The sequence below is a fragment of the Brevibacterium picturae genome (assembly GCF_900105045.1).
In the GTDB taxonomy this organism is placed as follows: Bacteria; Actinomycetota; Actinomycetes; order Actinomycetales; family Brevibacteriaceae; genus Brevibacterium; species Brevibacterium picturae.
The window spans coordinates 1,655,209-1,711,624 of sequence record NZ_LT629739.1; the positions used below are offsets into that span (position 1 = coordinate 1,655,209).

General features: G+C 61.9%; 55 protein-coding genes and 1 pseudogene (2 of these 56 running past the window's edge). 23 read left to right on the forward strand and 33 right to left on the reverse strand.

The window, feature by feature from the left end:
• The 3 genes from BLT92_RS07745 to BLT92_RS07755 all read right to left on the reverse strand — a co-directional run.
• A protein-coding gene (locus tag BLT92_RS07745) for a M20 family metallo-hydrolase (protein WP_092104595.1) crosses the window boundary here: on the reverse strand, window positions 1–1,237 show its 5' portion. It extends 188 nt beyond the left edge of the window; 1,237 of the gene's 1,425 nt are visible here — the first part of the coding sequence; it begins with the start codon at window positions 1,235–1,237; its stop codon lies beyond the left edge, outside the window.
• Window positions 1,238–1,298: 61 nt separating this feature from the next.
• Window positions 1,299–2,633 carry an MFS transporter gene (locus tag BLT92_RS07750; RefSeq protein WP_231939084.1) on the reverse strand — a complete coding sequence of 445 codons (1,335 nt, stop codon included), beginning with the start codon at window positions 2,631–2,633 and terminating at the stop codon, window positions 1,299–1,301.
• A 98-nt stretch (window positions 2,634–2,731) separates the two neighbouring features.
• On the reverse strand, window positions 2,732–3,658 hold the full coding sequence (locus BLT92_RS07755; protein ID WP_092104596.1) for a LysR family transcriptional regulator: 927 nt from the start codon (window positions 3,656–3,658) through the stop codon (window positions 2,732–2,734).
• A 78-nt stretch (window positions 3,659–3,736) separates the two neighbouring features.
• On the opposite strand from BLT92_RS07755, the gene lgt reads away from it, so the two are divergent.
• Window positions 3,737–4,654, forward strand: coding sequence for a prolipoprotein diacylglyceryl transferase (gene lgt / locus BLT92_RS07760; RefSeq protein ID WP_092104598.1), 918 nt, complete (start codon window positions 3,737–3,739; stop codon window positions 4,652–4,654).
• A 161-nt stretch (window positions 4,655–4,815) separates the two neighbouring features.
• On the opposite strand, the gene BLT92_RS07765 is transcribed toward lgt, so the two are convergent.
• Window positions 4,816–6,012 carry a pyridoxal phosphate-dependent aminotransferase gene (locus BLT92_RS07765; RefSeq protein WP_092104600.1) on the reverse strand — a complete coding sequence of 399 codons (1,197 nt, stop codon included), beginning with the start codon at window positions 6,010–6,012 and terminating at the stop codon, window positions 4,816–4,818.
• A gap of 179 nt (window positions 6,013–6,191) precedes the next feature.
• Between BLT92_RS07765 and BLT92_RS07770 the strand changes: the two genes are divergently transcribed.
• Window positions 6,192–6,932, forward strand: coding sequence for an N-acetyltransferase (locus BLT92_RS07770; protein ID WP_092104602.1), 741 nt, complete (start codon window positions 6,192–6,194; stop codon window positions 6,930–6,932).
• A 17-nt stretch (window positions 6,933–6,949) separates the two neighbouring features.
• On the opposite strand, the gene BLT92_RS07775 is transcribed toward BLT92_RS07770, so the two are convergent.
• On the reverse strand, window positions 6,950–7,327 hold the full coding sequence (locus BLT92_RS07775; RefSeq protein ID WP_231939085.1) for a cupin domain-containing protein: 378 nt from the start codon (window positions 7,325–7,327) through the stop codon (window positions 6,950–6,952).
• Window positions 7,328–7,431: 104 nt separating this feature from the next.
• Here BLT92_RS07775 and BLT92_RS07780 point away from each other — a divergent pair, with 104 nt between their 5' ends.
• From BLT92_RS07780 to BLT92_RS07790, 3 genes are all read left to right on the forward strand, one after another.
• Window positions 7,432–8,886, forward strand: coding sequence for an NAD(P)/FAD-dependent oxidoreductase (locus BLT92_RS07780; protein ID WP_092104606.1), 1,455 nt, complete (start codon window positions 7,432–7,434; stop codon window positions 8,884–8,886).
• A 31-nt stretch (window positions 8,887–8,917) separates the two neighbouring features.
• Window positions 8,918–10,087, forward strand: a complete 1,170-nt coding sequence (locus BLT92_RS07785) for a pyridoxal phosphate-dependent aminotransferase (RefSeq protein ID WP_092108966.1) — start codon at window positions 8,918–8,920, stop codon at window positions 10,085–10,087.
• 173 nt (window positions 10,088–10,260) lie between these two features.
• The gene (locus tag BLT92_RS07790) at window positions 10,261–10,947 is read left to right on the forward strand and encodes an SDR family oxidoreductase (protein WP_092104608.1); all 687 of its coding nucleotides are present in this window, start codon (window positions 10,261–10,263) and stop codon (window positions 10,945–10,947) included.
• A gap of 60 nt (window positions 10,948–11,007) precedes the next feature.
• On the opposite strand, the gene BLT92_RS07795 is transcribed toward BLT92_RS07790, so the two are convergent.
• The 6 genes from BLT92_RS07795 to BLT92_RS07820 all read right to left on the reverse strand — a co-directional run bounded on the left by BLT92_RS07795 (window position 11,008) and on the right by BLT92_RS07820 (window position 15,029).
• Window positions 11,008–11,637 (reverse strand): OmpA family protein, encoded by a 630-nt coding sequence (locus BLT92_RS07795; protein WP_092104609.1) that lies wholly within the window; start codon window positions 11,635–11,637, stop codon window positions 11,008–11,010.
• Window positions 11,634–12,203 carry a hypothetical protein gene (locus BLT92_RS07800; protein WP_092104611.1) on the reverse strand — a complete coding sequence of 190 codons (570 nt, stop codon included), beginning with the start codon at window positions 12,201–12,203 and terminating at the stop codon, window positions 11,634–11,636. The genes BLT92_RS07795 and BLT92_RS07800 overlap by 4 nt, the downstream gene beginning before the upstream one ends.
• A gap of 193 nt (window positions 12,204–12,396) precedes the next feature.
• A complete protein-coding gene (locus BLT92_RS07805) occupies window positions 12,397–13,023 on the reverse strand; it encodes a multidrug transporter (protein WP_231939086.1) in 627 nt (208 codons plus the stop codon).
• Between the two features lie 10 nt (window positions 13,024–13,033).
• Window positions 13,034–13,453 (reverse strand): hypothetical protein, encoded by a 420-nt coding sequence (locus tag BLT92_RS07810; protein ID WP_092104615.1) that lies wholly within the window; start codon window positions 13,451–13,453, stop codon window positions 13,034–13,036.
• Between the two features lie 49 nt (window positions 13,454–13,502).
• On the reverse strand, window positions 13,503–14,132 hold the full coding sequence (locus tag BLT92_RS07815) for a small multidrug efflux protein (protein ID WP_092104617.1): 630 nt from the start codon (window positions 14,130–14,132) through the stop codon (window positions 13,503–13,505).
• A gap of 138 nt (window positions 14,133–14,270) precedes the next feature.
• A complete protein-coding gene (locus tag BLT92_RS07820) occupies window positions 14,271–15,029 on the reverse strand; it encodes a helix-turn-helix domain-containing protein (protein ID WP_157691386.1) in 759 nt (252 codons plus the stop codon).
• Between the two features lie 86 nt (window positions 15,030–15,115).
• Between BLT92_RS07820 and BLT92_RS07825 the strand changes: the two genes are divergently transcribed.
• Window positions 15,116–15,838, forward strand: coding sequence for a haloacid dehalogenase type II (locus BLT92_RS07825; RefSeq protein WP_092104621.1), 723 nt, complete (start codon window positions 15,116–15,118; stop codon window positions 15,836–15,838).
• 58 nt (window positions 15,839–15,896) lie between these two features.
• A complete protein-coding gene (locus BLT92_RS20595; RefSeq protein ID WP_172802572.1) occupies window positions 15,897–16,067 on the forward strand; it encodes a KOW domain-containing RNA-binding protein in 171 nt (56 codons plus the stop codon).
• Between the two features lie 30 nt (window positions 16,068–16,097).
• On the opposite strand, the gene BLT92_RS07830 is transcribed toward BLT92_RS20595, so the two are convergent.
• On the reverse strand, window positions 16,098–16,511 hold the full coding sequence (locus BLT92_RS07830) for a VOC family protein (protein WP_092104623.1): 414 nt from the start codon (window positions 16,509–16,511) through the stop codon (window positions 16,098–16,100).
• A gap of 9 nt (window positions 16,512–16,520) precedes the next feature.
• Window positions 16,521–16,898: a DUF6841 family protein gene (locus BLT92_RS07835; RefSeq protein WP_092104625.1), complete on the reverse strand. Its 378-nt coding sequence runs from the start codon at window positions 16,896–16,898 to the stop codon at window positions 16,521–16,523.
• 116 nt (window positions 16,899–17,014) lie between these two features.
• On the opposite strand from BLT92_RS07835, the gene BLT92_RS07840 reads away from it, so the two are divergent.
• A complete protein-coding gene (locus tag BLT92_RS07840) occupies window positions 17,015–20,101 on the forward strand; it encodes a DEAD/DEAH box helicase (protein WP_092104628.1) in 3,087 nt (1,028 codons plus the stop codon).
• Window positions 20,102–20,172: 71 nt separating this feature from the next.
• Entirely contained in the window at window positions 20,173–20,808 is a 636-nt protein-coding gene (locus tag BLT92_RS07845; RefSeq protein WP_092104630.1) for a hypothetical protein, read from the forward strand.
• Between the two features lie 57 nt (window positions 20,809–20,865).
• Here the strand turns inward: BLT92_RS07845 and BLT92_RS07850 are convergent, their stop codons facing one another.
• A complete protein-coding gene (locus BLT92_RS07850) occupies window positions 20,866–21,147 on the reverse strand; it encodes a metal-sensitive transcriptional regulator (protein WP_231939146.1) in 282 nt (93 codons plus the stop codon).
• Window positions 21,148–21,368: 221 nt separating this feature from the next.
• Between BLT92_RS07850 and BLT92_RS07855 the strand changes: the two genes are divergently transcribed.
• Together BLT92_RS07855 and BLT92_RS07860 are read left to right on the forward strand one after the other, a co-directional pair.
• Window positions 21,369–21,581: a hypothetical protein gene (locus BLT92_RS07855; protein WP_407922877.1), complete on the forward strand. Its 213-nt coding sequence runs from the start codon at window positions 21,369–21,371 to the stop codon at window positions 21,579–21,581.
• Between the two features lie 53 nt (window positions 21,582–21,634).
• On the forward strand, window positions 21,635–23,053 hold the full coding sequence (locus BLT92_RS07860) for an MBL fold metallo-hydrolase (RefSeq protein ID WP_092104634.1): 1,419 nt from the start codon (window positions 21,635–21,637) through the stop codon (window positions 23,051–23,053).
• A gap of 247 nt (window positions 23,054–23,300) precedes the next feature.
• Here BLT92_RS07860 and BLT92_RS07865 read toward each other — a convergent pair.
• Window positions 23,301–24,202, reverse strand: a pseudogene (locus BLT92_RS07865) (IS110 family RNA-guided transposase); the annotation flags it as partial.
• 41 nt (window positions 24,203–24,243) lie between these two features.
• Between BLT92_RS07865 and BLT92_RS07870 the strand changes: the two are divergent.
• On the forward strand, window positions 24,244–24,633 hold the full coding sequence (locus tag BLT92_RS07870; RefSeq protein WP_092104638.1) for an MFS transporter: 390 nt from the start codon (window positions 24,244–24,246) through the stop codon (window positions 24,631–24,633).
• 14 nt (window positions 24,634–24,647) lie between these two features.
• Here BLT92_RS07870 and BLT92_RS07875 read toward each other — a convergent pair whose 3' ends face one another.
• On the reverse strand, window positions 24,648–25,193 hold the full coding sequence (locus BLT92_RS07875; RefSeq protein ID WP_157691388.1) for a MarR family winged helix-turn-helix transcriptional regulator: 546 nt from the start codon (window positions 25,191–25,193) through the stop codon (window positions 24,648–24,650).
• Window positions 25,194–25,580: 387 nt separating this feature from the next.
• On the opposite strand from BLT92_RS07875, the gene BLT92_RS07880 reads away from it, so the two are divergent.
• Window positions 25,581–26,789: a Fic family protein gene (locus tag BLT92_RS07880; RefSeq protein ID WP_092104643.1), complete on the forward strand. Its 1,209-nt coding sequence runs from the start codon at window positions 25,581–25,583 to the stop codon at window positions 26,787–26,789.
• 12 nt (window positions 26,790–26,801) lie between these two features.
• Here BLT92_RS07880 and BLT92_RS07885 read toward each other — a convergent pair whose 3' ends face one another.
• Window positions 26,802–27,377: a YdeI/OmpD-associated family protein gene (locus tag BLT92_RS07885; protein ID WP_092104645.1), complete on the reverse strand. Its 576-nt coding sequence runs from the start codon at window positions 27,375–27,377 to the stop codon at window positions 26,802–26,804.
• Between the two features lie 17 nt (window positions 27,378–27,394).
• The gene (locus tag BLT92_RS07890; protein WP_092104647.1) at window positions 27,395–28,429 is read right to left on the reverse strand and encodes an NAD(P)-dependent alcohol dehydrogenase; all 1,035 of its coding nucleotides are present in this window, start codon (window positions 28,427–28,429) and stop codon (window positions 27,395–27,397) included.
• Between the two features lie 94 nt (window positions 28,430–28,523).
• Between BLT92_RS07890 and BLT92_RS07895 the strand changes: the two genes are divergently transcribed.
• Window positions 28,524–29,111, forward strand: coding sequence for a TetR/AcrR family transcriptional regulator (locus BLT92_RS07895; RefSeq protein ID WP_092104649.1), 588 nt, complete (start codon window positions 28,524–28,526; stop codon window positions 29,109–29,111).
• Between the two features lie 7 nt (window positions 29,112–29,118).
• On the opposite strand, the gene BLT92_RS07900 is transcribed toward BLT92_RS07895, so the two are convergent.
• Window positions 29,119–30,069 (reverse strand): AraC family transcriptional regulator, encoded by a 951-nt coding sequence (locus BLT92_RS07900; RefSeq protein ID WP_092104651.1) that lies wholly within the window; start codon window positions 30,067–30,069, stop codon window positions 29,119–29,121.
• A gap of 74 nt (window positions 30,070–30,143) precedes the next feature.
• Here BLT92_RS07900 and BLT92_RS07905 point away from each other — a divergent pair, with 74 nt between their 5' ends.
• Window positions 30,144–30,923: an SDR family NAD(P)-dependent oxidoreductase gene (locus BLT92_RS07905; protein ID WP_092104653.1), complete on the forward strand. Its 780-nt coding sequence runs from the start codon at window positions 30,144–30,146 to the stop codon at window positions 30,921–30,923.
• Between the two features lie 12 nt (window positions 30,924–30,935).
• Here BLT92_RS07905 and BLT92_RS07910 read toward each other — a convergent pair whose 3' ends face one another.
• The 3 genes from BLT92_RS07910 to BLT92_RS07920 all read right to left on the reverse strand — a co-directional run bounded on the left by BLT92_RS07910 (window position 30,936) and on the right by BLT92_RS07920 (window position 32,640).
• A complete protein-coding gene (locus BLT92_RS07910) occupies window positions 30,936–31,685 on the reverse strand; it encodes a VOC family protein (protein WP_197679687.1) in 750 nt (249 codons plus the stop codon).
• 78 nt (window positions 31,686–31,763) lie between these two features.
• Window positions 31,764–32,189 (reverse strand): VOC family protein, encoded by a 426-nt coding sequence (locus BLT92_RS07915; RefSeq protein ID WP_092104655.1) that lies wholly within the window; start codon window positions 32,187–32,189, stop codon window positions 31,764–31,766.
• 124 nt (window positions 32,190–32,313) lie between these two features.
• The gene (locus tag BLT92_RS07920) at window positions 32,314–32,640 is read right to left on the reverse strand and encodes a CHY zinc finger protein (RefSeq protein WP_092104657.1); all 327 of its coding nucleotides are present in this window, start codon (window positions 32,638–32,640) and stop codon (window positions 32,314–32,316) included.
• Window positions 32,641–32,740: 100 nt separating this feature from the next.
• Here BLT92_RS07920 and BLT92_RS07925 point away from each other — a divergent pair, with 100 nt between their 5' ends.
• A complete protein-coding gene (locus BLT92_RS07925) occupies window positions 32,741–33,781 on the forward strand; it encodes a DUF2891 family protein (protein WP_092104658.1) in 1,041 nt (346 codons plus the stop codon).
• Window positions 33,782–34,085: 304 nt separating this feature from the next.
• Here the strand turns inward: BLT92_RS07925 and BLT92_RS07930 are convergent, their stop codons facing one another.
• The 10 genes from BLT92_RS07930 to BLT92_RS07975 form a co-directional block, all read right to left on the reverse strand.
• The gene (locus tag BLT92_RS07930; RefSeq protein ID WP_092104660.1) at window positions 34,086–37,085 is read right to left on the reverse strand and encodes a DEAD/DEAH box helicase; all 3,000 of its coding nucleotides are present in this window, start codon (window positions 37,083–37,085) and stop codon (window positions 34,086–34,088) included.
• Between the two features lie 2 nt (window positions 37,086–37,087).
• A complete protein-coding gene (locus BLT92_RS07935) occupies window positions 37,088–37,495 on the reverse strand; it encodes a (deoxy)nucleoside triphosphate pyrophosphohydrolase (protein WP_092104662.1) in 408 nt (135 codons plus the stop codon).
• 92 nt (window positions 37,496–37,587) lie between these two features.
• Window positions 37,588–38,484 (reverse strand): DNA adenine methylase, encoded by an 897-nt coding sequence (locus BLT92_RS07940; protein WP_092104664.1) that lies wholly within the window; start codon window positions 38,482–38,484, stop codon window positions 37,588–37,590.
• Window positions 38,481–40,001: a hypothetical protein gene (locus BLT92_RS07945; protein ID WP_157691389.1), complete on the reverse strand. Its 1,521-nt coding sequence runs from the start codon at window positions 39,999–40,001 to the stop codon at window positions 38,481–38,483. The genes BLT92_RS07940 and BLT92_RS07945 overlap by 4 nt, the downstream gene beginning before the upstream one ends.
• A 512-nt stretch (window positions 40,002–40,513) precedes the next feature.
• Window positions 40,514–41,716: a CoA transferase gene (locus tag BLT92_RS07950; protein WP_092104668.1), complete on the reverse strand. Its 1,203-nt coding sequence runs from the start codon at window positions 41,714–41,716 to the stop codon at window positions 40,514–40,516.
• A 9-nt stretch (window positions 41,717–41,725) separates the two neighbouring features.
• Entirely contained in the window at window positions 41,726–42,595 is an 870-nt protein-coding gene (locus BLT92_RS07955; protein WP_092104670.1) for an HTD2 family dehydratase, read from the reverse strand.
• A gap of 1 nt (window position 42,596) precedes the next feature.
• Window positions 42,597–43,775, reverse strand: coding sequence for an acyl-CoA dehydrogenase family protein (locus tag BLT92_RS07960; protein ID WP_092104672.1), 1,179 nt, complete (start codon window positions 43,773–43,775; stop codon window positions 42,597–42,599).
• Window positions 43,776–43,789: 14 nt separating this feature from the next.
• On the reverse strand, window positions 43,790–44,938 hold the full coding sequence (locus tag BLT92_RS07965; protein WP_092104674.1) for an acyl-CoA dehydrogenase family protein: 1,149 nt from the start codon (window positions 44,936–44,938) through the stop codon (window positions 43,790–43,792).
• 93 nt (window positions 44,939–45,031) lie between these two features.
• Complete coding sequence (locus tag BLT92_RS07970; protein ID WP_092104676.1) at window positions 45,032–46,747, reverse strand: FumA C-terminus/TtdB family hydratase beta subunit; 1,716 nt, start codon at window positions 46,745–46,747, stop codon at window positions 45,032–45,034.
• Between the two features lie 5 nt (window positions 46,748–46,752).
• On the reverse strand, window positions 46,753–47,940 hold the full coding sequence (locus BLT92_RS07975; protein WP_092104677.1) for a CaiB/BaiF CoA transferase family protein: 1,188 nt from the start codon (window positions 47,938–47,940) through the stop codon (window positions 46,753–46,755).
• Between the two features lie 169 nt (window positions 47,941–48,109).
• On the opposite strand from BLT92_RS07975, the gene BLT92_RS07980 reads away from it, so the two are divergent.
• The 6 genes from BLT92_RS07980 (at window position 48,110) to BLT92_RS08005 (ending at window position 54,638) form a co-directional block, all read left to right on the forward strand.
• Window positions 48,110–48,790, forward strand: coding sequence for a GntR family transcriptional regulator (locus BLT92_RS07980; RefSeq protein ID WP_092104679.1), 681 nt, complete (start codon window positions 48,110–48,112; stop codon window positions 48,788–48,790).
• Between the two features lie 286 nt (window positions 48,791–49,076).
• Window positions 49,077–50,120 (forward strand): DctP family TRAP transporter solute-binding subunit, encoded by a 1,044-nt coding sequence (locus BLT92_RS07985; protein WP_092104681.1) that lies wholly within the window; start codon window positions 49,077–49,079, stop codon window positions 50,118–50,120.
• A gap of 2 nt (window positions 50,121–50,122) precedes the next feature.
• Entirely contained in the window at window positions 50,123–50,692 is a 570-nt protein-coding gene (locus tag BLT92_RS07990) for a TRAP transporter small permease (RefSeq protein ID WP_092104683.1), read from the forward strand.
• Complete coding sequence (locus BLT92_RS07995) at window positions 50,692–51,978, forward strand: TRAP transporter large permease (protein ID WP_092104685.1); 1,287 nt, start codon at window positions 50,692–50,694, stop codon at window positions 51,976–51,978. Before BLT92_RS07990 ends, BLT92_RS07995 begins: the two co-directional genes overlap by 1 nt.
• Window positions 51,979–52,269: 291 nt before the next feature.
• On the forward strand, window positions 52,270–53,613 hold the full coding sequence (locus BLT92_RS08000) for a hemolysin family protein (RefSeq protein ID WP_092104687.1): 1,344 nt from the start codon (window positions 52,270–52,272) through the stop codon (window positions 53,611–53,613).
• On the forward strand, window positions 53,610–54,638 hold the full coding sequence (locus tag BLT92_RS08005) for a hemolysin family protein (protein WP_092104689.1): 1,029 nt from the start codon (window positions 53,610–53,612) through the stop codon (window positions 54,636–54,638). The genes BLT92_RS08000 and BLT92_RS08005 overlap by 4 nt, the downstream gene beginning before the upstream one ends.
• Window positions 54,639–54,677: 39 nt before the next feature.
• On the opposite strand, the gene BLT92_RS08010 is transcribed toward BLT92_RS08005, so the two are convergent.
• A complete protein-coding gene (locus BLT92_RS08010) occupies window positions 54,678–55,241 on the reverse strand; it encodes a dihydrofolate reductase family protein (RefSeq protein ID WP_092104691.1) in 564 nt (187 codons plus the stop codon).
• 197 nt (window positions 55,242–55,438) lie between these two features.
• On the opposite strand from BLT92_RS08010, the gene BLT92_RS08015 reads away from it, so the two are divergent.
• On the forward strand, window positions 55,439–56,416 hold the 5' portion of the coding sequence (locus BLT92_RS08015; RefSeq protein WP_092104692.1) for an aldo/keto reductase. Its footprint extends 45 nt past the window's final position; 978 of the gene's 1,023 nt are visible here — the first part of the coding sequence; the start codon lies at window positions 55,439–55,441; its stop codon lies off the right edge, out of view.

Below are 56,416 nucleotides of genomic sequence, written 5' to 3' on the forward strand. Positions count from 1 at the left end.
TGAATTCGCGTTCGCAGTGGGAGACGCCGTCGACGCTGGGCACGAACATCATGACGGCGGGTACACGGTGGTTCATCGCCACGGAGTCGTGGCCGGCCATGGTCTCCAGCCGGCGGATGGACAGCCCCTCATTGGCCACGGCCTTCTCCGCCAGTTCCACGCCGGTCTCCGGGAAGTGGCGTTTGTCGCGGATGTCGAAGTCCTCGACGTTGATGGTGATGTCGTGGTCGCGGGCGATGTCGGCGATCTGGTTTCGCAGAGTGTCGCGGGCGGCGACCACGACCGCTGGGTCGGATGAGCGGAGGTCGGCGACCATGTGCACGCGGCGGGGCACGACGATGGGCGAGTTGGGTTCGACGACGTGCTGGCCGACCGACGACACGAGCGCTTCGTCCTCGAACTCATCGACCACCTCGGCGACGGCGAGGACGACTTTGGATCCAGCGACGAGGGCGTCGTGGCGATCGGCCATGGCCGTGGCGCCGGTGTGGGACTGTTCGCCGATGACGTCGATGTCGAGTTTCTGCGTGTACCAGCTGGATTCGACGACGCCGATGTGGGTGGATTCGCGTTCGAGGATGCGGCCCTGTTCGATGTGGATCTCCGCGTAGGAGATCGCCTCGGGTGGGGTGTCGATGCCGTTGTAGCCGATGGCGGCGAGCGCCTCGGCAACAGAAACACCTTCGAGGTCGCGTACGGCGAGCATCTCGTCGAGGTCGAAGAGTCCGGCGTAGACTGAGCTGCCCATGATCGAGGGGGCGAAGCGTCCGCCCTCCTCGTTGAACCAATTGACGACGGCAAGATTGAAGCGCGGGACCTGCCCGGATTCGGCGACGTTCTCCTTGACGCGCAGGGCGGCGAAGAGTGCGGAGATGACGCCGTAGGCTCCGTCGAAGCGACCACCGAGTGGCTGGGAGTCGAGGTGGGAGCCGATGAGGACAAAGGGGGTGTCGGGGACGAATTCGAGGCAGGCGAACATGTTGCCGATCGCATCCACACGGACTTCGAAGCCATTGCCTTCGGCCCAGCTGCGCATCCAATCACGCGTCTGGCCATCCTCAGGCGTCAGTGCCTGCCGGTCGACGCCGTCCTTGTCGGTGGCCCCGATCGTGGCGACGTGGTGGAAGTCGGTGAGGAAAGTGGCGTCGCTCGAGGGCGCCACGGTCGAGGGCGCCGCGTTCGCGGGTGCTTCACTTGCAGGGGATGCGGTCGAGGTTTCTGTGGAGGGTGAGGTCATGGTGCGTGTCTCTTTCTCTTGCTGGACGCTTTCAGGGATGCAGACCGACGTAACCCTAGGGTCAGCCGAGCCGCCCCCGGGTCTCGGGGAGGCGGGTGACGAAAATGAGGACGAGGACGATCACCGCACAGATGGTCATGTAGAACCCGGGTGCGGTGTTGACGCCGGTGATGTCGACGAGCCAGGTGCCGACGAACGGCGCGGTTCCGCCGAGGATGGCGTAGGAGATGTTGTAGCTGATCGCCGCCGAGGTGAAGCGGGTCTTCGTGGAGAAGCGTTCACAGAAGAAGGTGTAACAGCCTCCGCCGTAGCAGCACAGGGAGATGACGAAGATCGTCTGTCCGAGGAACGCCAGGCCCATGTTGCCGCTGGTGACCAGGCCAAAGGCGGGGATCGATGTGATGGCCAGGAGGATGGAGCCGGCGATGAGCATGGGCTTGCGTCCGACTCTGTCGCCGATGGCTCCGGCGATGGGCAGGAAGATCGTGTAGCTGGCCATGGCGATCGCGTTCGTGGCCAGCGACTGTTCTCGGGTGAGGTCGCCGGTGGTCTGGATGTAGGTGACGAAGTAGGCCGAGAGCATGTAGAAGCCCAGGGCGGTCAGCCCGAGGACGAAGAAGACCTGGAGCATCCCCACGGAGTTCTCTCGGAAGGAGTCCCGGATCGGGCTGAATTCCTTGGGGCGTTCGGCGGCGGTCTTCTTGAACAGTTCGGACTCATCGGTCCGCGAGCGGATCCAGAGACCGACGGCAGAGAGCGGCAGGGCGAGCAGGAAGGGCACGCGCCAGCCCCAGGACTCGAACGAGGCGTCGCTCATCGCAGTCGACAGCAGCAGGATGAGGCCGCCGGCGAAGACCGAGGGCAGAGCCGTTGCGGCCAGGGTGATGTTGATCCACAGTCCGCGTTTGCCGACCGGTGCGTGTTCGTAGACGAAGGAGGGTCCGCCCACCGATTCGCCTCCTGCGGAGAATCCTTGGCCCAGCCGGGCGAGGATGAGCAGGATAGGTGCGAACCAGCCGATCTGTCCGAAGCCGGGCAGAATGCCGATCAGCGCGGTGCAGCATCCGACGAGGAAGATCGTGATCGTCAGGGTCTTGCGCCGGCCCACCTTGTCACCGAGCGCGCCGAAGAACAGGCCGCCCAGGGGGCGCATGACGAAGGCGACGCCGAAGGTGGCGAAGATGACGAGGAGGCCCGTGACCCGGTCGCCGTTCGGGAAGAAGTACTCGGAGAGGATGACGGCCGAGAGTCCGTAGAGAGTGAAGTCGTAGAACTCCACGAATTGGCCGATGCTGCCACCGACGAGCACCTTCTTCTGCATGCTCGTGGACTTGCCGGACCGCCCCGTGGACGTGCCGGTCTGTTGTGTCGCGGACGTCGAATGTGTCGCGGACATAGAAGCTCCCTTGCTGTGTCCTTCAATGTGGGAACCATTCTTGCCCGGTCTTATGCATCAGTCCAACAGATACTTTTGAACGCAGGCATCAGTTCGATCTATGAGTCCGCGGTTGGTGACCCGAGGATCTCGCGGGTCAGTTCGCTGAAGGCTCGGGCACGCCTGCTCAGACGCACCTCTTTGGGCCACACCATGGCCAGATCGATGCTCGGGAATTCGTCGAGCAGCGGCACGTCGACCGTCATCGAACCGATGTACGTTCCCGAGGACACGCTCTGGCTCAGCAGCGAATAGCCATGCCCCATGGCCACAAACGAGCGCACGGTCTCGTAGCCGGCGAAGCTGTGCCGCACCTTCGGCACGATGCCGGCGATGCGGAAGAGTTCATCGTAGTACTGCCGGGAGAAGGGCATATCGAGCTGAATGTAGTCCTCCCCTGCGAGTTCGCGCAGGCGAATCGGCCGTGGCCCGTCGGCTCCCCCGCCGAGGCGGTGGTTCAGTGACACGAGCGCGTGCGGTTCGACGACGTCGACGAGGAATGAGTCGAAGCGGTCGGTCAGTCCCAGCGTGTACGTCAGGGCGATGTCACAGACGCCGGCGATCACAGCTGTCTGCAATTCGTGCAGGTCGGCTTCGAAGTAGTTGACCCGCACCTCGGGGTAGCGCTTCTCGAACTCGGCGTGGATGAGCGGCAGCCTGGTTGGGGCGATGGGTGAGAAGACCCCGACGGTGAGATTTCCGCTCAGCGACTGGGCCAGTCCGTGTGCGGTCTCTCCCAAGGCGTCGGAGGATTCGAGGAACGGATTGACCTCGAAGAGGAAACGTCGTCCCGCAGTTGAGAGCACCACGGAACGGTTCTTCTGGCGGATGAACAGGTCGATGCCCAAGGTCCGTTCGAGCTGAGCCATGGCCGTCGAGATCGCCGACTGGGTGACGTTGAGATTCTTGGCCGCCTCGGTCATGTTCTCGCGGCGGGCCACCTCCTGGAAGTACCGCAGTTGAACGAGAGTGAAGTCGAGCGCCATAGCTCTCATCTTCCCATGTGCAGGCTGCGGCAGTCGCTCAACTTTCGGTCCTGCATCTATTGGAAATAGACTGGGCCCGTGCTTGCCTTTTCAGCGGTCGATGACCCGCCTACGCTGTCCCACGATGTCCTGGCCTCGATCCCGAGTCCGAGCGTCTCCAGCTTCCAGCTGGGCCCCCTGACGATCCACTTCTATGCGTTGTGCATCCTCACCGGGATCATCATCGCCATCGTCATGGCCAATCACCGTCTGACCAAGCGGGGAGTCCCCGACTGGCAGGTGCTCGACATCGCGACCCTGGCCGTCCCTTTGGCCATCGTCGGGGCACGGATCTACCACGTCGTCACTCACTACACCGACTACTTCGGGCCAGGCCGCAACCCGTGGAACATCTTCGAACCGGGGTCCGTTTGGGCGATCTGGGAAGGCGGAATCGCCATCTTCGGTTCGCTCATCGGCGGCATCGTCGGCGCCCTGATCATGTGCCGCAGGTTCAATATCAAGCTCACGACGCTCCTCGACGCTCTCGCGCCGGGACTGATTCTCGCCCAGGCCTGCGGACGGTTCGGCAACTGGTTCAACCAGGAGCTCTTCGGCCTGCCGACGACTCTGCCCTGGGGGCTCGAGATCGACCCGAACAATCCGTCGTTCCCGCCCGGGCTGCCCGCCGACACTCTCTTCCATCCCACGTTCCTCTACGAGGTCATCTGGAACAGCCTCGGCGCTTTGGTCCTGCTGTGGCTGGGCCGGCACCTGTTCTTCCAGTGGGGACGCCTCTTCGGTATGTACCTCATCTGGTACGGCGCGGGCCGCATCGTGTGGGAGTCCATCCGACTTGACCCCAGCTTCGTCGTCCTCGGCCTGCGCACCAATGTGTGGGCAGCGATCGGCGCAGTCGTGCTGGGACTTGCCATCATCATCGTTCAGAGGATCAGGCACCCCGAACCCGAGGAGTCGCCCTTCATCCCCGGCCGAGAAGCAGTCCGCACCGAATGACCAGCCCCGCGTGGTCCAGCCGACCTGCCGGTAACCCGGCGACCGGCCGGCGACCTGGCGCTTCTCTCAGCGCCCCGTCCCGTCGCTGTGGGCAAACGGTCGATCCTCGCGGGAATTTCGACCACCTGCCCACGATCACGAGCGGGCTGACCGCGAAGTGCCTAGCCCTGCGTGATCCAGTCGCGCAGCTTGCCCAGGCCTTCGGTGATCTCGTTTTCGCCGATGCCGGAGTAGGCCAGACGAATGTAGCTTCGGTTCTCCCAGCCCTGCTTGCGGCCGAAGTGCTCGCGGGTGCAGAAGGACACGCCGGTGTTGTGCAGCGCTTCGGTGGAGAAGTCGGCGAGCGTGGCGATACCCTTGGCCTCCATCGCCTCGGTGACATCGGGGAAGGCGTAGAACGTCGAGCCGGGCACGGCCACGCTCATTCCGGGGATCGAGTTGATGATCGAACACGTGGCGTCACGACGTTTGCGCAGCACCTCGAGCATCCTCCCGACCGAATCCTGCGGTCCCTGCAATGCGGCGATGCCCGCCCACTGGACGTACTGGGTGGTGCAGGATTCGTCGTTGGTGTTCATCGTCGAAATCGCCTCGGCGACCACCGGTGGGGCCACTGCACAGCCGAGCCGAGACCCGGTCATCGCGAACTTCTTGCTGAACGTGTAGAGGATGACGGTGCGTTCGCGCATGCCGTCAAGTGCGGCGATGGACTTCGACCGGCCCTTGTAGCGCATCTCGAAGTAGGCCTCGTCGGAGAGTACCCAGAGGTCGAACTCTTGCGCGATCGCGGCGATCGCCTCGCGTTCGGCATCCGTTGATTCGGCCGAGATCGGGTTCTGCAGATCGTTGTAGATGATGGCGACGGTGGAGTCGTCGATGGAGGCCCGCAGGTGGTCGAGATCGATGACGAACCCGTCGTCGGTGGGCACATACCGGTAGGGCAGGGCCGTTCCGCCGAGGTATTCGATCTGGGATTCGTAGATCGGGAACCCCGGGTTGGGGTAGAGCACGCCTTCGCCGGGATCCATCACGGCCTGGAGGAACTTCGTGATCACGGGCTTCCCGCCGGTGGTGACGACCACCTCGGCGGGGTCGATCGTCATGCCTCTCCGGGATCCGATGTCGCCAGCCAGAGCCGCGCGCAGCTCCGGAATTCCGGGACCCGGGCAGTACCCGGTCTTCCCGTCCCTGATGGCCTGGTTCATGGCCTCGACGATGTGGGCGGCCATGGGGAAATTGAGATCACCGAGGTGGAATGGGTAGACCTGGTTGCCCTGACCCTTCCAGTCGGCGGCGGCCTGGGCCACCCGGAACGCGGTCTCGGTGCCCAGGTTGTCCAAACGTCGAGCAGTCTTCATTGTCGGCTCCTTTATGCGGGTGGGATGTCCGCGCCAAGCGGGCGAGGTCCTGGATTCCGGATCGGCGATCGTACTCAACACGATAGATGACGCAGTCAACGGTGCACAGCATTTTCCTGCGACCGGATGACGGCCGATGGGCCTGCAGGGAGGGACGCGCCGACCATAGGATGAGCACCATGGACCTCACAATTTCCTCGCTGGCACAGCGACCGGATCTCAAGGACGAGCTCCTCCGTCTGGAGAACACATGGCCGGAATTCATGAGGCACGACCCGTTCGGGAACGTCTACTACCAGCAGGACGTGCTCACTCAGTTCGACGAGTACCTGCTCATCGCCCACACCGCAGACGATGAGATCCTCGGCAAAGCGCATGCGATCCCTTTCCAGTTCGACGGCGACGAGCTGCCCGCGGACGGGTGGGACGGAGCGATCCGGAGCGGAATCCATACGAAGCTGCTCGGTGGTTCGCCGAACAAGATGGCCGCGCTTGAGATCTTCGTGTGCTCGGGTAAGCAGGGACTGGGGCTGTCCGGAAGAATCCTCATCGCGCTGCGCGATCAGGCGAAGAGTCTCGGCTTCGCCGAGCTCCTCGTCCCTGTCCGCCCCAACGGCAAGGACGACATCCGTGAATTGATGAGTTCCTACGCCTATCGGACGAGGGAGGACGGCCTGCCCGTCGACCCATGGCTGCGCACCCATATCCGCGCCGGCGGAACTATCGACAGCGTGGCGAGCCGCTCAATGGCGATCGCCGGAACGCTCGACGAATGGCGAAGCTGGACGGGACTGCCGATGAACACTTCAGGTCCGGTCGACGTGCCGGAGGCACTCACGCCAGTTCTCTGCGATGTCGAGCATGGCACGGCCGTCTACATCGAGCCCAATGTGTGGGTGCGACATCGGACGGGAGCCTGAGCGTCAGGCCAAGCGCATCACTCTTCGCTGGGAGCGATGAACAGTTTGCGCAGGGGCGCCTTATCGACGCACCAGCGAGTCTTCATCCCATCCTCGAGGCGGACCAACATGCCAGGTGCCAGCTCAACCGGCGATACGTCCGGTTCGTCGAACTCGATGCGCCCCTTGCCGCTGATGACGAGGAAGACTTCGTCGCCCTCGACGTCGCGCATCTCGCCGGTGCTCATCTCCCACAGTCCGTAGTCGGCCCCCGCGATCGTACCGAGTTCTGCGAATGCCGTTGTCGCGTCCCCATTCCCCGTCGCCGAGGTGGTCGATCCCACTCCCTGCCACTCTTCGATGCGTTCATGATCGAGGGGGAAATCGTGGGTACTGATCGGCACCATTGCGCTCATGGGCTCAGTCTATCCATCCACGCGCGACGTATACGGATTTCATATGGCAATACGCCACCCTGCAACCATTTACTTCGCTCCAGGCGTGGGATAGAACTGATTCCATGTCCTACCTCAACGGTGAGGCCTCCCATTGGCTGACCCAGTACCCACCCGAGCCCACCACTCCGTCCCCACTGCCCACCGATAAACAAGACCTCGTCATCGTCGGCGGCGGCATGACCGGTCTGTGGTCCGCCTATTACGCCAGGCAGGCCCACCCCGACTGGCAGATCACCATCGTCGAGGCCAAACACATCGGCTACGGAGCCTCCGGCCGCAACGGCGGCTGGCTCTCGACACTGCTGCCGGGCAACAGGACCAAGTACGCCGAGGCGGTCGACCGCGCCCGTGTCAGCGACCCAGACGGCCCGGTCGGCTCGGCAGGGCTGGCGGGGGTCGAATCCGTGAGGTCCTTCCAATCCATGCTCTTCGATTCGATCGATGAGGTCCTCGAGGTCCTCGACCGGGAGGCCATCGACGCCCATCAGGTCCGCGGCGGTCACATCGACATCGCGCAGACAGAGGCCGGGATGTCCCGACTGCGCGAACTCTACGAGGGTGACAGACAGTACGGGTACGACCCCGAGCACATGCAGTTCCTCAGCGCAGAGGAGACCCGCGCCCACATCAACGTCGACAACGCCCAAGGCAGCGTGTATTTCCCCGGCACCGCCCGCATCGACCCAGCACTGCTGACCCGTGGTCTCGCCGAGGTTCTCCGCCAACAGGGCGTGACGATCTGCGAGGACACCTCGGCGGGTCATATCGGCACCGGCGTCGTCGCGACGAATCGGGGCCCGGTCACCGGGCACACGATCTTCGTGTGCCTCGAAGGCTACTCGGACACCGTCACCGGTGACCTGCCCGGGCTGGAAGGACGCCAGGTCATCCCCGTGTTCTCGTCGATGATCGCGACGAACCCACTGCCGGCTGAAGCGTGGGAGAAAATCGGCTGGGACGGGCGCGAATGCCTGGGCGACACCGCGCACACCTTCATCTACGCCCAGCGCACCGACGACGACAGGATCGCCCTGGGCGGTCGCGGGGCACCCTATGAGTTCGGTTCGGGACTGCCCGGTGACGGCGAGGTCCCCGCCGAGGTGGTCGAGCTGCTGAGTGCGCGATTGTCCTCCCTCTTCCCCGACCTCGAGTTCGAAGTGGCGCATGCGTGGCGTGGGGCACTGGGCGTGACGCGGGACTGGTGCGCCGGAATCTTCTTCGATGCCGAGCAGCGCATCGCCGTCGCCCGCGGCTACGCCGGGCACGGGGTCACGGCCACACACCTGGCGGCGAAGACCCTGCTCGACCGGGCCGCCGGCACCTCGACCGCACTGACGAAGCTGCCGTGGAACGACCACTACTCCGGGCAGTGGGAGCCCGAGCCGATCCGCTGGTTGGGCATCCGCTCGATGTACAAGATCTTCAACATCGCCGACGAGTGGGAACGCATCACGGGCGCACAGAAGACGAGCCTGCTCGCCCGGTTCGGCTCCCGCTTGGCCGGCATGCACGAATGATGCCTAACTCACGACACGAACCAGGAGCATGATGACTCACGAGCACCGCCGCGTCACCGAAATGGCGGCGACCTACCCCGCCTCGGACATCCGGAAGATGTTCAATCTCGCCCTCGACTACCCCAACGCTGTGAAGCTCACCGTCGGGGAACCCGACTTCAACACCCCCGAGCACGTCAAAGCCGCAGGCATCCGCGGCATCCAGGACAACCACACCCGCTACGTCGCCAACGCAGGGATCCCGGACCTACGCACCGCGATCGCGCAGAAGTACACCGCCCGTTGGAACCGGGCGGTCACCTCGGACAATGTCATGGTCTCCTTCGGAGCGATGGAGGCGCTGACCTTCGCCCTCGACGTCAGCGTCTCCCCCGGCGAAGAGGTCATCATCCCCGACCCCAGCTTCCCGAACTACGTGGGCCAGATCCACCGCCTCGGCGGGGTCGCTGTGCCAGTTCCGGTGACGGAGGCCAACGACTTCAAGCTCCGCGCGGCCGATGTCGCCACAGCTGTCAGCGACAAGACCGCGGCGATCATCATCAACAGCCCCTCGAATCCACTAGGTTCGGTGATGGATCAGGCGGATCTCGAGGCGCTCGTCGACCTGTCAGACGAGCATGGGTTCACAATTATCTCCGACGAGGTCTACGACGAGATCGTCTTCGATGATGCACAGTTCACCTCCATCGCCGAGGTGCGCGATGGCTTCGACCGGTTCCTCGTCGTCAACAGCTTCTCCAAGACCTATGCAATGACCGGGTGGCGGTGCGGATTCCTCATCGGCCCCAGCGATGTCATCGCGCCGATGGCCTTCCTCCAGGAGGGGCTGACCTCGAGCCTGCCCGGGTTCGTCCAGGATGCTGCGGTCGCGGCCATCACCGGGCCTCAGGATCCGGTCGCGACTATGGTCTCCTCCTATGTCGAGCGTCGGGATCTCCTTGCTGAGCGGATCAACGCCATCGACGGTCTGTCGCTGATCCGCCCCGAGGCGACGTTCTACTCCTTCGTCAACATCTCCGAGTGGGGCTTGAGCTCGTGGGAACTCGCGATCCGACTGTTGCAGGAACAGGAGCTCGCAACGATCCCCGGCTCGGCGTTCGGCGCCCAGGGCGAGGGCTACCTGCGGCTGACGTTCTCCGTGTCCCCGGAGACCATCAATGAGGGGTGCGATCGGCTAGAGAGGTTCGCTGCGGCGAGGTAACTCGGCAGCCCGCGCCTGGGAGTCTGCACCGCGAGAACACATTCCACTCGTCGACCGAAGCATTGCTCGCCAACCGAAGCATCGCCGCGACCTGCCTGCGGAATACACCGACGCTCATCTGCCTTGATACCAGTGAGACCAACGAATCGCACTCCACCACTTGAGAGGCAGATATGTCGACAATCACCATCATCGGCGGCCACGGAAAAGTAGCACTGCTTGCGGCACCGCTGCTCAGCAAGGCCGGCCACACGGTCCGTTCGGTCATCCGCAAGGAGGAGCAGTCTTCCGATATTGAGGCCGCGAACGCGACGCCGGTTGTCGCTGATGTCGAGCATCTCGACACCGATGCCATCGCCGAGGTGGTGGCCGGCAGCGACGCAATCGTCTGGTCTGCGGGTGCTGGCGGATCGGGTGAGGATCACACCTGGGCGATGGATCGCGACGCTGCCATCCGCGTGATGGATGCCGCCCAGAAATCGGGCATCCGCCGATTCGTGATGGTGTCCTACTTCAATTCCCGCCTCGTCGACGGCGAGGTTCCCGGTGTGGAGAAGGGCGACGAAATGTATGCCTACTACTACAACGCGAAGTCGCAGGCAGACGAACATCTGCGGACGAAGACCAACCTCGACTGGACGGTCCTCGGCCCATCGGTCCTGGCCCTGGACCCGGCAACCGAGACGGTCACCGTTGACAGCACCGGAGAGACCCGCGACCTGGACGTGCCCTCGACGTCGCGTGACAACGTCGCACATGTCATCGCCGCAGCACTCGATGAGCCCGCTGTCATCGGCAAGACGCTAAACTTCCATGACGGTGACACCCCGATCGCCGAGGCGGTCGCTCAGGGAGTCTGAATGCAGTCGGATTCTCGATGACGTCGACCGCGGCCATCTTCCTCACAGCCGCAGGTCCCGTCAGCTGCTGGCGTACCTGATCTCGACGCGTCGGTTCTTCGCACGCCCCTCGGGGTTGTCCTCGCCGTCCTTCTTATTCTCGGCCACAGGGTCGTCTTCGCCATGGCCCTCGACGTTCAGGTCCAGATCTGACCGAGCGTCCTTGACCACTTCGGCGACGGCCTTGGCGCGCTTCTCGGAGAGCTTCTGGTTGTCCGAGTCGTCGCCCACCGAGTCCGTGTAGCCCGAAATATCAACCTTCGTGCCATCGGGAACCTTCTCGAGGGTCTTGACGACCGCCTCGGCTGCATTGTCGGGAATCTTCGCGCTGCCGAACTCGAAGAGGACATCGCTGGAGAGCGTGATGACGGAGTCAGAACCTTCTTCGCCTTCGGTCGCGAGCTCCGTGACAGCGTTCTCGAGGTCCCACTGGTGCACGTTGTTGGGCTCCCAAGTATGAACCGATCCTGACAGCTGCTTGGACGTGGGCTCGGGCAAGTCCGCGGGCGAGGTCGGTTCGGTCTCCGCAGCCGAGGCAGCAGAGCCACCGGCGAGGACACCCACGCCGAGGAAGGCGCTGGCTCCGACGATTCCGACGACAGCCGCGAGCCTGGGCCTGGGAGTCGTTGTGTTCGCCTGTTCCATAATCATTGCGTGACCGGCACATCGGTGAAGACGGGCCAGGAGTCTGCAAGTCGGATGTCGAAGGAGTCGATGTCATCCTGTGGCGCGGCAAACACGGCCCAGACCTCCATCGGCGTCTCGTTCTTCGTCTCTGTCTGCACCGAATCAGAGGTCCACTGCTCGTAGGAGGTCGATATCGGCGAGTAGACCTTGAGGTTGCCCTTGTCGACGAGCTGGGGACTGAACTTGCTCTCGTTCCAGATGTCGTAGACGCTGAAGCGCTCGTCGTCCTCGGCTCCCTTGATATGAGGTGTGACCGCCAAACGCAGCGTCTGGACCTCCCCCTCGACTTTCAGAGACAGGACCCCGATCGTCGCCGTCGCTTCCGACGAGCCTCCGATCTTCACATCCTGCTCAACGATGACTTCATCGAAGTTCACCTTGGCCACACCGGCACCGGAGGCGTCCTTGCCTGCGGAGTCATTCGAACCCGAATCTTCCGAGTCCGAGCCGGAGGGCGAAGTGCAACCCGTCAGTGCTACAGCGGAGACGGCGACCACGGCGATTCCGCGCGCGAGTTTTTGTGCGATCAAGGGCTTCGATGTCCTTCAGGTCGTAAAATTTCCTAACAGCGCGGCATTGTCTCCGCCGCAACCCGACGATTTTAACACGCTCGTAGTCAGTGCATTCCGACAATCATGCGTCGTCGACTTCGTCAGGAGTTCCGTCGACCTCGTCGGAAGTTCAGTGGAAATCGTCACGAACTCCGCGGACGTCGTCAGCAGATCACCCCGCCGAGGCGAGAGCCGCGTTCCAGCTTCCGTAGAATTTCCGCACCGCCGCGGCCGAGGGCACCTCGCCCTTGTGCTCGGCGGCGTAGTCCCCGTAGGCCTTGTAGGTGGCGCCGAGATCCCGGTCGTCACAGTCGGCGACGAATGCGGCAATCGCCTTATTATAGGCGGCCTCATCGAAGCGCAGCTGACCGCGTGCGCGACCGACAGCGCTGGTCGCCAGACCCGCGACCTTGAGCGCCTCATTCCACGAGCCGAAACGCTGGACCGCAGTCTGACTGGTCGGCGGCCATACGCTCGCGCCCTTGGCCGAGGCGACGCCCAGCTGCCTGAGGGCTGCGGTGCGATGCTTCTCGTATTTCGCCGCAGTCAGCGACACCGGGCGGGGAGAACTACGCACGCTCGCAATGGATCCGGCCACCTCGGCGAGGGCCTGCTTCACACCGTGTTCGTCCGACATCTGATTGCGGAGTGCGACCTCAACCTCGGTGAGGATCTCGCTGTCCTGGGGACTCAGCGCGGACGAGGCGGTTGAGCCGAGGTCCGCATCCTTGGCGGCGAGGTGGAGCAGCGCCCCGATGAGGGCAGGGGCAGCGGTGTGGGATCTGTCGGTGTCAGTCATCACCGTCATCTTACGTGCGATGCCTGCCCTGAGGGGCCCCGAATGCGCGGTCGGCTTCCGCGCTCATCGCGAACAGCAGGCCGCAGACGGCCGCGGCTATGAGCAGTGACACCAGAGCGGAGTCGACGATGAGGAAGTAGCCGCCGCTCAACAGCACCATCGAGGTGACGGCCGAAATCAGACGTCCGGACAGTGTGCCGCCGATGTCGCTGCCGTCAAGGATGACGTCGATGAGACGGGAGATGACGAACCAGGCGACGAAGACGCCGAGGGTTGCCAACAGCGACTCAGAGAATGCCAGTCGCATCGGTACCTCAAGCGCCCACCCCAGCAGTGTGGCCGAGAACGGCATCGCCAGGGGCAGCACCGTGACCGCCACCATCAGGGCCGAGCTGGTGAGGACCTTCCGGTGTCGGTATGCGCTGGTCATGGTTCGTCCTTTCCGTTCGTCGAGGGGCTGCGGATTCGTGTGAGCCGGCTCAGCCGGTTACGAGTGTGAGTGCCCCGACAGCGAATGCGGTGATCAGCGTGGTCCAGGCGACGATGGCGATGCCCTGCCAGAGCAGAATCCATGAGGGCTTCACGCCCGCGCCGACAAGGATCGTCGTCGTGATCTGGGTCGGGATCGCCGCCGGGCCCAGCAGGCTTGCTCCCGGGACTCCGAACCGGTTGAGCAGACGCAGGAAGCGTGCACGTCCCTTTGACTGCGGCTTCTGCGAATCAGCGACTGCTGCGGAATCGGACGATTCATCAGATACCAGTGTCTGCCCAGCACCGGACGCTTCCTGACCGGGGGCACCGGACGATTCCCGACCGGGTGCACCGATCGCAGCGAGAGCGGCATCCCGGGTTCGATTCTGTTGCCGTCGCGCTACCATCGCCGCTCGGGCGCGGGCGCCGAGCACGACGATGACGGCGACGCAGAGGAAGTTGCCGATCGCTCCCGCCAGACCTGCGACAAAGGGGTTGAGGCCCGCCCACACTCCGATGGCGGCCGAGACCTCGCCTTCGACGAAGGGAACGGCACCGGCGAGCGCGATGATGACCGGCTGGAGGAACTCGGGAACCTGGGAGGCAAGGTCCTGGAAAAATGTGATGACGGTGTTCATGATGTCCTCTGGAAGTGGTCCGATTGATTACTTCCAGTGGAAACTGTGTTCTCAGAACAGGGTCAAGCCCGGAGGATCGAACACTGGATATTCACAGGAAACGGGACTGAGAAATCCCCTCGCCGAGGTGGCCGTTCCCTACTCGCGGCCACTGTCGTTGGCACCGTCGCCGTGTTCCTTGCGTTCTTCGTGGACTCGCATGACTGACCGTTGTAGAACCTCGAGCTGGGCGGGGTTGTAGAGCTCGATCATGGCACCGACGATCGCCGACCACCCTAAATCGGCATCGCCGCCCTGGACCTTCGGCTGAAGTTCGAGCAGCCAGGGGTCGTCGTCGAGGTGTTTCGTCATCATCGGCGTGATCGCGTCGACGGCGTGGGCTTTGGCGGCCTCATCTGCGTCTTCGGGCAGCTCGTCGAACTCTCGATCTGCCGGGGTTGTGCCGACCATGATGCCGCGCAGTTGGCTCATCGTGTCGTCGTCATAGAGTCGCGCGTACAGACCCATGAGTCGACGGTCGGCCTCAGTCATGGTGGCGGCGACGTCACTGAATCCGGTCGCTGTGTCGATCGGTGCCCCGTGCTCGATGAGCGATGCGACCTCGTCACGGGTCTTTTCAAGCTCGGCGATCTTAGTCTTGAGTTCACCATCGAGCTCTTCGAGAGCCTGCCTCTGCACCTCCTGGTCACCGTTGATCGAACTGATCTTCTCCAGCGGAATGCCCAGGCTGCGCAATCGACGGATCTGAAGCAGACGCAGCAGGTGGGTCCCGTCGTACTGTTTGTAGCCGTTGCTGGCACGTTCGGGCTCGGCCAGCAGATCTTGCTTGTGATAGTGCCGGATCGTATTGACCGTGGTGTCGGTCAGCCGTGCCAACTCGCTCGTGCTCCACCCCACGGGACATTCCTCTCGCCGCTGTTGCGCCAGTATCGGATAGTGACAAGTGTATTGGCCATCGGTGACACGAGGTCTAGTGTGAAGTCATGGATGCAGCATTCGCCCAGGTCGAGGCCCTGGTGTTCGACATGTTCGGGACCGTCGTCGACTGGCGAGAGAGCGTGGCAACGGGCGTCTCCACCCACCTCCGCGACTATCTGCCGTCGCTCGATGCGCATGAGTTCGCGGACATGTGGCGGGCGGAATATCAGCCGGCGATGGAACAGATCCGCAACGGAAGCAGGCCGTTCACACGCCTCGACGTACTGCATCGGGAGAATCTCGAGACCGTGCTCGACCGTCTCGATATCGAGCCGAGCACGATTCCGTCGTCGGTCCTCGACGAGACCAACCTCACTTGGCACTGCCTGGACCCCTGGCCCGACGCTGTCTCCGGACTGACGCGCCTGAAGACACGATTCATCATCGCGCCCCTGTCGAATGCCAATGTGCGTCTGGCACTCGATGTCGCCAAACGTGCCCACTTGCCGTGGGATGCCATCCTCGGCGCCGAGGTCGCCGGTGCCTACAAGCCGGAACCGGCAGCCTACCTGCGGACCGTGGAGATTCTCGGACTTCAACCCGATCAGGTGGCGATGGTCGCGGCGCACAACAGTGATCTGGCTGCCGCCCAGGCGGTCGGACTGCGGACCGCGTTCGTCCATCGCCCCACTGAGCACGGGCCGGGCCAGACGATCGACCTAGAACCAGTAGGTGACTGGGATGTGGTCGCCAACGATTTCGAGGATCTCGCCGATCGTCTGGTCTGACGACGGCTCGACTACCTCTGACCAGGCAGCTGGAACCTGCTCGTGTTTAGACTGAACCATGACTGAGTTCAATATCGGCGACACCGTCCAAATCACCAGCGGGCCAATGGCACACAGCGTCGGTACCGTCGTCTACCTCTATGAGGAGACGGGCAAGTACCTCGTGCGAACCGGCGTGGGCGCGCAGGATTACTATGCGCCGGACGAGTTCGAGCTATACAACCCCTGACTCGTCTGGCTGGCGAACTGGTGCATCAGATCAGTGCACGAAGATGCAGAACGGATGGCCAGCGGGATCGGCGAACACGTAGAGCGGTTCATCCTCGTCTTCGGCGCGGTCGAGAAGCAGGCGAGCTCCCAACTCCAGGGCGCGCAGTTTGTGTCTGACGAGTTCTTTTTGATCCACAACGGTGAAATCGAGATGCAACTGCATGGGCACTGCGAGATCCGGCCACGTGCTGGGTTCCAAGCTCTCTGTCTGCTGGACGGCGACCATTCGGCGGCCCTCAGCATTGGTGAGCACCAGCCAATCGGCGTCATCCGCGTCGGTGCCCACAGAAGGCTCGTCTCCCGGGCGGTAGCGATAGCCGAGCAGCTGCCGATAGAACTCGGCGAGCCGTCGCGGCTCGACAGCATTGATGACGGTGTGCAGCAGCTCGGGATAATCGGCCATGCCTGATCGTCACCCCTCCCCAGCCAACGTCAGCGGAGTAAGGACACCGATTTTCCACTCGTTTCCGGTCAGAACGAGCTGATACATGTTCCGCTCGCTGGGAGCATCGCCATGATAGTCCCATGTCACGTCGGCCCAGATGCTGTGACCGGTTTCGGCGACCACGTTGATGGCGACGTCGATGTCCGTCACCTTCTCGTATTGGCCGAACGCTCCGGCGAAGAACTCCACAGTCTGGCGTTCATCGGTCACAGCCAAGCGCTGACCGGGGAATTCGATCTGTGCCGGCACGGCATAGTGGTCGGCGATCGCAGCGGCATCCCGGTCGAGGGGTGCCCGCGTGTAGGTGTCGAAGAACTCAGCGCAAACATCATTGTTCCCATCCATGCCGCCGATGTTACCGCCCACCCCTGACGTAGGAGCATCACGAAAGCACCGACATGTGACCACCGCCAGCCGATGCCATCACCGTCCACGTCAGTCGGGAATGAGAAGATGGCACGGTGCCCGACAGCAACCACACCTCGTCCCACCACACCGCCGGTTGGCGTGACGCTTTCGCCTCCCTCGCCGAGGTGGCCCCGCAGTCCTACACGCCCGTGGCCTTGGGATTCGAGCTCGTCGAGGTCGTGGCCCGCACCTGGTTCGAGCCGAAGCACACGGTCGTTCTGGAGAAGCAGGAGGTCTCCCCCGGGACCGATCCCAGCCTAGCGATCCGTCCGCTTGTCCTCAGTGAATCCGGCAATTGGGTGAAGAAGTCACTGACCTGGCGCACCATCGACCGCATGGCCAGGCAGTTCAGCGTCGACCCCCGCCATCAGGAATGGTTCACTCAGCTCGCGGGACTGCGCACCCGGGACAAGACGGACTTCACGCCCGATGGTGCGCCGTACAACCTCGGCGATTTTCACACTCCACTGTTGTGGGACATGTTCGCTCAGGCCACTGAGCTCGGGATCGAACTCGTCGGAGTCAATCAGGGCATGAACGTGCACATCGGGCGCGAGGCGAAGGCGATCATCGACGTCAATCGCGTGAAGAACCAACTTCGGGTCCAGCCGCGGGTGAGCATCGATGAACGCGAATTCTCGCCGGGGTTGACCAAGCCGATCTGGATGCACGGGTTCTTCGGCGTCGACTTGCGCTCGGGCTTCACCGTGACCCTGGCCCCAGCCGCCAAAGCGACGGCGCAATCGGCACTGTCAGTCTTCGCAGCACCCGGCCCGATCGCGATCCCCGCAAGCGAGTCCGAGGAGTTCTTCGAGGAGTACTACCCACTTCTACGCACCTCCGCCGAGGTCGTCAGCACCGACGAGACCGTGAAGTTCCCCCGATTCAGCCAGCCGCAGCTGGTGCTCTTCATGGTCTACGGAGCGAAGGACCACCTGAGCCTGCAGTGGTATTGGGAGTACACGGGGCCGCGCCGGACCCTGCCCGTGGTCCCCCTGTCGAAGCTCGGCACCTCGGCCATTCGCAGCACCGCGGCTGGGCGCGCCACAGCAGGCACACGCGGCACAGCAAACCCGCCCACCATGGCGACCCCGGACCCGCGCGACAATCGCGACCTTGAGCACGAGGGCAGCGTCCTCGGGCAGGTCGAATCCGTCCTCGCCGAGACCCAACCGCCCGGCCATCCGCGCGACATGGAGCTGACCGACGTCGACACCGCGGACTTCGTCGTCAACGCCTTACCTGAGCTCGAGGAGATCGAGCACGTCAAGGTCATCACGCGCGGGAAGAAGCAGCCCTACCGTGAACTCGGCGGCGAACCGAACATCACCATCACCTCGGTCGAGTCGGAGAAGAACGACTGGTTCGATCTCGGCTTCCAGATCAGCGTCGACGGCCATCCTGTCCCCTTCGTCAAACTCTTCAAGGCACTGGCGTCGGGCACGAAGAAGATCAAACTCGTCGACGACACGTTCCTGTCTCTGAACAAACCCGCCTTCGACAAGATCAAGGCTCTGCTGGCCGAGGCTGATCTCATCCCCGAGTGGGAGCCCGAGTCCCCGAAGATCGCCCGCCTGCACGCGGGCCTGTGGGCCGAGTTCGAGGACTTAGCCGACGAGTCACTGCCGGCCCAGTCATGGCGGGAATCCGCGCAGGCCCTGCTTGACCTCGACCAGCTGCCCGCCACTCGGGTGCCGGCCCTGGGCGGTGTCACCATGCGCCCGTACCAGGTGCAGGGGTTCCGGTGGTTGGCGCTGTTGCACAGATGCCACCTCGGCGGGGTCCTCGCCGATGACATGGGCCTGGGCAAGACCCTGCAGACGCTGGCACTGATCGTCCACGTCAAGGCCGAGGCCGCGGCGTCGAGTGACGCGGGGCCGCACCTGCCGTTCCTCGTCGTCGCCCCCACCTCGGTGGTGGACAACTGGGCGAAAGAGGCCGCGAAGTTCACCCCCGACATCGACGTTCGCGTCGTTGCAGAGTCGACGAGGAAGAGGCAGAAGCCCCTCGCCGAGGTGGCCGCTGGTGCCGATGTCATCGTCATGTCCTATGCGATGCTTCGCTTGGACGAGGACCCGATCTCGCGCCTGGAGTGGGCGGGATTTGTTCTCGACGAGGCACAGTTCGTCAAGAACAGCTCCTCCCAGGTCCACCAGGCTGCGAAGTCCGTCAACGCCCCGTTCCGCCTGGCGCTGACGGGCACTCCCATGGAGAATTCGCTGCGCGATATGTGGTCCATCTTCGCCATCACCGCGCCCGGTCTGTTTCCGAGTGCACACCGCTTCGACGAAGAATACGTCCGACCGATCGAGGGCGGGGAGAACCCGGGACGCATGGGACGCCTGCAGAGAAGGATCAAACCGTTCATGCTGCGCCGGACGAAGGATCTCGTTGCTGCGGATCTGCCGGAGAAGCAGGAGCAGGTCATCAATGTCGAGCTCAATGCCGCGCATCGCACACTCTACGATCGGGTGCTGCAGAAGGAGCGGAAGAAGATCCTCGGCTTCATCGACAGCGACTACGACAAGCAGCGCTTCATCGTCTTCCGGTCACTGACCCTGCTGCGCATGCTCGCCCTGGACCCGCGCATCGTCGACGGCGAACACGAGGGTGTGCCGTCGAGTAAGCTTGCGGCCCTCATGGACCGACTCGAGGATGTCGTGGCCGAAGGCCATCGGTCGATCGTGTTCAGCCAGTTCACCTCGTTCCTGACCAAAATCACCGAAGACCTCGCTCGCCGAGGTGTCCCCTACGTCCTCCTCGACGGCTCCACGAGAAATCGCGGCCAGGTCGTCGAAGCGTTCCGGACCGGCGAGGCTCCCGTCTTCCTCATCAGCCTCAAGGCCGGCGGGTTCGGACTCAACCTCACCGAGGCTGACTATGTCTTCCTCATGGACCCGTGGTGGAATCCGGCGACGGAGAATCAGGCGATCGATCGTGCCCACCGGATCGGGCAGACGAAGAACGTCATGGTCTACCGCTACGTTGCCGAGGGCACGATCGAGGAGAAGGTCCTGGCCCTGCAGAAGAAGAAGGCCGAACTCTTCGACTCCCTCATGACCGACGGGCAGAACTTCGATGGTCAGGCGTTCAGCCAGACGGTCACGGCCGAGGATATTCGGGGACTGTTCGAGGGATAGGGGCTCAGCCGTCGACCGCACCAGGGCTCTCGCTCATGAGGGTACCTCGACCGACTATTCTGATAGTGACGATGACTGAGGATTCGAAAGCGGCGGCCCGAGAGCAGCGCTGGCAGGCACGCCTGGCAGTGCCGGTTCTGGTGGCCGCACTCGTCTCGATTCCCGCCGTGTTCCTCACCTTCCTCTCCGAGCCGTGGAGCGATGCAGGAAGAGTCATCAACCTCCTCTCCGGTTTGGTTCTCGTCGGGGAGACCCTCATCCTCTTCCTCGTCACTCCGAGCAAGAAGTCCTGGTTCAAACGGCACCTGTGGCTGGTGGTGCTCACGGTTCTCGTGGTCATCGGAGTCGTCTTCGCCCTCGGGCCCGTTCAGCTGTTCCGCATCATCCGGCTCGTCGGCGCTCTGAGGATCCTGCGTACCGGCAGGATCATCAAGGCCGGACGGCTCCTATCCGGACGCATCAGCGGCAGATGGAATCGGCTCGCAGCACTGGGCGTCTCGATTCTCGTGGCGATCTTCGTTGCCGCCACACTTGCCGATCCGAGTTCGACTGTGCGCGAAATCCTGCGCGGCGTTCTGCCGTTCGACTTCGGACCCATCGCGGTCATCGTCTCCGGGCTGGTCTTGGCGGGAGCGACCTTCATCGTCCTCTTCGATCGCGGGAGCAAGGACGAAGAGGACGAGGAGACAGAAGCCGACCCGGGCTGAGCGCAGCTACCTCCTCAGCGCAGGCGGGTCTGCGTTCCCAGTGAGGGCGGGAGTCCCTCAAGCCAGAGTCAGGAAGAGCTTCTCCAATTCGTCGACCTGCGCGCGGTCCTCCGTCTCGTCGTCGAGGCATTCGCGCAGCGCAGTCGAGATCACAAGGAAGCCGGCACGGTCGAGGGCCTTGGTCACGGCCGAAAGCTGGTGGACGACATCGCGGCAATGGGACCCATCCTCGACAGCGCTGATGACAGCACCGAGCTGTCCCTGCGCGCGACGCAGCCGATTGACGATCTTCTTCTGTGCCGCCGGATTCGACAGGACGTTCTCAGGCGCCGGCTCCAGTCCGGTCGCTCCAGTGCTGGTCGCGGTCGCGCCGGCGAGCTCAGCCCCAGCCTCGGCCTCGGCATTCGTTCCCGGGTGTCCTGCGGGCAGAGTCTGGTCGGTCATGAGCGTTCCTCCATCGTGGTCGTTCTGTACTCGAGTTGACAATCAGTATACCCCCATAGGTATATTGAAGTCATACCCACCGGGGTATCCGAAAACAGAATCCCGAACACTTTCCGATGACAGCGATGAAAGAGGCCACCATGTGCAGAGCAGTGACGTGCAAAGTCTGCGAGAAGACGACCTGGGCCGGATGCGGCAACCACATCCAATCAGTGAAGCAGTCCGTGCCCAACGGACAGTGGTGCAACGGCGAGCACACCAACGCTGAGGTCGAAACGGCTCGCACGAACAAGAGAGTCGGCTTCCTCGCTCGCCTCCTCGGCCGCTGAGATGCGGCGGCCGACACACAGAACAAGAGACATCGGACAAGGAAGGGCCCCAGATGCTGCTCGAAAGAATCTATGACGAAGACCTGGCTCAGGCGAGCTACCTCATCGGCTGCCAGGCCAGCGGCGAGGCCATCGTCGTCGATCCTCGGCGCGATATTGATGACTACCTCCGCCTCGCGGACCAGCATGGCCTGACGATCACGATGGCAGCCGAGACGCACATCCACGCAGACTACCTCTCGGGCACCCGAGAGCTGGCCGCGGCGACGGGGGCGCGGATGCTCGTCTCCGACGAGGGCGGACCGGACTGGACCTATGGTGACGCCTTCGACGAGGCGGAGCGGATGAAGGACGGGTACACGATCGTCCTCGGCAACATCACGCTCATGGCTGTGCACACTCCCGGCCACACCCCCGAGCACCTGTCGTTCCTCGTCACCGACGGGGCGCAGGCCGATGCCCCAGGCTTCATGCTCACCGGTGACTTCGTCTTCGTCGGCGACATCGGCAGGCCCGATCTGCTCGATGAGGCCGCTGACGGCGTCGACACCCGCTTCGCCGGAGCACAGGAGCTGTTCGCCAGCCTCCGTGATCGACTGCTGTCCTTGCCCGACTACGTGCAGATCCTGCCGGCCCACGGCTCCGGCAGCGCCTGCGGCAAGGCGCTGGGCGCAGTCCCGACGAGCACCGTCGGATACGAGCGGAACTTCTCGTGGTGGGCGAAATTCGTCGAGAACAACGACGAGCAGGGCTTCATCGACGAACTGCTCGCCGGCCAGCCGGACGCCCATGCCTATTTCGCCCGGATGAAGGTCGAGAATCGTGAAGGGCCGAAGCTCTTCGGCACAGCGGCTCCGCTGACCGAGTATTCGGCCGCGGGTCTGCGTTCGGCGCTGCAGGCCGACGAGGCCGTCTTCGTCGACACTCGCAGTCACGACGAGGTTCACGGAGGCACAGTCGCCGACTCGCTCAACCTCCCCGGGCTCGGGAAGGCCGCGAGCTTCGGCGCCTGGGTCTATGATCCGACCGTCGATTCCACACCGCTCGTCGTCCTCGCCCGTGACAACGCGAGAGCCGAGGCATTCCGGGCACATCTGATGCGTGTCGGCATCGACACCGTCACCGGTTACATCACCTCACTCGAGGGACTCAACCTCACGATCCCGGAAGTCATCTCGCCTGAAGATCTGCCGGACTTCGAGCACAGCCTGCTGCTCGATGTGCGCAATGCCAATGAGTACGCCCAGGGACATCTCCCCCAAGCGCAGCAGCTCAGCGGCGGCCGCGCCCTCTGGGAACAGGACCGGCTTCCGAATTCGGGCACGATCGTGACCTACTGCCAGACCGGCAAGCGCAACAGCGTCACCGCCAGTGCGCTGCGGCGAGCCGGACACCGGGTCGCCGAACTCGACGGGTCCTATGCGGCCTGGACCGCACTGCCGGGCAATGGCCCGGTCACCGCATCGGTCTGAGCCAGACTGAGCCGGTCGGGAGCGGCGACGACAGTGGAACGTCATTGGGCACTGTCTGGCCCTGCCGGCTCGTGTAGAAAAGTTCGCGCTGCCGGCCGCTGCTTTGCCCATATCCCTGACGAATTGTCTGCCGACCCGTTACCTTTTAAGTAGCCCCAACATCCGTCAGGATAGGAGGGGTCGCTGGTCTGAGGACCTCGGCATGATTTATGCCCCCAGTCATCATGATCCGAATCTTCTATATCAGTCAATGCACCTCGGGACTGGTCTCAGTGCTGGCATGAAGTGCGTTGAGTGCTCGGTACAAGTGACGAGCGAGATAGCGCTTGAGGCACCGACGAATCTCTCGTGGAGTCTTGCCCTCCGTCGTTCGCCGGTCAACGTACTCCTGAGTGCCGGGATCGTGGGCCATCCTGACCACGACGGCCATATGCAGTGCACTATTGAGACGACGATCGCCACCACGGTTGAGCCGATGGCTGACAGTGTTTCCCGACGACGCTGGGATGGGATTGACTCCGGCAAGGGCGGCGAACGCAGCCTCGGAACGCACCCGCCCCGGATGCGACCAGACGGTGTAGACGACTGCAGCATTGACCGGTCCGATCCCGGTCTCTTCCAATAGCGCGGCAGCGGGCGTGGCCGGGAGCATTTCAGTGATGCGCACATGGTTGTCTTTGAGCTCGAGATCGAGGGTCGTGATGCGTTTGGCCAAACGGGTGGCTTCGATTCGCGCCGTCGAGGCCGACAGCTCCTCACGACGCGTACGCCAGTGTGCCACCGTCGTGATTTGGTCGGGCGTGAGTGCGTGACGAGCGTCGATATCGAGGTCGACGCTGCGTAATAGAGCGATGAGCGCGTTGACTTTCGCAGTGCGTTCGTCGGTCATCTGTTCTCTGGCCGCGAGCAGGACACGCAGACTCGCTCGTGCTCCTTGATCGTGGCGTGGGATTCGCGACTTTGCTCGGTCAAGCGGCAGGTTGGCTGTTGCAATGGCAGCGGCATCCAGCGGGTCGGATTTACCGGCCCTGGCCGTGCTGAAGCGTAGGCGGTGACTCTGGGTGCTTCGATGACTTCGTATCCGTCTCGTGCGACGGTACCGGCTAGCAGTGCTCCATAGCTTCCTGTGCCTTCGATGACCCATAAGCTGGCGAGGTCGTCACCGATCCTTGCATCAGTCCCTAGGAGCAGTGGCCGGTGGTGTATTCGCGGCCCGCCGGGGGTGGGTGAGCGTGCGGTCTCTGGTGTTGGCCACGGCCGTGTTCGGCGCTGCACTGGCCGTCAACGCCGCTGCTCCGACGCTGACGCTGTTCCTGCTGGCTGCCCCCACGCTGGGGGTCGGTCTGGGCTACTATCAGGGGATCGTGAATGCGGCTGCCCAGGAATCGGTGCCGCCGAGGTTCATCGGCCGGATGATGTCCTGGGTGACCCTGGGCAGTTATGGAATGGTGCCTTTCGGGGCGCTGGCGATGGGCTGGGTGATCGACGCCAGCTCCGGACGGGTGGCGCTCGGAGTCTCGTCGGCGAGCGTCCTGGCCTGTGCGGTACTGGTTGGGCTGCGGGCACGGCCTCAATCGTAGGCGGCGGTACCTCTTCAGGCTGGCGGGGTGCCGTTCGCCTCACGATCGAGGGCCTTCAAGCGGCTGGCCGCCAGCCGGGAAGGGACGTGTCGCGGGCGGCTGGTGAGCTGGCGGCGGGTGACCGCTTCGGCTTCCGCCTCGTCATCCCCGAAGTACCCACCCGCCAACTCCCGTGCCGCGTGGTCAAGCACCGCGACGATGGAATTGCCGAGGTCCTCACCTACGGCCTCCGTCAGACGGCGTTGGTGGTCGCGAAGCTCCTGGGTACAGGTCTGGACGAGATCCCAGCCGGTTTTCGTGAGCTGGACCAGGCGGATCCGGCGGTTAGTTGGGTGGCTTCCGCGCCTTACCAGACCGAGCTCGAGCAACTCGTTCGCCACGAGGTGTGCGGCCTGGGAGCTGACGAAAGTACGTCGGCCCAGCTGGGCGTTGGAGAGCGGCAGCCCCTCTCCCAGGACCTGGAGAACGAGGAACTGGGACAACGTCACCCCATGGGAGAGCGACAAGTTCTCCGTGAACCGATCGAGAGCACGCCCAAGACGGTAAGCCGTGTAGTTCAATCGGTCAGTGGCTGGTTCACCCCGGGGGTCTCGATCAAGGTCCAGTCACCGAGAATATCAAGTTGTTTGTCATACCCAATCACGCCCCGTGGTGGAATCCCGCGACGGAGAAGCAGGCGATCGACCGAGCCCACCGTATCGGACAGACGAAGAACGTCATGGTCTACCGCTACGTTGCCGAGGGCACGATCGAGGAGAATACGGCCGAGGATATTCGGGGGCTGTTCGAGGGGTCGGACTGCGATGCCAGCTACCTATCCAAAACGTGCAACCCGCCTCAACAATGTCAGACACTCGTTACAAATATTTACTTTAAGTACATTAAAGTAAATATTAAGCTGTACTTTTCACACATATGCCCACCCTGCCCCGAGAGGAGACCAGTCCATGCCCTACACCGTCGAACTCCGATGGACTCCTCCGAACCCAGCCGGGCTGAGCAAGAAGAACAGAGCCTCAAGTACATACCGCGCATATCTGCCCGATGAGCTTGCCATCACGCTCCCAGAACTCGGCGCCAAAGCACAGTATGCAGCCGAGGAAGCGGCGGTCGTCCTCGCTCGACTCGACGAGCGGATCAGTTCGTCGGGCAGCACCTACCTCAACCATCTGCTTATCCGGTCCGAAAGCATCTCCTCCTCGTGGATCGAGGGCAATCGACTCAGTCCGAAGAAACTGGCCATCGCTGAGCGTCTGAAGTACGGCGATCGTGTGGCCCTAGATGTCATCGCCAACGTACGGGCAACTGAAAACGCCATCGACGAGATCGCCGACCCACTTCGGGCGATCAGCGTCAAGGACATCGAAGACCTCCAGCACTCGATCGAGCCGCGGCTTGCCTTTGGACTGCGAGAAGCCCAGAACTGGGTGGGCGGCCCGGGCAACAGCCCGCTGCGCGCAGAGTTCGTACCTCCACCACCAGCTGAGGTTCCACGGCTCGTCGCGAATTTGGCTGCGTTCATCACGGCCACGGAGGGCAATCCGGTCATCCGCGCCGCAATCGCCCATGCTCAGTTCGAAACGATCCATCCCTTCGCCGACGGGAACGGCCGAACTGGGCGAGCGCTCGTCCACACGGTCCTCAAACGTTCCGATGCACTCCGTACTGTGCTCGTGCCGATCAGCACGGTCTTCGCGGCCAACACGAACGCCTATATCGGTGGCCTGAACGCGTATCGCAAAGACCCAGCCGACCTTGATCAGTGGGTCATCTCCTTCGCCGAGGCGGTCGAAGCGGCCGCCGCAAGCGCTGTCCTCCTGGCCGAAGACATCGAAGCGCTGGATCAGACAGTTCGCCTCGATCTCGCCGAGCACCGCCGCGAAATCGGCAAGTCACCGATCCACCCGAGGGCCGGTTCGGTCATCCTCAAAATCCTCGACTGCTTAGCGCGAGAGCCGGTGATCACCATCGATTCGGTGGCGGTCGAGCACGGAGTCTCTCGCGCTGCTGCCCATAGGGCTCTCGTCGAGCTCGCCGAGGCAGGGATCCTCAGGAAAACCAAGAATCACAAAGGCAAGATCGTCTGCTATTCGGCAGACCAGCACCTCGCGTATGTTGAGTTGCCGGAGGCGAACCACCGGGGCCGAAAGGGCTGAGCCTCAGCCTTGTCACTGGTCGACCTCGCCGAGGCGGTCGACGAGTCGAGCGATGATCCTGGCCCTTGTCTCGTCGCTGCGGGCAGTGAGAATCGGCAGCATTGCTGAGTACCGCTCTGCACGAGTGAACCGATCGAACGCGGCGTGGGCCTCTGGCGCTCTGGCGAGAGCATCACGAAGATCATCGGGAATGGTCACCCGCGCCTGCCCAAGGTACGCATTGGCCCAGCGTCCGTCCGCTTTGGCAGCAGCGACCTCGGCGGCACCGCGCTCCCGCATTCGTCTGTCGTCGCTCAAGCGTTGGACGATCTCGACATTGCGCTTCGACCAGTTCGAGCGGGAGCGGCGGGGAGTGAAGCGCTGGACGAATGTCGTTTCGTCGAACTTTCGACGTTGTCCGTCGATCCAACCGCTGCACAGGGCTTCTTCGAGAGCCTCCTGGTAGCTCAGAGATGTCGGCGTGGTGACGTTCTTCTTTGCCAGCAGCAGCCACACGCCGTCTGATGTGCCGTCATTGCGCGCCAGCCAGTCTCGCCACTCGGCAGTATCGGCGAGGATGAGCGGGTGGTGCTGGGGATGCTCGGTCATGACGCCATCCTGCCGGATCAATCCAGGTCGGACATGTCGAGGACGAATCGGTACCGCACATCGTTTGCTGCGAGTCGTTCAAGCGCCGTATCGACCTGTGAGGACGGCAGCACCTCGACGTCGGGGACGACCCCGCTGTCGGCACAGAACTGCAGCATTTCAGCGGTCGAAGGTCGACCCCCGCTGCCTGCGGAACTGAGCTTCTTTCGGCCGATGAGCAGGTCGGCGACCTCCACGGTGAGCGCACCCAGATAGCCGAGGACGCTGAGAGTCCCGTCCAGCCCGACCAGCTTGAGATAGGGTGCGATGTCGTGTGGTGCCGAGACGGTGTCGATGACGACGTCGAAACTCTCCCTCGCCGCGGTCATCTGCGCAGAGTCGGTGGAGACGATGAACCCATCCGCGCCGAGTCGGCCGGCATCGTCGGCCTTGTCCGAGGAGCGGCTGATCACGGTCGCGGTGGCACCGAGTGCGACCGCGAGCTTGACTGCGAGATGGCCGAGGCCTCCGAGCCCGACCACAGCAACACGTACACCCGGCCCGACATCCAACGCGCGCAGCGGCTCCCAGACGGTGATGCCCGCGCACATCAGCGGTGCCGCCGCGGCTGGATCCAGCCCCTCGGGAAGTCGGTAGGCGAAATCTTCGCGGACAACGTACTCCCGCGAGAACCCGCCCAGGGTCGTCGATCCGTCGACACGATCCTTCCCTCCATAGGTCAGGGTGGGAAACTCGTGGCAGAAGTTCTCCTGTCCAGCCCGGCACATCCGGCACTGACCGCAGGAATCGACGATGTTGCCCACCGCGACACTGTCGCCGACGGAGAAAGCTGCCACCTCGAGCCCGACCTCGGTGACGACGCCGGTGAACTCGTGCCCTGGAACGAGGCGCGAGTGACCATCATGGTCACGCAGTGCCTGCAGGTCGCTGTGACAGAGCCCGCAGTAGTCAACCCTCACAGCGATGTCATCCGGGCGCAGTTCGCGCCGCTCCAGCAGACCTGCACTCAATTCCGAGGAGCCAGTCGCCTGCCATCCAGTGGTCGTTCGCATCACAGATCTCCCTGAATAGACCATTCGGTCTATTCAGCGTACTGCCACCCTCCCTGTAAAGCAAACCAACTGGTCTGTTTGATACTGTGTTTGCATGCCCGAACAACCCCAGACCCCCCGCGGGGCGGCGACCTACCAGCGCATCCTCGACGCCGCCACCAAGGAGTTCGCCCAGCACGGCATCGCCGGGGCCCGCGTCGACCGGATCGTGTCGGCCGCACGGACGAACAAGGCTCAGCTCTACTCCTACTTCGGCGACAAGGGCCAGCTCTTCGACGCCATCTTCCTCGATTCCCTCGACAGCATCACCAACACGGCGCCCATCGATGCCGAGGACCTCGCCGATTGGGCTGTGCGCCTCTACGACGAATACCTCCGTCGCCCCGACCTCATCCGACTGGCCACCTGGACGCGATTGGAGAGACGACCCACGGGCCACCTCTCCGAAGCCCACGATGACTATGATGACCACAAACTCTCGGCCATCGCCGCTGCTCAGAAGTCGGGCCAGGTCCGGGATGGCGACCCGTTCGACATCATGGCGATGGTCATCGCGATGTCGATGGCGTGGTCGCCGGTGAGCAATGTCTACGCCGCCGACAGCAGTGAACCCGCCGAGGCGCACTCCTCCCGTCGGAGGCTGCTGCGTGAGTGCGTCTCCCAGGCCATGCGACCCCACTGACGCAGGGTCAGACGTGGGCCGCAGTCTTCTTCGGAGACTGCAGAGCAAGCATGCGCGTCCGATACCGTTGAGGAGATTCGCCCACATTGCGCTTGAACGCGGAGCTGAAGGAACTCTCCGAGGAATACCCGAGCTTGAGGGCGAGCAGTCGCATTCGCGAGTCGGCTGAGCGCAGTTCGCGCTTGGCCAAGAGCATCCGCCACCGCACGAGGTAGGTCAGCGGCGGCATGCCCGCGACCTCGCGGAAGCGAACGGCGAAGGCCGTGCGCGACATCGCTGAGGCCTGGGCGAGGTCGTTGAGTCCCCAGGCTACCTCGGGGCGTTCATGGATGAGGTCGAGAGCAGGCTTCAGCCGATCGTCGCCCAGCAGCCTCAGCCATCCCGATGGAACGGCGGGCTGATCGGCGAACGCCCGCAGGACGTCGAGAATGAGCAGTTGGCTGTACTCACGGACGGCGAAGTCCGCGCCGGGTCGTTTCGAGGAGATCTCCTCGAAGAGGCGATCGATGGTCCCGCTCACGCGCGAGGACGATGGGGAGGAGGTCCGGATGTGGGCCACCGGCGGCAGCGCATCAAAGAGGAGCTCATGGCCGGCGGAATCAAGGTCGATCCGACCGCCGATGAAGATGTCCGAATTCTCAGGGTCAGCGACGTCGAGGCGAGCGATCTCACCGTTCGACGGCTGCGCCACCTGGGTCAGCGGCCCGTCACCGGCGCCCCCGCGCAGGCAGAGCCACGACCGGGCATTGAGGATCGCCACTTCTCCTTCAACCAGCGTGACCGGAGCCTCGATTCCATCGGTGCTCAGTGTGGCCCGTCCGCGCACAATCGCGCAGAATTTCAGTTCCTCGTCGACCTCTGATTCCGCCGACCACTGGCCGCTGACGGCAGCACCACCGGAGACCACACCACGCACCGCGATGAGGTCGAGCACTTCTGAGAGATGATCACCAGCCATGCCTGAACTATAGAGCATCATTTGCGGACTCTGCATTATTACAAGTACGAAAAGAACCAGGCAGATTAGAAGACATGAATACAGAAACCACTACCCCATCAACGCCCACATCACATCCAGTCGCCCTCATCAGCGGCGCGAACAGAGGAATCGGCCTGCAGGTCGCCAAGGACCTGACAGCCGCGGGCTTCACCGTCCTGCTGGGATCCCGAGACGAGGAGAGCGGACGTCGGGCTGCTGCCGAGATCGACGGCCACGCCACCGCCCTCCAGCTCGACGTCACCGACGAAGACTCCATCAGTGCGGCCGCAGAACACATCAACGCGGAGTACGGCCGCCTCGACCTGCTGGTCAACAACGCTGGAGTGTCGTTCCTTGGAGATCGCAGCACACCGCTGCCTGAGAGAGCCCGCTCCGGACTGGTGACCAATGCGCCGCTTGAGACAGTGCGGGATATGTATGAGATCAATGTCTTCGGAGTCATCGCGCTGACACAAGCTCTTCTTCCGCTGCTGCGCGCCGCGCCCGGGGCGCGCATGGTCAACGTCGGTAGCGGCGGTGGCTCGCTGGCGGCGAACGCCGATCCTGAAAACCCGCATCGGCAGATGTTCGGCCTCTACTCCGTGACTAAGACTGCCCTGCACGCAGTGTCCCTGGCCTTCGCCACGGCACTCGACTCAGAGGGCATCCCGGTCAACACCGTCGACCCGGGAATGACGTCAACAGCACTCAACGCCTTCCAGGGAACGAAGACCGTCGAACAGGGTGCGGCCCATATCGTCACCGTGGCACTGCGCGGAACCGAGGGCCCGACAGGGACCTTCACCAGCGACGAAGGCACGGTGCCGTGGTGATCGGCAGCTTCATCAGCTCGAGTGCTCGGCACTGCAGGCCAGAACAGCGCCGGCTGGGTCAGCAATGACGACGTTCCGGTGGCTCTCGGTGTCGAAGGGCTCGAGCACGACCGTGCCGCCCAGCGACTCAACGAGCGCTGCGGTGGTGTCTGCGTCGCTGATGGCTACGTTGACTGCCCAGTGAGGGGGCGCATTGCCTGCGTCGGAGAGCAAACCGATAGTGTGCCCGTCGAGACTCCACCGTGAGAAGGGAGCAGCACCCGAGACCTCGTGGAGTTCCCAGCCGAAAAGCGCACCGTAGAAATCCTGCGACGCTCGAGCGTCGGGGCTGTGGAGCGAGGACATTGACCAGGAGTTGGTCTCGCCGACAATCTCGGCCCCCTCGACGCCCTGGCCATCATTGACACAGAAGGGGATGCCGCTTGGATCTGCGAGGATCGCGACTCGTCCACCCGAATTCTGTTCCAAAGACGGCAGGAGACAGCTTCCACCCGCGGTTTCAGCCTCGGCGATCGAGGCATCGACGTCGTCGACGAGGATGTGGATCAACCACCCGGCTGGAACTGCCCGCGGTGCCTGAGCGATACCAGCGACGCTCTGCCCATCCAACCGAGCCACGAGCACATTGTCGTTCTCACCGGGGTCCTCGACGGCCCAGCCGATGAGCTGAGTATAGAACTCGGCCGCCTCCGACACGTTCGGCTGGAGAGTCTCGATCCAGAACGGGGCACCGATCCAGTGAGTGCTGTCGTTGGCCATCATTGCCTTTCAACCATCGCGGACTGCCGCAGGCTCTCAGCTCTGCTCATGATTCGACAATAGTTACTCTTCCCCGGCCAGTCACTCCCCAGGACCGTCAGAAGACTGGGCGGTATCGACGATCCACGGCACTCCGTACCGGTCGAGGCACATGCCGAACCCTTCGGACCAGAACGTCGGACCAAGCGGCATTTGGATCTCGCCGCCGTCGGCCAGCGCAGCGAAGACCGTGTCAGCAGTCGCCAGATCGGCGGCCGTGTAGGACAGTGCGATACCCAACCTGGGGCCACCATCGCCCGTGGTGTCATCGGATCCCATGAGCAGCGTGTCATCGAAGGTCAAGGCGGCATGCATGACCGTGTCATCGGTCGAACCGGGCATCCGCTGGTCTTCGGGCACGTCCTTCATCGGCATGATCGTCAATTCGCCGCCGAAGATTTCCTGGTATCGCTTGAAGGCTTCAGCGCATTTTCCGTCGCTATAGAAGATATAGGCATCGATAGACATCTTGCGTCACCTCTCGAATCATTCATTGATATGGAGAATCAGTGGTTCCAAGTGCAGCGTGCTCCTGCCAGGTTACGCGCGCAGTGACACCACATGTGCAGTCAGGCGGGGCGCAGAGGTGCCTCTACTGGGAGCTGAAATAGAAATCCGCGTGTGCCGCACAGCGCGGATTGAATGGTGCCGCGCAATCCGGGCACGCGCTCACACCCAGGTAGGCGTCGATCGTCAGCTCCGTCCAACACTGTCCACAGAGAATGGCCTTCTGATTCCACTGCTCGCGGGGCCACTGCTGGGCCGAGTGTTCAGCACATTCGAAATGACACAAATGACAGGGAAAGTACCGGTCGCAGCAGGCAAAGCGAATGGCGATGATGTCGAGCTCGGTCGAATAGTGCACGCATCGAGTGTGCTCATCGACGGTCTTGCCGAAAACTCGGGGTGTCGTCGTCACGGCTCACCTGCCTCCTGCTGGCCCTGCTCCCTGTATTCCCAGCCTAGTCGTCTGCGCTGTTCGGCGAAGTAAAATAGGGACCCCGAGCTGATGAGGATCAATGCCAACACCTGAAGATTTCGTCCGCCCCTTCGCCGAGGTGGCCCTGGCCAACATCACCCGCGAATATCCGTTCGCCGCCCACCACGTCGCACGCGGATTGATCGACATCGTGCCGGCAAGCGAGAAGAACCCGGCCTTCGCGAACTCCTTCGACTGGCACTCCAGCGTGCACATGCACTACCTGTTGGCGTCACTTCTGGGTACCAAGTCAGCCCGTAGTGCGGATTGGCGAGACGAAGCCATCGAGACACTCTCCACCCACCTCAGCGAGAATAATATGCGCGCCGAGGCGGGCTTCCTCCGAGATAACCCGAGCTGGGAACGACCCTATGGTTGGGCATGGGCCATCGACCTCAACCGGGCTCTCAACGCCAGTGAGAACTCTGAACTGCGAACGCTGGGAAAACATACCCAGGTCCTCACCGATACCGTCTTCGACCTGATTCTCGAATGGCTGCCGAAGGTCCCCGAGCCGGTACGCCACGGGGTCCACTCGAACACGGCGTTCGCTCTGCGCCGCATCCTCATCGGTGCCCGCACACAGGACCGAAGTGATGTCGTCGACGCCATCGCCAAGGCTGCCCGCCGCTTCTATGCCGAGGACCAAGCCTGGAACTTCCGTCAGGAGCGCAGCGGCCATGACTTCCTCTCCCCCGGGCTCTGCGAGGCCGATCTCATGGCCGAGGTTCTCACTGAGGACGAGCTGGCAGCGTGGCTGCCTGGCTTCCTTTCCAAGCTGACACCAGGTTCGCCAACACTGACTCCGGTAGAAGTTCTCCACCCCGCAGACGGGCAACAGAGTCACCTCTACGGTCTGGGGCTGTCGGTGGCGGCATCGGTCATGCGCTTGGCACCACTCTTGCAACGCATCGGCATCGAAGGTGACGATATTGAGCTTGCCGATCAGGCGACGGGAATGTTGACTCGGGTCGATCTGCTCATGGCCCGTGGGCTGGGCGCGTCAGTGTCAGACGAGTACATGTCTTCGCACTGGGTGGCCACGTTCGCCTGGGAGGCGCTGCGGCTTCGCGCCGCCTGACCACCAACTTCGCCCATCCCTGGGATTTTCGACAGCGCCAGTGGCATCGACTGTCTGGAATTCGGACATGACTTCCTCGGCATTTTTGGGTGCTCTCACGAGCAGTTTTACGCGTGCGAGCAGCCCCCGGGCTTTGAGCGTCGGCGAGCGTGGGGCTATGTCGTTTTGAGCCTAGTGACGCTCGTTCGCGAGTTCCAACAGTCGTTCTAGATGGTCACTGTCTGATTTTCCGATGTCGGGTAGGAGAGGTTGCAGGCGAAGTGCCCGACGGCAATCGCTTGCAAGTTCGCGGCGCCCGTTTTATTCAGAATAGAGTGGTCGCGGACTCCTTATCCATGAATTGTTCGCATTGCATATTGGGGGTTTCGTCCTCGGGCTCCAACGTGGACTGCGGATCTTGAGTTTCACTGGACAGAGCTGGTCCAGTCGTCAAATAGTCGTAGAGAGCCAGCTCGATTGGAGACACCAAGCTCAGATCCATGGTGACGACATCGAGACTCCTGCCGCCATCGCCAGGCATTTTCGTTTGTTCAGGATTCGACGACGTAGCCTGACCCAAATAGTAGAAGTCGGTGCCTTCTGCATCGTCCTTTTTTGCGAATAGGTAGAGGGGAACATGATTCCCGACGATCGCCTGAACTTCCTTGCTCTGCAAAGTTCTCTTGCTCCGGGTGAACCAACGAAGAGTGCTCTCGCTGAGGAACGAATCCTCATACGAAGTGCTGGCCGAGACTTCATCGTCTTTGTGATAAGTAACGAAGATTGGGCAACTGTTCGAGTACACGTCAACTTTGTACCCGTACATCGTGCCCTTTTGATCGCTCTGCCAATTGAGGAGACGGCAGACGTCCTTTCGCGAATACTTCTTGCCCACTTCCAGTTGTTTGTCCCACCGGTAGCGATGACGAGACAGAAACAGGCCAGTGTCGACGACGTCTTTGACATGTTCAGTAAACATCGGACTCTCGTCTAGCTCTGAAGCGAACTCGCTGGTGAAAGAAATTCGTTCTTGGCTCCATTCGAGAATTGGTGATCCGTATTTCTTTTGGTCACCTTCGGTGAAAAATTCTAGGTTGAACACACGCTCCAGCGATGTGATTGTCGCCTGGTCCGAGCTAGCTCCTGCGCTCTCTAGTAGATGTCGAAGACCAATCTCCGAAGTGGACGATCGCGTATCAAGAAGGTGCTGCAAGAGAAGCAGCTCGTGTGGTCGCTTACCGTTGAGAAACTCAGAGCTGATGAATGTCAGTGCCTGATCTTCAGCCGGGTTCGGAACTTCGTCGACGACTTTGAACTTATTGAGCAGGTCCCAGTAATTGCCCTTCGCACCTGCGATGACTACCGGATCAACAACGTCGAACCGGGCGTAATCGATGAGTCGAGGCGGGCGTCCAAGTCGGGTATGGAGGTCTCTGAATGACTGCTTCAGATTTTTAAGGCTATCGAGTCGCGTCGTTGCAATCGATCGGAAGATTCTCTCTTTGGCAATGGCGTCAAAGTTGATACTTGAGAGGCCCGAGACAGCACCCACGTCTTGAGCTTCAATCATCTTTTTCCTGATCGAATCCTTGTTGAGGCTGCTATCGCCAAAGAGCGCGATCGGGACTAGAAAGTTGTTGGCATAGTTGCCGATGAAGTCGATAACGATGAGATGGCTCTTGCCAACAGCTTTACGTAGACCACGACCAAGCTGTTGTGTGAAGATAATGCTCGATTGTGTCTGGCGCAGCATCACGACCTGGTTCACCGTGCGGATGTCGATCCCTTCGTTAAACACGTCGACCGTGATGATGTAGTCAAGCTCTCCCGACTCCAGTTGTCTGACTACTGCCTCGCGGACTGGAACGGAATCGTCACCGGTCAGGGTTCTCGTGCGAAGCTGGCGACCGTGGACCTGCCGCTGATTGAGCAACGACGATAGCTCGATCGCTTCGTCTTTGCGACTGCAGAACATGAGGCCGCGAACTTTGTCTCCGACGTGACCGTATGTTTCGATCGCTTTCAGAAGATGATCGACTCGGTCTGGCGCGATCAGTGTGCTGAGTTTGCTAGCGTCGCTGACGACTTCGCCGTCTATTTCGAAGTCTGTCACTCCGTAATAATGGAAGGGCGCAAGCATGTCTTCTTCGAGCGCCTTCTGCAGTCGAATTTCATAGGGCACGTTGTAGTCGAAGAGGCTGTACACGTTGAAATCGTCAGTGCGCTCGGGCGTTGCTGTAATCCCCAACATGAAGTCTGGCTCAAAGTACCCAATAATATTCTGGTGCATAGTGGCACCAGCCCGGTGCACCTCGTCAACCAGGATGTAGTCAAAATAGTCTCGAGGGATTTGCCCAAGCTTATCCAGTGTTCCGAGCGATTGAACCGTCGCAAATACGAATCGACGGTCAAGCTCCTTCCGCGCTCCGACGAACTTCCCGATGTCAGCAATGGTCAGATTGAGCACTTTACTGAATTCTTCGATCGCACGGTCCAGGATCTGTTCACGGTGGACGACGAACAGGACTCTCTTCGGATCAACTGCTTTCACATCGAGGGCCGCAAGGATTGTCTTTCCGGTTCCCGTCGCAGAGACCACCAGAGCCTTTTTCTCACCGGACCGTCGCACCTTCGCGATCTCCTCCAGCGCTTCCGCTTGCATAGCGTTTGCACGGATCTGAAAAAGCTCGCCCGTCCCAGGTACCGGAACACCGGACAGGGGCCGCGTCGGCTTGGGCGGGACGTACTGCTCTTCGTACCGTCGAATCCACGCGTCAGTGAGTATGGTCGATGACGACAGCTGGACGTCGATTGCCTCACTTAGCTGCTCAACGATGTCACCGCCAGGCAAAGCCGAGAATCTGAGATTCCATTCATGATTGCGTTTGAGCGCTAGTGATGTGAGGTTGGAACTACCGACGATGGCGGTCGTGCCATGTTCTTGCTCGAAAATGAAGCCTTTCGGGTGGAAGCCTTGTCGTCCATTTTCATAAACCAATACCTCGATCCCGAGGTCTCGCAGGTTTGCCAGTTCGCGAAATGATTCTGGAGAGTTGAAGCCCAGATAGGTGGACGTGATGATTCGGCCGCGTCCCGGGAATTCGATCAACGGCTGCTTCAACGAAGCGATCGCGTCCGGACTAACAAACGCGACTGAAAAGGTGAAGCTTTTCGACCTTCGCAGTTCTTCAAGGATGGTCTTGTACATGGTGTTGGACTCGAAGTTCGAGACCAGCATCGGGTTGAAGAGTTTTTCTGCCGCAACAGATTTGTCGAGGAATCCGAACGACGTGTCGTGCCGAATATGGTCAGGAACGAGATCCATTCTTAACGTTCCTGCGCTAAGAATGCAGTCATGATCGTCTCGACTGCGGGTACATCGGCGGGAGCCCACTCAACCGAATCCAAATCAGCGGCATCGATCCACCGGATTTCTGAGTGCTCGGTGAGCTGTGGTTCACCGTCGACCAACGTCGCATAGAAGGTCGTCAGAGTGACGAATCCAAAGTCGTATTCGTATCGCGTGGAAGCGACCTGGTCGCCAATATCGACCGTGCACAGAAGTTCTTCCTGCATCTCTCTCACCAGAGCAGCACGAGGGGTCTCTCCTGGTTCAATCTTGCCGCCGGGGAACTCCCACAAGCCTGGCAGAGACATAATCGCGCTCCGCTGAGCTGAGAGTATTTTTCCCCCGCTGGTCACGACAGCTCCGACGACGTTGATTTCCTTTTTCATTGCCAGGGCTCCTACTTGTGTGGCTAAGTCACTGACAGCCTATCTGGCTTTTGATAGTGCAGAACGACGGACATCTCCAGTGTTCACGACCGTCATTCGGCAGCCGTAGCGGACGGTAGGCCCCAGCCTTCGCCGACGTCAGGCATTACGGCAGAAAGCACAGCAATTTCGGTAGCTTTTCCAACTCGGTGTGCCGAGTAGTTCAGCTCAAACTCTCGTCTCCTGCACGCTCCGTATAGTTGCGCAACTTGGGGAACGTTGTCATAAGTAAGAAGCCATGGCGAGCCCAAATGTTCATTCAGAACGTGGGCTAATTTCTCATGGTCATTTGCCGCGAATGCATTGAGATACAACGATCCCGCCTTTTCAAAGTAAGGGGGGTCAGCGTATATGAACGTGTCGTCTCGTCTGGCGTATTCGTCGATGACTTCGATACCGTCGCGAGACGTAGCTACAATGTTTTCCGAGTATAGAGCAAGGATTCTGAATCGCTCTATCAGTCCGTTTCGGTTAAACCTCGCGTCGATCTTGTAGTTGCCTGTCTGATCGAGCCCACCAATGGGACCTCCGTTCAGCACTCCTGATCTATTCGTTCGATTGAGATAGAAAGTTGCAAATCCGAGCTTTGCCATGTCGGACGTGTCCGCCGCGGTGTAGATTTCCCGCTGCCGGCGCCACTCGCTGACATTCAGTTCGACCTTGCGAATCTGCTCTATGATCCAGCCTGGATCGTTCTGCGTAGTTGCCCAGAAGGCGTGAATGGCCGGATCGAGGTCGTTAATCACGACACGCTCCACTTGCCCGGTCACAAGTAGGCCGAGTCCGGCCCCAACACCTCCAGCATATGGTTCGACATATGTGCAGCCGGCGAGATCCATGTCTCGGATCAGTTTGCGGAGCCGTGAGTACAGCGCAGACTTGCCTCCGGGATACCTCAGAGGAGAGACTCTCGGTCGGCGGGTTGAAGCAGTAATTCCTGCGCGGCTCATGGCTTCATCAGGTATCTCATAACGGAGTCGATCGACGCCCACATCGAAAATGCCTGATCAGAATCGACCATGAAATGGTGATTGTGGTTGATCGCATTGAGAGAATCGCTTGAGTTCACGTACTCAACGAGTTTTCCTGTCCGCACTCCTTCGATTACCTGTATTAGATAGGTGGGACCGTTAGATTTCACGTGGTCCAATAGCCAGTTCAGTGCGTGTCCGAGCTGCACCTTTCCATTTTGGTTATTCCCCGTGGATTTTATATCGATAGTTTTCGCTTCAGCAAATGCTTTAATCGACTTTTCTAACACAGCGCGTGTCATCAAAAAGGTACCGTTTGGAAATTTTTGCACATCAACCACAGACATTTCTCCGAGTAGACTCTTAAGCGCCTCAGGATAACCTTCAGGTGCCTTTATCTGTCCGAGATCGAGGTTGCGCGGCTTCTTCTTAGGTGCGGGCCGCTTGGCGGGAGCTCTACTTTTGGAAGTTGAGACAGCATCAATTGGTTGTGCAGATCGGGGAGGCTCCGCACTTGATGCTCCGGTTTCCACCGGAGCCCCTTCCGGTGAGGCCTCTGTCGGGCTAATGTCTCCGCGCGGGCCCGGCACTGGATCTCCGCTCACGCTCGGGTCTGCTTCGTTGGCGTCCTCAACGATTTGCCGCAGCTCCTTCATCAACTGCGTGTATCGAGGGCTGCTTACGGAATTGAGGCTGCGTGTATTGATATTCTCCTCGTACATTCCACGAACAATTTCCGTAGCAATATCCTTGAACACAGTGTTGGAAATTTTCTTTGACACGTCGCCATTCGCGTTCATCGCGACTCCAGTGATCGCAAGGAAATCCTTGGACTCGTAAATGCGAGCAAGCGTCGACAACCCCCTCGACCATTTCTTGGTTGCGAGGAAGTCCTGGAGTTCAGCGTCATCATATTTGACAGACTTGAACAGATTCATGATGTGTGCCCGGAAAACGAATTTCCGAACATCAATGGTCGGATAGCGATCTAGGAGCTCACCCAGGTCTCGTCCTGAGTCGATTTGTGCTTGGAAGAAGGCGGCCTGCCGGCTGGGACTCCACGGCTTCCGCAGATTTCCCGTGTGTATAGCTGCAATGAGTTGATCTGCCTCGGTTTGGTTGGGAGCAACCATAACTCGCACCTTCGCGAGCGTTGACCGGTCCGGCAAAGAGGAGGCGTGAGCGGAGATTCTAGCCTGGAAATCCGGCACGAGCATTGGGTTCTGAATCGCTTTAAGCGCTGCCAGCCGGCGATTGCCTTCGACCATCACATATTTTCCCTGACGCTTCAACACCACGGGTGTCTCGTGCGTCAAGTAGCCAATTTTGCAAATGCCTTCGACAAGACCAAGCGCGTCTTCGTTGACGAACAAGTCCTCGATGATATCGGCCTCAACCTTGGCGTCCGCAGTCTCAAGGCGAACGTTCTTCGGGTCCAGGTGTACCGCTCTAAGGACATCCAACATCTCAATTGGCCATCGCGAGGTGTCTAACATGCGCGCAACCTCCCTGAAGAGTCGCCAAACGGCGCGCGTAGCGGTTCAGTGGCCATTCAATTTTTCACCTTTCGAAATCTCTGCACCTCGAACATAACCCAAAACATCACTTCGTACGAAACGCCGGGCGCGCCCAAGTTTGGGTCCACGCACGGAACCGGCCCCCGTAAGGGCTAGGTGCACTGACTGGGTCGGTTTTTGTCAAATCCCAAAGGAGAGCAGAGGCCCACTCGAGTTCAGAATTTTCAGGCTTTCCGTCATCTTCTTGAATGGTGTCCGTTCGAGATGCGTAATAGTTCTACCCGCCGCGCGTCTCTGACTCAACATTTGAAGAAGAGTGGTGTCCCACCACTAACTTGGCTTCCGTACCTGCGGTTCATTCGACGATCGTTCGCGCCGATCTGATAACAAAAACGTTCTACTGAGAATCGATAGTTGAGCCGTACACCGCCCCTGCGGCAGTTGTAAGTTACTCCTGACCAATAGAAGTGTCTCGAACTTTACATCCGCAGTCAGTCGAGAACATTGCCAGTCTTCAATTCCGCAGTCCCCTCGGAATTGAAGCCACGCACATTTGCCAACACGTTCTCCGTATCCCCGCCCAACTGCGGAGCAGGGAGTGCCACATTGGCAGGCGTCCCCGAGAACGACAACGGCACCCGCGGCGCCAGCACGCGACCGACTCCCTGCTGCTCGATCTCACTAAACAAAGGGTTCTCCAACGAGCACCAAGGATCGTTGTTCACCAGCTCCTCAAACGTCTGGAACTCGCCCTGAAGCGCTCCGGCGCCTGCCAATGCAGAAGCCGCCTCGGCGACGGTGTGTGCAGCGAACCACGGGCGCAGCACCGCATCGATGGCCTCGCGGGCTTCGAACCGACCGCCTTCGGTCGTGAGATCAACGTCAAGCATCGGCCCGATCATCTCGAGCTTCTCGCTCAGTCCTGTCGCCTTACCCAACCCGCGCCAGTGCTTGTTCGAGATGACGGCGACCATAATCTCGCGTTCGTCCGAGGTCTTAAACGACTGCCCATACGCTCCATAGAGCCCATTGCCCAACGGCCCCCGCGTTGAACCTGTCGACTGCACCTCGGCGATGTACCCGAGGTTGCCCACGGTTGCGAGCATCGCATCGGACAGAGCGAGGTTAATCTCCTGCCCCTTGCCCGAAGTCCGGCGATCGAGCTCCGCGGCAGTAATGCCATTGGCAATGTACAGGCCGGCGATGACGTCCCAAGCCGGCAGCGCATTGTTGACCGGTCGCTCGTCATCGCCGGTGATGATCGGGAACCCGCTGGCCGCATTGATCGTGTAGTCCACGGCTGGCTTCCCATCATGGGATCCGTTAAGCCGCAGCATGACCAGATCTTCACGGTGCTGGACGAGATTGTCGTAGCTCAGCCATCCGCGAGCGGGCAGGTTCGTCACCAGGGTGCCCGCCTCAGCGATGAGGTCGGTGGCGATCTTCTGTCCCTCTTCGGACTTGAGATCGAGGGTGACCGAGCGCTTGCCCTTATTCAGACTCGCCCAGTAGATGCTCGTGCCGTCATCGCTGATCGGCCAGCGGTTGGCGTCGATGTTGCCGCCGATCGGGTCGATGCGGATGACGTCGGCACCCAACTGTGCCAGGGTCATCGCACCCAAAGGTGCTGCGATGAAGGCAGAGATCTCGACGACTTTCAATCCAGTCAGTGGTGCCGGTCGTGTCTCAGACATGGGAGCTCCTCAGCTTTCCGTGGTCGTCACAGTTGCCGCGATCGCGGTCTGACCATCAGGTCCGATGGCTTCGAGTTCATGAGAGTTCGCTCCGGTGCTGCGACCGACGAGGTGGATCTGCTCGTTCGCGAACAGGGGTGACTTCGCGCGGAAGTCGTAAGTGGCGACGCTCGCCTCTGGATGGTTCTTCATGAATGCGTCGAGCAGAAGCGTGGCCGTCAGCGGGCCGTGGGTGACGAGTCCCGGATACCCTTCGACGCCCGTCACATACGGGTGGTCGTAGTGGATGCGGTGGGAGTTGAATGTCAAAGCTGAGTAGCGGAAGAGCGTGACCTCGTTGGGTCGCACCGAGCGCACCCAGTCCCACCCTTCGGGTGCCGGGGAATCCGCACGCGCTGGTGCCGCCGTGGATCCTTCTGGCGCCGAGGTGGCTTCCCGGTAGACGATCGTGTGTCGATCCGTCGTCGCGAGGTTTCCATCGGCGGAGACCTCGTGGCGCAGCACGACGAAGCAGAGGGAACCGCTGCCGCCGGTCTTCTCCGTGATCGATTCGATGGTCGTCGTCCGCGACAACTTCTGCCCGGCGAGAATCGGAGCATGGAATTCGAGCTTGCTGCCGGCCCACATGCGCCTGGGCAGTCCGACCGGGGGCATGAATCCGCCGAGCTTCACGTGACCGTCTGTTCCCAGCTCGCTCATCGGAACGTCGTCTTCGGCGAAGTGCAACCAGTGTCCCACGGGGAACAGTTTCTGTGGGCCCGAGCCTCCGGAAACGTCCTGTTCAAGCAGTGTGGCCAGTCGGGCCGCGCTGGTCGGAGAGGCAATGTCTTCTTCGGTGCTGGATCGGCCGACCCAGTCCTGCAGGTTGGTCTCAGTCATGTCAACGTCCTAACAGTTCATCGGAGATGATGCGCATCTGGATCTCAGACGAGCCCTCGAAGATCTTCGTCAACCTCGCATCTCTCCAGTGACGCTCCACGGCAAAGTCCTTCGTGTACCCGGCACCACCATGAATCTGCACCGCCTCCGAGGTCACCTTCTCCGCCATCTCGGCCGCCAGGTACTTCACCATGGCAGCTTCCTTGTCACAGCGTGCACCAGAATCGATCTGCGTACACACGTGATACATGAGTGCCCGGGATGCCTCGATCTGGGCGGCCATGTCAGCGACCTTGAACCGCAGATGCTGGAAATCGGCCAAGGGGTGGCCGAACTGGACCCGCTGCTTGAGATACGCGATCGAGTCCTCAAGTGCCGCCTGCGCCAAACCAATCGACCGAGCCGCCGTATGCGCACGACCGACTTCAAGACCTGAGACGGCTTGGTAGAAGCCACGATCTTCCTCGCCCAGCAGTGCTTCGGCTGGCAGGTGGAAGTCGTCGAAGGCCAGATCCCAGGTCTTCCATCCGAAGTAGCCGATCTTCTTCACAGCAGTCCCGCTCATCCCTTCAGGGAAGGAACCGCGGTTCTTCTCCACGAGGAATGCTGAGATTCCGCGGTGCCGCTTCTCTTCGTCGGTCGAGGTGCGCGCGAAGAGAATGACATAGTCGGCCTGATCGGCGAACGTGCACCACATCTTCGTGCCGTTGATGACCCAGCCTCCGTCATCGGCGCGGGTGGCTTTGCAGCGAATGTTGGCAACATCGGACCCTGCCTCGGCCTCGGACAGTGCAAACGCACCCAAATACTCACCTGTGGCGACCTTCGGCAGCAGCCGGGCTTCTTGCTCGGGTGAGAAGCCACCGCCCATCCCGTTGCCCCGAGCCAGCAGTCCACCAACGGACATCCAGGCTCTGGAGAGTTCTTCGGCGACGAGGCAGTACTCGAATACGCCAAGTCCCAGACCGCCGTATTCTTCGGGGATGAGGATGCCGAAGAACCCCATGTCGGCCATCTGTTTGATGAACCAGTCCGGGAACTGCCCTTCGATGGGGTCGAGCTCATTAGCTAGCGGGAGGACGACATCGTGGGCGAACTCGCGAGCGAGCGCCTGGATCTCCAGCCGCTCCTCGGTCATGAAGTGCGGGGTATTCGGCCTGGGCCTGGGTTTGTGCGTCATGGTGAGTCTCCCTCTCAGGCCTTATTCCGGCCGATGAGCTGCTTGGCGATGACGTTCAATTGGATCTCGTTGGTGCCTTCGCCGACGATCATCAGCGGGGCGTCACGGTAGTAGCGTTCGACGTCGTATTCGGTGGAATATCCGTAACCGCCATGGACACGGATGGCGTCAAGGGCCACCTCGGCGGCCATCTCTGAGGCGTAGTACTTGGCCATGCCGGCCTCCATGTCCACGCGCTCACCGGAGTCGTAGGTCCTCGCTGCGTGGAGGACGAGCTGCCGAGCGGCTTCGAGCTTCGTGGCCATCTTCGCCAGCTGGTTGCCCACGGCCTGGTGACGCCAGATCGGCTTGCCCATGGATTCGCGTTCCTGCGAGTACTTCACCGCGTCATTCAGGGCAGCCTGGGCCACGCCCAGCGAGCGGGAGGCCACCTGGATGCGGCCGATCTCCAGGCCCTTCATCATCTGTTTGAAGCCCACACCTTCGACCGAGCCGAGCAGCTGGGACTGCGGCTGACGCAGGTTCTCGAACACGAGTTCGCAGGTCTCGACACCCTTGTAACCGAGCTTCGAGAGGTTCTTCGACACCGTGAAACCCTCGCCCTTCTCAACAAGGATGATCGAGATGCCCTTGTGGCGTGGATCGGCGGACGGGTCGGTCTTGCACAGCAGTGCGATGAGATCGGACTTGCGGGCATTGGTGATCCAGGTCTTCGACCCGTTGATAACGTAGTCCTCGCCGTCCTTGGCCGCCGAGGTGCGCATGGCCTGCAGGTCAGAGCCACCACCGGGCTCGGTCAGGGCCATGGTCGCGCGCAGCTCACCGGTGGCCATGCGCGGCAGGTACTTGTCCTTCTGCTCGCTTGTGCCGTATTCGGCGATGAGCTTGGCCACGACGGTGTGCCCGCCCATGGCACCGGCTAAGGACATCCACCCGCGGGCCAGTTCCTGCGTGATGAGCGCATACGCCTCGGTCGAGACTTTGCCGTCGCCCCAGGGCTCGTCGATCGCGAGTCCGTAGATGCCCATGTCCTTCATCGTCTGGATCCACTTCTCCGGGTATTCGTCGGCGTGCTCAACCCGGTTGACGTGGGGTTTGACGTCGTGGTCGATGAACTCGGCGACCGTGTCGATCATCATCTGCTCTTCGCTGCTGACTGCCATCTCGAAGTCCTTATCCTCTGCTGCTGAAGTTGTGATTGTCTGCCTCGCCGAGGTGGCCCGACGTGGCCGTGTTCGTGGTGGTCCGTGGCCGGTTCAGTCCAGCCGGGCGCCGTCCTTGGCTGTTCTCGTCCGCCCGAGCCCGATCGTCGTATCCGGTCCAGTGCTGTCGAAGAAGTCGTTGCCCTTGTCGTCGGTGATGATGAAGGCCGGGAAGTCCTCAACTGTGATCCGCCAGACTGCTTCCATCCCGAGGTCCTCCATGTCGAGGACTTCGACATCCGTGATGCAGTCCTGAGCCAGACGGGCCGCGGGCCCGCCGATGGAGCCGAGATAGAACCCGCCGAATTCCGCACAGGAGTCTTTGACCTGCGCCGAGCGGTTGCCCTTGGCGAGCATGATCATCGACCCGCCGGCTTCCTGGAACTGGCGCACATAGGTGTCCATCCGTGAAGCGGTGGTCGGTCCAAACGATCCCGAGGGCATTCCTTCGGGAGTCTTGGCCGGTCCCGCATAGTAGATGGGGTGGTCCTTGAAATAGTCGGGTAATTCGCCACCCTCGCCTAACCGCTGCCGCAGATTCGCGTGGACGATGTCGCGGGCCACGATCACGGTGCCGGACAGTGAGAGCCTGTCCCCTACAGCCAGTTGGCTCAACTGTGACTGGAGTTCGGGCATGGGACGGTCGAGGTCCACCTCGGTGACATTGCCGGATTCGATCTCTTCGACCCGGCCCATGGAGGGCAGGAACCTAGCGGGATCGTGCTCGAGCTCTTCGATGAAGACACCCTCGGCGTTGATGTGGGCGATGATCTGCCGGTCGGCCGAGCAGCTCACGGCGATGGCGATCGGCAGTGAGCCGTTGTGGCGCGGGAGCCTGACGACGCGCACGTCGTGGCAGAAGTACTTACCGCCGAACTGTGCCCCGAACCCGAGCGTCTGCGTCAGCCTGAACACGGTGTCTTCGAAGTCCGTGTCCCGGAACCCGTGGCCCAGTCTCGCGTCCCCGGCCGTCGGCAGGTCATCGAGGTAGTGGGCGCTGGCTAGTTTCGCGGTCTTGAGCGTGAACTCCGCCGAGGGTCCGCCGATGACCACTGCGAGGTGGTAGGGCGGGCAGGCTGCCGTGCCCAGCGTCGAGATCTTCTCTGCCAGGAAGTCGAGCATCGATGACTCGTTGAGCACGGCCTTCGTCTCCTGGTAGAGGAAGGACTTGTTCGCACTTCCCCCGCCCTTGGCCATGAACAGCAGCTCATAGTCATCGTCTGGACTGAGGCCCACTTCGATCTGTGCGGGCAGGTTGGTGCCCGTGTTCTTCTCTTCGAAGAGGCTGACCGGAGCCAACTGTGAGTAGCGAAGGTTGAGTTCCTCGTACGCCTTGTGGATGCCGGCCGAGAGGTGCCTCGCATCGTCACCATCGGTGAGCACATTGGGGCCGCGTTTGGCGGAGACGATCGCGGTACCGGTGTCCTGGCACATCGGCAGGATCTCCCCGGCTGAGACCGAAGCGTTCTGCAGCAGGTCGAGGGCGACGAAGACGTCGTTGGCGCTGGCCTCCGGATCATCGATGATGGCGCGCAGGCTGGCCAGGTGGTCGGTGCGCAGGTAGTGCGAGACCTCTTTGAAGGCCACCTCGGCGAGGTTGGTGAGCGTTGCGGGCGCGACCTGCAGGAAGGATCTGGACTCGTCGGCCACCTCGGCGTGGATCTGCTTCACACCGTCGATGTCGAGGCGGCGCATGGCCGGGCCCGCACCGCTGGTGGGCAGCAGAGACGTATACGCGAAGGCCGGTGTTGTGTCAGGTTGTTCGGCCATGGTGATCAGACTGCTCCTTCGCGATGGAGTTCGGCAACCTTCTCAGGACTGAATCCCAGATCGCCGAGGATGGTGTCCGTATGGTCACCTACGTCGGGAATCGGATCCATCCGAGGTTCGACCCCGGACATGCCGACCGGGGGCACGAGCATCGGAATCGGTCCGACCGGAGACCCGACATCCTGCCAGCGCTCGCGTTCGACCAGCTGAGGGTGATCGGCGATCTCGGTCATATCCCGCTGCCTCGAGTGGGCGACCTTGGCCGTTTCGAGGAGCTCATCGCAGTGCGCGCCGGTGAAGTCAGCGAAGACACCTTCGATGATCGTCTGGAGTTCATCGCGGTGGGCATAACGGTGGGCGGCCCGGTCAAAGCGGTCGTCGGTGACCATGTCGTCCCGACCCAGAACGTGGGTGGCGAAGCTCTTCCATTCACGTTCGTTCTGAATCGCGAGCATGATCTGAGTGCCATCACCGCAGGTGAAGGCACCGTACGGGGCGATAGCCGCATGCGAGGTTCCTGCCCTCGTGGGCCGGGTTCCACCGCCGTGGGTGAAGTACAGGGGGTAGCCCATCCATTCGACGAGGGAGTCGAAGAGGCTGATCTGGAGCGTGGCGCCCTCACCGGTGCGCTCACGGTTGAACAGCGCGGTGAGGATGCCGGAATATGTGTACATGCCAGCGGAGATGTCCGCCGTTGAGATTCCCGTCTTCGCGGGATGATCCTCGGTCCCCGTTACGGAGACCAAACCTGCCTCGGCCTGCACAAGCGCATCGTATGCCTTGGCATTCTTGTACGGCCCGTCTGGTCCGTATCCGGAGATCGAGGCGTAGATGAGTCGATCGTTCATGCCGCGCAGCTCTTCGGCACTGAAGCCCAAGCGCTCGGCGGCGCCGGGAGCGAAGTTCTGGATGAACACGTCGGCCTCGGCGACGAGATCCTTGAGGATCTTCTTACCCTCCGGGTGTTTGAGGTCGAGGCTCAGGCTCTCCTTGTTGCGGTTGAGCCACACGAAGTGGCTCGCCATTCCGTTGACCGTCGTGTCATAGCCGCGAGCGAAGTCCCCGTTTCCGGGGCGTTCGATCTTGATCACACGAGCGCCCAGATCGGCGAGCTGCCGAGACGCAAAGGGCGCGGCCACAGCCTGCTCGCAACTGATGACGGTGATCCCGGATAAGGGAAGTTCAGCGTGCAAGGGGCCTCCACAGCGAGTTTTCACGAGTTGACGTCTAAATAATACATCTTCGTGCTTAGAATGCATTATTAACGATAGAATCTCTTGATCAGGATAGACTCATCAGTCAGACGTGACGACCGTAAGCACGTGCAGTGGCAGCGACGAGCAGAACGAAGGGAAACGGCAGATGGATCAAGAGTCGGCTTCGACGAAGCGGGACAAAATCGTCCTCGGCCTGCGCCGGAAGATCCTCGGCCGCGAACTCGATCGCGGCGAGCGTCTGCGCCAGGACCAGGTCGCCGACTGGTTCAGCGCCTCGATCACCCCTGTCCGCGAAGCCCTGCGGATTCTCGAGTCCGAAGGCCTTGTGTCCTCCGAGGCTCACCGCGGTGTCCGTGTGGCTGGCGTCGACATCGACCGACTCAAGTCTCTCTTCATCACCCGGAAGCTGACCGAGACCTTCGCCATCGCCCGCGCCACGACACGGATCTCCCGCCACGAGCTGCGCCAGGCAGAGAAACTCCTCGAGGCGTTGGATGCCGCCAGCGAAGAAGGCGATGCCATGGGCCGCAATACCCGCAACGAGGAGTTCCACTTCTTCTTCTATGACCGATGCGGACTGCCTGCCCTGCGTGATGACATCGCCACGCGGTGGCGGGCGTTTCCCTGGGATCTCACCCTTGACAGCTCGGATCGGCTCAACCAAGTCCACAGTGAGCACCAGGCCATCGTCGATGCCGTGAAACGAATCGATCCCGACGCAGCGGCGACCCACCTCGGCGATCACATCACGAACGGATTCCTCCGCCTGGCCGAGTCGACCACAGGCGAACCGATCGCCGACCCCTTCGACTTCGACGCGGACTGAGCAACCCCGCTCCCCTTCGCGACTCCTCCTGCCAATCGGCGGCTGCGAATAACCCGCCGATCTTTCTCATGCCGCACAGGCCCTTGGATTCCCACATCTCAAGAAATAATGCATTGTTTGGCAGATAATATTGGAAATCGACTGATACTCGTCTAAGCTCAAAATCGTTTGGCTCCGACGGTGACCACCAAGGCACGTTGCCGTGCAGGTGTGCAGCAGACTGCGATGTCTGCTCTCGTCGCCTCGGAGACTGACACGACATTGATCTCGATAACTGGAGCTGACGATGACGTCGATACGACGATCCGGGTGGAAACCTTTGGTTGCCTGCCTGTCGATCTGCCTACTGGCCCTGAGCGGGTGCAATCCCGCGCGCAGCGGCACGCAGGAGAAGTTCGAACTGCGCTTTGCCCATGTGACCTCGACGGGTACGCCGAAGGGACTTGCCGCCGACTTCTTCGCGAAGCAGATCGAGGAGAAGTCGGAAGGCCGCATCAAGGTCGAGGTGTTCCCGAACTCCGAGCTCTACGGCGACAAGGACGAGATGCAGGCGCTGCAGTCCAATGCCGTGCAGATGCTCGCCCCGGCGAGCGCGAAGTTCACCACGATCGCACCGAGCCTGCAGGTCCTCGATCTGCCGTTCATCTTCGATCACCCAGATGAGATCCCCGAGATCGTCAGCCCCGACACGGAGATCGGCAAGGCGATCTACGCCAATCCCGATCTCGAGGCCAACGGGCTGAAGGTTCTGGGCCTGTGGGATTCGGGGATGAAGCAGATCCACTCGAACAACCCAACGCTCTCGCCTAAGGACATGACGGGCAAGAAGTATCGTATCCAGCCCTCGGACGTTCTGCGCACCCAGTTCGAGACCTGGGGCGGGATCCCCTCTCCCTTGGCCTTCGCCGAGGTCTACAACGGTCTGCAGCAGGGTCTCATCGATGGTGGTGAGAACACGTACTCGAACATTGAGTCGCAGAAGATGCACACAGTCCAGAAGTACGTCACCGAGCTCAACCATGGCTACATCGGCTACATCCTCACCGTGAACAAGCGCTGGTACGACGAACTTCCGGACGACCTGCAGGCCGTCGTCGACGAATCCGCCGATGAAGCCTCCGAGTTCAACCGGGAGGAAGCACAGAAGGTCAACGCGGAGTCGAAGCGGCTCATCGAAGAATCCGGTGGCACAAAGATCGTCGTGCCCACGAAGAAGGAACGCCAGTCGTTCAAGGACCTGGTCGTGCCCTCCGAGTACGAGAAGTACCGGGATGTCATCGGCTCTGAGGTCATCGATGAGCTCCTGCAGCGTGACAAGGAACGGGAGTGACGATGAGAACCTTCGACAAGTATCTGAGCCGGGTGGAGAACTTCCTGGCCGGCGCCAGTCTCATCGGCGCCACAGCACTCGCGGTCTTCGCCGTGCTCCTGCGCAACATCACCGGTGATGTCCTTTTCTGGTCCGAAGAGGCCATCATCTACCTCATCATTTGCTCGACCTTCTTCGGTGCGGTCGTGACCCTGCGACACAACGAGCACGTCGCCGTCGACATCATGCCGACGCTGCTCAATGGCAAGAAGAAGAAGTTCTTCGTCGTCCTCGGCGGCCTCATGACGCTGATCTACGCGGGCTTCATCGCCTACCTGTCCTGGGCGCTCATCAGTGAGCCCTTCTCACGGACGACGATCACGCCCGCGCTCAAACTGCCTCTGTGGGTCGTCGAGCTCTCGCTGGCGGTGGGGATGACGCTGTTCTTCATCCGTGCCGCCGAGATGCTCATCCGCGCCATCAAGGCCCCGGCCGAAGAACTCGACAAGGACGTGTTTGCTGAGGAAGCCGCAGCGGTCGGCATCGACGTGAACGACATCGCCATCGACGACACGAAGGAAGGGGATCGCTGATGCTCGAAGCAACATTCGTTCTCATTGCAGTCCTCATCCTGCTGCTCGTCACCTCGGCGCCCATCGCGGTGGCCCTGGGCCTGACCAGCCTCGTCTACTTCTACTACTTCACGCTCATCCCCATGACCCAAGTCTCGGAACGGCTCTTCAACGCCCTGAACTCGTTCCCGCTGATGGCGATCCCGTTCTTCATCCTCGCGGCCAACATCATGTCCCGCGGGGGAATCTCCAAGCGGCTGACCGACTTCGGTGCCGCCATGGTCGGTCACCTGCGCGGCGGCATGGCGATCACCACGGTGCTTGCGTGCATGTTCTTCGCAGCCGTCTCCGGCTCATCCCCGGCCACAGTCGTTGCCGTCGGTGCGCTGATGATCCCGGCCATGATCAGGAACGGGTACCCGAAGGAGTTCTCCACGGGACTCGTGGCCACCTCGGGGTCCTTGGGAATTCTCATTCCGCCATCGATCCCGCTCATCGTCTTCGGCATCGCCACCGAGCAGAATATCGGTGACCTGTTCCTGGCAGGAATTCTGCCGGGCATTCTCGCCGGCGTCATGCTTCTGGGCATGGCAGTGTTCGTCGCCTGGAAGAAGGGGTACGGCAACGCCGGAGAGGGCTTCAAACTGTCGAACGCGGACAAACTCAAGGCCTTCCGTGACGCGATCCTGGCGCTGGCACTGCCATTCCTAGTGCTCGGCGGAATCTACTCCGGATGGTTCACCCCCACCGAGGCGGCGGCCGTCGCAGTCGCGTACTCCCTGGTGGTCTCGCTGGTCATCTACCGCGAGATCAAGATCTCGCAGCTGTGGGAAGTCACGCTCTCATCGGTGAAGACCTCGGCGATGGTCATGTTCATCATCGCCAACGGCATCCTATTCACCTTCGTCCTCGCCAGTGAGCGGATCCCAGGATCGATCTCGGAGACGATCACCAATTGGGACCTGCAGCCGTGGCAGTTCCTCATACTGGTCAACATCCTGCTGCTGTTCGTGGGTTGTGTGATGGAGACGTCCTCGGCGATCCTCATCCTGGCCCCGATCCTGCTTCCGATCGCCATGGAGTTGGGCATCGACCCGATCCACTTCGGCATCATCGTCGTGATGAACCTGGAGATCGGCATGATCACGCCGCCGCTGGGGCTCAACCTGTTCGTCGCCTCCGGCATGTCGGGTATGAGCGTCATGCGCGTGGCCAAGGCCGCCATCCCGAGTGCGCTGGTGCTGCTGACTGCTCTGGCGCTGGTGACGTTCGTTCCGTTCTTCGCCACGGCATTCGTGGGGTCGTAGCGCCCTAGGACGTAGGGCCCGAGGACGATCGATCACTTGTGGTGCAGGTGGCCAGTTTGCAGACTGGTCACCTGCACCAAAAGTGTTCAGTGGTCATGGAAGTGTGGCGAAGGTCGTCTCCTCGTCGCAGCACCCACCCACAGCGCGCTGCCAGCTTTCATCTGGATAATCGTAGTCAGCCGCCTACATGCAGACTTCCGGAAGGAACATGGACGACTATCGAAGTCCCGGCTGGGACATCACTGACAGTATCAATTCTTCGCAACATCCCTCGCGGGCAGGTGAACTCCGTTGACCTGGCTTCTCTCGCTTCTCATCGGCCTGCTCGTCGTCCTCCTCATCACGGTCGCCACCGGCTACTTCGTGGCCCAGGAGTTCGCCTATATGGCCGTCGACCGTTCTCGCCTGGCCGCCCGGTCGGCAGCCGGTGACAAAGCCGCGGCACGCGCTCAAACGATCACTCGCCGCACCTCGTTCATGCTCTCCGGCGCTCAGCTGGGCATCACCGTCACCGGGCTTCTGGTCGGCTATGTCGCCGAGCCTCTCATCGGCACGGCCGTCGGCGAGGCTCTCGGCGGCACGTCGATCCCCGCGGGCACCGGGGTCGTCATCGGCACCGTGCTCGCCCTGCTTGTGGCGACGATCATCCAGATGGTCTTCGGCGAACTGTTCCCAAAGAACCTCGCGATCGCCCGCCCCGAGCCCTTGGCTATCTGGCTTGCGCGATCGACTGCGATCTATCTCGCCGTCTTCGGTTGGCTCATCACGATCTTCGACAAGGCATCGAACGCCTTGCTGAAGGTCCTGGGAATCGAGCCCGTCCACGATGTCGACCACTCCGCAACCAGCCGCGATCTCAAACACATCGTCGCGGATTCACGCCAGAGAGGAGACCTCGTCGACGAGGATTCCCTCATCCTCGACCGTATCCTCGACTTCCCACAACAGAGGGTCGACCACGCCACCGTGCCCCGCTCACGGGCCGCTGTCATCGGCGAGGACACGCCGCTTCATCAGGTGCGAGCCCTGATGCAGACCGGTCATTCCCGGTACCCGGTACTCAATGCCGCCGAGGAGGTGGTCGGCACCATCGATCTCCTCGACGTCCTCTCCGCCGACGATGATGACGAGCTGCGCCGGCTCCTCGAGGCACCGGTCTTCATTCCCGAGTCTCTGCCCCTGCCCGACGCCGTGCGCACCCTGAACGAGAATCGGGCCCAAATGGGCTGCGTCGTCGATGAGTACGGAGGGTTCTCCGGCATCGTCACGATCGAGGACCTCGGCGAGGAACTCGTCGGTGACATCGTCGACGAACACGATGAGGCGATCGAGGAGATCGTCGCAGCCGAGGACGGCACCTGGACTGCTCCCGGGACGATGCCCCTCGATGAGCTGTCCCGCGCGCTCGAACGCGAACTGCCCGTCACCTCGGCGCAGACGCTCTCGGGCCTTGTCATCGAACAGGCCAAGGGCTTCCCCGAGGTCGGTGATCGGATCGAGATCACCTTGCCCGTCGACCCAGCCGAGCTCGCCGGCACACAACCGCCGAGTCCGGTCCGGCTCACCGTCGACGTCCTCGAGGTGGCCTCCCACGTGCCCTCGAACCTGCGGATCGGAATCGAGGTTCAGCGATGAGCAATCCCTGGGTCATCATCGCCCTCACTGTCCTCTTCATCGGCCTCAGCGCGTTCTTCGTCGCCGTGGAATTCGCCCTCATCGCCGCCAAACGCCACCGGCTGGAAGACGCAGCAGCCGACAACCGCTCGGCGCGGGCAGCGCTGCGCAGCTCCACCGAGCTCTCCGTCCTCCTCGCCGGCTCCCAGTTGGGCATCACGGCGTGCACCCTGGCACTGGGCGCGATCACGAAGCCCGCGGTCCATCACTGGATCACGCCGGTCGCCGAGGCTATGGGCCTGCCGCTGTGGATCGCCGATCTCACCGGCTTCGTCCTCGCCCTCATCGTCGTCACGTTCCTCCATCTCGTCGTCGGTGAAATGGCGCCGAAGTCCTGGGCAGTGGCACACCCGGAGCGCTCCGCGATCCTACTCGCGCTGCCGATGCGGGCGTTCATGTTCCTCACCCGACCCCTGCTCCACGTGCTCAACAACGCGGCCAACGCCTGCCTGCGACTCGTCGGCGTCGAACCCGTCGACGAGGTCGATCAGGGCCACACCTCGGACGATCTGCGGGAGCTGCTGCGCCATTCGGCGCAGGCGGGAACCATCGAACGGGAGTCCTCAGATGCACTGCTCGGTGCTCTCGAGCTGACTCAGCTCAGCCTCGGCGAACTGGTGGCAGAACGTGGTCAGCCGACTGCTGTCGGACCAGGTGCGACGGTGACTCAGGTACGTGAGGCCGCACAGCGCGATCGCCACCGACGCATCCTCGTGCACACTGTGTCTGGGCAACCACCGACTCACGTGGTCCATGTCCGCGATGTCCTCGGCCTCGCCGGCGGGGACACCATCACCGAGGTGACGCGCCCGGTCGAGGTGCTGCCGGCACCAATGACTGTCGGTCGCGCCTTCGGTGCGATGAAGGCGGCGGGAACTCAACTGGCACTGGTCGAGCGCGTCGATGGCAGACCTGCCGTCATCACGGTCACCGATGTGCTCACGTACCTGCTGTCGTCGGGCAGTGTGGAGGGGCGTCGGTCATGATGTGCCGGGACGCACACGATGCTTCCCGATCAGACCGTCCTACTCGGACGCGTGAGGCGTTGGTCCGCCCACGACGCGGTAGGTGGTCTGGACCATCCCGCCGTCGAGGACTGTGGTGCGCACGTGCTCGAGATCGACGTCTCCGCCAAGTGACCCGAACAGTGACGGCCCATCGCCGATGAGCACAGGTACCTGGGAGAGCGTGAGCTCGTCGACAAGCTTGGCGGCAAGGAACCACCGGACGGTCGCCCCACCGTCGACGTAGACGCGCCGACGACCATCCCGCTGCAATGCGTCAATGGCCTCCTCAGGCGAGCGGTCCACGATGATGCGAGAGTCTGCGTCTGTGGCGAGGCTCGTACTGATGACATGGATCGGGCGATCAAGGTAGGGCCAGTCTTCGAAGGAAGCGATGGCCTCGTAGGTCTTCCGGCCCATCACCACCGCGTCAACCGACTCCATGAACGGAGTGAAACCCGCATCCCCGGCGGCTGCGCCACGGCTGGTCAGCCACTCCAGGTCCCCGTCCGGCCGCGCGATGCGGCCATCGACACTCAACCCAAGAAAGACGACGGCACGGAGGGACTGCTGCGACGCGGACATAGGTCCAAGTATCCCAACTGCAAGCGACGACATTCAAGGAAAAACCGAGAGCTTTCAGGCACCGCTATCGGAGGCTCGCAATGAGTTTCTCCCATACCCCCTTTACTGAGAGTGCACTCACAGCCGTAGGTTTGCATCTACGACACAACAACGGCACTCAACCCCACCCGCACCACCGCCTCAGAAGGAGACCCATCATGACCACCACCCACCTCGGCGACCTCGCTGTCTCCCCCATCGGCTTCGGCTGCATGGCCCTGTCCCACGTCTACGGTGGCACCACCGATGACGCTGCCCGCGCCACTTTGGGTGCAGCTGTCGACGCCGGCATCACCTTCCTCGACACCTCCGACGTTTACGGCAAACCTCGCGAGGGCGCCACAGGTCCGGCCGGAACCAACGAGGAGATGCTCGCACCGTTCCTGGCCAAGCGCCGTGACGAGGTTCAATTGGCTACGAAGTTCGGCATCACAGCGCCTCGTGATGGGACGGATACCTCGGCCAAACGCACCGATGGACGCCCGGAATATGCTCGCTCAGCCTGCGATGCATCGTTGGCCCGCCTCGGCGTGGACACGATCGATCTCTACTACCACCATCGCCCGGATCCCGATGTTCCGATCGAGGACACCGTCGGCGCCATGGCCGAGCTGGTCGAGGCGGGCAAAATCCGCCACATCGGCCTCTCGGAGGTCACCTCCGAGGAGCTGCGGCGAGCGCACGCGGTCCACCCGATCGCCGCTCTCCAGTCCGAGTGGAGCCTATGGTCTCGCGACGTCGAGGACCGTGTCGTTCCTGCCTGTGCCGAGCTCGGGGTCGGCTTCGTGCCCTACAGCCCCCTGGGCCGCGGCTTCCTCACCGGCACGCTGACCAAGGAGCAGGTCGCCGGCGACTTCCGCGGCGGCACTTCCCGCATGGGCGAGGCGTGGGATGCCAATCAGAAGATCGTCGAGATCGTCGCCGAGGTGGCTCGACGTCACGACGCCACCAACGCTCAGGTCGCACTGGCCTGGCTCCTCCACCGCGCCGCCCAGATGGGAGTCTCCGCCGTTCCGATTCCCGGCTCGCGCAAACCCGAGCGTGCGCTGGAGAACCTTGGGGCCGTGGATCTGCGTCTCGACGCCGATGACATGACTCAGCTCGATTCCATCCGGTCATTGGTCGAGGGCAGCCGT

Excerpts from the sequence above, each read along its gene's own strand:
- BLT92_RS07890 (WP_092104647.1), bottom strand. The coding sequence starts at position 28,429 with ATGCGAACGACCACTGGATGGCAGGCGACTGGCTCCTCGGAATTGAGT.
- BLT92_RS07910 (WP_197679687.1), bottom strand. The coding sequence starts at position 31,685 with ATGATGGCCAACGACAGCACTCACTGGATCGGTGCCCCGTTCTGGATC.
- BLT92_RS07940 (WP_092104664.1), bottom strand. The coding sequence starts at position 38,484 with ATGAGCCGCGCAGGAATTACTGCTTCAACCCGCCGACCGAGAGTCTCT.
- BLT92_RS07765 (WP_092104600.1), bottom strand. The coding sequence starts at position 6,012 with ATGAAGACTGCTCGACGTTTGGACAACCTGGGCACCGAGACCGCGTTC.
- BLT92_RS07830 (WP_092104623.1), bottom strand. The coding sequence starts at position 16,511 with ATGGCCGATTATCCCGAGCTGCTGCACACCGTCATCAATGCTGTCGAG.
- BLT92_RS07825 (WP_092104621.1), top strand. The coding sequence starts at position 15,116 with ATGGATGCAGCATTCGCCCAGGTCGAGGCCCTGGTGTTCGACATGTTC.
- BLT92_RS07915 (WP_092104655.1), bottom strand. The coding sequence starts at position 32,189 with ATGTCTATCGATGCCTATATCTTCTATAGCGACGGAAAATGCGCTGAA.
- BLT92_RS07925 (WP_092104658.1), top strand. The coding sequence starts at position 32,741 with ATGCCAACACCTGAAGATTTCGTCCGCCCCTTCGCCGAGGTGGCCCTG.
- BLT92_RS07835 (WP_092104625.1), bottom strand. The coding sequence starts at position 16,898 with ATGGATGGGAACAATGATGTTTGCGCTGAGTTCTTCGACACCTACACG.
- BLT92_RS07885 (WP_092104645.1), bottom strand. The coding sequence starts at position 27,377 with ATGACCGAGCATCCCCAGCACCACCCGCTCATCCTCGCCGATACTGCC.
- BLT92_RS07930 (WP_092104660.1), bottom strand. The coding sequence starts at position 37,085 with ATGGATCTCGTTCCTGACCATATTCGGCACGACACGTCGTTCGGATTC.
- BLT92_RS07780 (WP_092104606.1), top strand. The coding sequence starts at position 7,432 with ATGTCCTACCTCAACGGTGAGGCCTCCCATTGGCTGACCCAGTACCCA.
- BLT92_RS07990 (WP_092104683.1), top strand. The coding sequence starts at position 50,123 with ATGAGAACCTTCGACAAGTATCTGAGCCGGGTGGAGAACTTCCTGGCC.
- BLT92_RS07980 (WP_092104679.1), top strand. The coding sequence starts at position 48,110 with ATGGATCAAGAGTCGGCTTCGACGAAGCGGGACAAAATCGTCCTCGGC.
- BLT92_RS07795 (WP_092104609.1), bottom strand. The coding sequence starts at position 11,637 with ATGATTATGGAACAGGCGAACACAACGACTCCCAGGCCCAGGCTCGCG.
- BLT92_RS07860 (WP_092104634.1), top strand. The coding sequence starts at position 21,635 with ATGCTGCTCGAAAGAATCTATGACGAAGACCTGGCTCAGGCGAGCTAC.
- BLT92_RS07790 (WP_092104608.1), top strand. The coding sequence starts at position 10,261 with ATGTCGACAATCACCATCATCGGCGGCCACGGAAAAGTAGCACTGCTT.
- BLT92_RS07805 (WP_231939086.1), bottom strand. The coding sequence starts at position 13,023 with ATGACTGACACCGACAGATCCCACACCGCTGCCCCTGCCCTCATCGGG.
- BLT92_RS07880 (WP_092104643.1), top strand. The coding sequence starts at position 25,581 with ATGCCCTACACCGTCGAACTCCGATGGACTCCTCCGAACCCAGCCGGG.
- BLT92_RS07905 (WP_092104653.1), top strand. The coding sequence starts at position 30,144 with ATGAATACAGAAACCACTACCCCATCAACGCCCACATCACATCCAGTC.
- BLT92_RS07755 (WP_092104596.1), bottom strand. The coding sequence starts at position 3,658 with ATGGCGCTCGACTTCACTCTCGTTCAACTGCGGTACTTCCAGGAGGTG.
- BLT92_RS07965 (WP_092104674.1), bottom strand. The coding sequence starts at position 44,938 with ATGGCAGTCAGCAGCGAAGAGCAGATGATGATCGACACGGTCGCCGAG.
- BLT92_RS07995 (WP_092104685.1), top strand. The coding sequence starts at position 50,692 with ATGCTCGAAGCAACATTCGTTCTCATTGCAGTCCTCATCCTGCTGCTC.
- BLT92_RS20595 (WP_172802572.1), top strand. The coding sequence starts at position 15,897 with ATGACTGAGTTCAATATCGGCGACACCGTCCAAATCACCAGCGGGCCA.
- BLT92_RS07960 (WP_092104672.1), bottom strand. The coding sequence starts at position 43,775 with ATGACGCACAAACCCAGGCCCAGGCCGAATACCCCGCACTTCATGACC.
- BLT92_RS07935 (WP_092104662.1), bottom strand. The coding sequence starts at position 37,495 with ATGAAAAAGGAAATCAACGTCGTCGGAGCTGTCGTGACCAGCGGGGGA.
- BLT92_RS07815 (WP_092104617.1), bottom strand. The coding sequence starts at position 14,132 with ATGAACACCGTCATCACATTTTTCCAGGACCTTGCCTCCCAGGTTCCC.
- BLT92_RS07845 (WP_092104630.1), top strand. The coding sequence starts at position 20,173 with ATGACTGAGGATTCGAAAGCGGCGGCCCGAGAGCAGCGCTGGCAGGCA.
- BLT92_RS07775 (WP_231939085.1), bottom strand. The coding sequence starts at position 7,327 with ATGAGCGCAATGGTGCCGATCAGTACCCACGATTTCCCCCTCGATCAT.
- BLT92_RS07895 (WP_092104649.1), top strand. The coding sequence starts at position 28,524 with ATGCCCGAACAACCCCAGACCCCCCGCGGGGCGGCGACCTACCAGCGC.
- BLT92_RS07955 (WP_092104670.1), bottom strand. The coding sequence starts at position 42,595 with ATGACTGAGACCAACCTGCAGGACTGGGTCGGCCGATCCAGCACCGAA.
- BLT92_RS07950 (WP_092104668.1), bottom strand. The coding sequence starts at position 41,716 with ATGTCTGAGACACGACCGGCACCACTGACTGGATTGAAAGTCGTCGAG.
- BLT92_RS07900 (WP_092104651.1), bottom strand. The coding sequence starts at position 30,069 with ATGGCTGGTGATCATCTCTCAGAAGTGCTCGACCTCATCGCGGTGCGT.
- BLT92_RS07855 (WP_407922877.1), top strand. The coding sequence starts at position 21,369 with ATGACAGCGATGAAAGAGGCCACCATGTGCAGAGCAGTGACGTGCAAA.
- BLT92_RS07985 (WP_092104681.1), top strand. The coding sequence starts at position 49,077 with ATGACGTCGATACGACGATCCGGGTGGAAACCTTTGGTTGCCTGCCTG.
- BLT92_RS08005 (WP_092104689.1), top strand. The coding sequence starts at position 53,610 with ATGAGCAATCCCTGGGTCATCATCGCCCTCACTGTCCTCTTCATCGGC.
- BLT92_RS07945 (WP_157691389.1), bottom strand. The coding sequence starts at position 40,001 with ATGTTAGACACCTCGCGATGGCCAATTGAGATGTTGGATGTCCTTAGA.
- BLT92_RS07970 (WP_092104676.1), bottom strand. The coding sequence starts at position 46,747 with ATGGCCGAACAACCTGACACAACACCGGCCTTCGCGTATACGTCTCTG.
- BLT92_RS08010 (WP_092104691.1), bottom strand. The coding sequence starts at position 55,241 with ATGTCCGCGTCGCAGCAGTCCCTCCGTGCCGTCGTCTTTCTTGGGTTG.
- BLT92_RS07770 (WP_092104602.1), top strand. The coding sequence starts at position 6,192 with ATGGACCTCACAATTTCCTCGCTGGCACAGCGACCGGATCTCAAGGAC.
- BLT92_RS07750 (WP_231939084.1), bottom strand. The coding sequence starts at position 2,633 with ATGTCCGCGACACATTCGACGTCCGCGACACAACAGACCGGCACGTCC.
- BLT92_RS07785 (WP_092108966.1), top strand. The coding sequence starts at position 8,918 with ATGACTCACGAGCACCGCCGCGTCACCGAAATGGCGGCGACCTACCCC.
- BLT92_RS07810 (WP_092104615.1), bottom strand. The coding sequence starts at position 13,453 with ATGACCAGCGCATACCGACACCGGAAGGTCCTCACCAGCTCGGCCCTG.